This window comes from Marinomonas spartinae, assembly GCF_900089775.1.
Lineage (GTDB): Bacteria > Pseudomonadota > Gammaproteobacteria > Pseudomonadales > Marinomonadaceae > Marinomonas > Marinomonas spartinae.
In genome coordinates this window covers 1-46623 of sequence record NZ_FLOB01000018.1, presented here as the reverse complement: position 1 = coordinate 46623, position 46623 = coordinate 1, and the positions used below count along the sequence as shown (strand labels likewise).

Annotated in this window: 41 protein-coding genes; 15 read left to right on the top strand and 26 right to left on the bottom strand. The window is 43.3% G+C overall.

Annotated features, from left to right (window positions below):
- Positions 1 to 425: 425 nt before the first annotated feature.
- From asd to leuC, 4 genes are all read right to left on the bottom strand, one after another.
- Complete coding sequence (gene asd / locus MSP8886_RS20530) at positions 426 to 1544, bottom strand: aspartate-semialdehyde dehydrogenase (protein WP_067020521.1); 1119 nt, start codon at positions 1542 to 1544, stop codon at positions 426 to 428.
- A gap of 74 nt (positions 1545 to 1618) precedes the next feature.
- Positions 1619 to 2710, bottom strand: a complete 1092-nt coding sequence (gene leuB / locus MSP8886_RS20525; RefSeq protein WP_067020518.1) for a 3-isopropylmalate dehydrogenase — start codon at positions 2708 to 2710, stop codon at positions 1619 to 1621.
- 88 nt (positions 2711 to 2798) lie between these two features.
- Complete coding sequence (gene leuD / locus MSP8886_RS20520; protein ID WP_067020515.1) at positions 2799 to 3449, bottom strand: 3-isopropylmalate dehydratase small subunit; 651 nt, start codon at positions 3447 to 3449, stop codon at positions 2799 to 2801.
- 9 nt (positions 3450 to 3458) lie between these two features.
- Positions 3459 to 4886 (bottom strand): 3-isopropylmalate dehydratase large subunit, encoded by a 1428-nt coding sequence (leuC, locus tag MSP8886_RS20515; RefSeq protein WP_067020512.1) that lies wholly within the window; start codon positions 4884 to 4886, stop codon positions 3459 to 3461.
- A 93-nt stretch (positions 4887 to 4979) separates the two neighbouring features.
- On the opposite strand from leuC, the gene MSP8886_RS20510 reads away from it, so the two are divergent.
- Complete coding sequence (locus MSP8886_RS20510; RefSeq protein ID WP_067020509.1) at positions 4980 to 5858, top strand: LysR family transcriptional regulator; 879 nt, start codon at positions 4980 to 4982, stop codon at positions 5856 to 5858.
- 142 nt (positions 5859 to 6000) lie between these two features.
- Entirely contained in the window at positions 6001 to 7632 is a 1632-nt protein-coding gene (locus tag MSP8886_RS20505) for an alpha-amylase family glycosyl hydrolase (RefSeq protein ID WP_067020506.1), read from the top strand.
- A 99-nt stretch (positions 7633 to 7731) separates the two neighbouring features.
- Here MSP8886_RS20505 and MSP8886_RS20500 read toward each other — a convergent pair whose 3' ends face one another.
- Both MSP8886_RS20500 and MSP8886_RS20495 read right to left on the bottom strand, forming a co-directional pair.
- The gene (locus tag MSP8886_RS20500; protein WP_067020503.1) at positions 7732 to 8796 is read right to left on the bottom strand and encodes an AI-2E family transporter; all 1065 of its coding nucleotides are present in this window, start codon (positions 8794 to 8796) and stop codon (positions 7732 to 7734) included.
- 12 nt (positions 8797 to 8808) lie between these two features.
- On the bottom strand, positions 8809 to 9051 hold the full coding sequence (locus MSP8886_RS20495; RefSeq protein ID WP_245659162.1) for a sulfurtransferase TusA family protein: 243 nt from the start codon (positions 9049 to 9051) through the stop codon (positions 8809 to 8811).
- A 35-nt stretch (positions 9052 to 9086) separates the two neighbouring features.
- On the opposite strand from MSP8886_RS20495, the gene MSP8886_RS20490 reads away from it, so the two are divergent.
- Complete coding sequence (locus tag MSP8886_RS20490; protein ID WP_067020500.1) at positions 9087 to 10505, top strand: M48 family metalloprotease; 1419 nt, start codon at positions 9087 to 9089, stop codon at positions 10503 to 10505.
- 33 nt (positions 10506 to 10538) lie between these two features.
- Here the strand turns inward: MSP8886_RS20490 and MSP8886_RS20485 are convergent, their stop codons facing one another.
- On the bottom strand, positions 10539 to 10868 hold the full coding sequence (locus tag MSP8886_RS20485; protein WP_067020497.1) for a hypothetical protein: 330 nt from the start codon (positions 10866 to 10868) through the stop codon (positions 10539 to 10541).
- A gap of 93 nt (positions 10869 to 10961) precedes the next feature.
- On the bottom strand, positions 10962 to 11240 hold the full coding sequence (locus tag MSP8886_RS20480; RefSeq protein WP_067020494.1) for a hypothetical protein: 279 nt from the start codon (positions 11238 to 11240) through the stop codon (positions 10962 to 10964).
- Positions 11241 to 11718: 478 nt separating this feature from the next.
- Between MSP8886_RS20480 and MSP8886_RS20475 the strand changes: the two genes are divergently transcribed.
- Positions 11719 to 12966: a tyrosine-type recombinase/integrase gene (locus tag MSP8886_RS20475; RefSeq protein WP_067020491.1), complete on the top strand. Its 1248-nt coding sequence runs from the start codon at positions 11719 to 11721 to the stop codon at positions 12964 to 12966.
- Positions 12967 to 12992: 26 nt separating this feature from the next.
- On the opposite strand, the gene MSP8886_RS20470 is transcribed toward MSP8886_RS20475, so the two are convergent.
- Genes MSP8886_RS20470 through moaC form a run of 3 tightly spaced genes read right to left on the bottom strand, consistent with a single transcriptional unit; the run spans position 12993 to position 14200 of the window.
- Positions 12993 to 13439: a molybdenum cofactor biosynthesis protein MoaE gene (locus MSP8886_RS20470; RefSeq protein WP_067020488.1), complete on the bottom strand. Its 447-nt coding sequence runs from the start codon at positions 13437 to 13439 to the stop codon at positions 12993 to 12995.
- Between the two features lies 1 nt (position 13440).
- Complete coding sequence (locus MSP8886_RS20465; protein WP_067020485.1) at positions 13441 to 13695, bottom strand: MoaD/ThiS family protein; 255 nt, start codon at positions 13693 to 13695, stop codon at positions 13441 to 13443.
- Between the two features lie 13 nt (positions 13696 to 13708).
- Positions 13709 to 14200 (bottom strand): cyclic pyranopterin monophosphate synthase MoaC, encoded by a 492-nt coding sequence (gene moaC / locus MSP8886_RS20460; RefSeq protein ID WP_067020482.1) that lies wholly within the window; start codon positions 14198 to 14200, stop codon positions 13709 to 13711.
- Positions 14201 to 14375: 175 nt separating this feature from the next.
- Between moaC and MSP8886_RS20455 the strand changes: the two genes are divergently transcribed.
- From MSP8886_RS20455 to MSP8886_RS20445, 3 genes are all read left to right on the top strand, one after another.
- Entirely contained in the window at positions 14376 to 15752 is a 1377-nt protein-coding gene (locus tag MSP8886_RS20455; RefSeq protein ID WP_067020479.1) for a J domain-containing protein, read from the top strand.
- A gap of 37 nt (positions 15753 to 15789) precedes the next feature.
- The gene (gene trmJ, locus MSP8886_RS20450) at positions 15790 to 16563 is read left to right on the top strand and encodes a tRNA (cytosine(32)/uridine(32)-2'-O)-methyltransferase TrmJ (protein WP_067020476.1); all 774 of its coding nucleotides are present in this window, start codon (positions 15790 to 15792) and stop codon (positions 16561 to 16563) included.
- A 71-nt stretch (positions 16564 to 16634) separates the two neighbouring features.
- Positions 16635 to 16898, top strand: a complete 264-nt coding sequence (locus tag MSP8886_RS20445; RefSeq protein WP_067020473.1) for a hypothetical protein — start codon at positions 16635 to 16637, stop codon at positions 16896 to 16898.
- 127 nt (positions 16899 to 17025) lie between these two features.
- Here the strand turns inward: MSP8886_RS20445 and MSP8886_RS20440 are convergent, their stop codons facing one another.
- The 5 genes from MSP8886_RS20440 to MSP8886_RS20420 form a co-directional block, all read right to left on the bottom strand.
- A complete protein-coding gene (locus MSP8886_RS20440; protein WP_067020527.1) occupies positions 17026 to 18246 on the bottom strand; it encodes an MFS transporter in 1221 nt (406 codons plus the stop codon).
- 416 nt (positions 18247 to 18662) lie between these two features.
- Positions 18663 to 20465, bottom strand: a complete 1803-nt coding sequence (locus tag MSP8886_RS20435) for a methyl-accepting chemotaxis protein (RefSeq protein WP_503101285.1) — start codon at positions 20463 to 20465, stop codon at positions 18663 to 18665.
- Between the two features lie 415 nt (positions 20466 to 20880).
- Positions 20881 to 21453 (bottom strand): elongation factor P-like protein EfpL, encoded by a 573-nt coding sequence (gene efpL, locus MSP8886_RS20430; RefSeq protein ID WP_067020467.1) that lies wholly within the window; start codon positions 21451 to 21453, stop codon positions 20881 to 20883.
- 132 nt (positions 21454 to 21585) lie between these two features.
- Positions 21586 to 21939, bottom strand: coding sequence for a nucleotide pyrophosphohydrolase (locus MSP8886_RS20425; protein ID WP_067020464.1), 354 nt, complete (start codon positions 21937 to 21939; stop codon positions 21586 to 21588).
- Between the two features lies 1 nt (position 21940).
- Complete coding sequence (locus tag MSP8886_RS20420; RefSeq protein ID WP_067020461.1) at positions 21941 to 23095, bottom strand: M14 family metallopeptidase; 1155 nt, start codon at positions 23093 to 23095, stop codon at positions 21941 to 21943.
- Between the two features lie 36 nt (positions 23096 to 23131).
- Here MSP8886_RS20420 and MSP8886_RS20415 point away from each other — a divergent pair, with 36 nt between their 5' ends.
- Both MSP8886_RS20415 and MSP8886_RS20410 read left to right on the top strand, forming a co-directional pair.
- Complete coding sequence (locus tag MSP8886_RS20415; RefSeq protein WP_067020458.1) at positions 23132 to 23650, top strand: hypothetical protein; 519 nt, start codon at positions 23132 to 23134, stop codon at positions 23648 to 23650.
- A 142-nt stretch (positions 23651 to 23792) separates the two neighbouring features.
- Positions 23793 to 24278 (top strand): putative 4-hydroxy-4-methyl-2-oxoglutarate aldolase, encoded by a 486-nt coding sequence (locus MSP8886_RS20410; RefSeq protein WP_067020455.1) that lies wholly within the window; start codon positions 23793 to 23795, stop codon positions 24276 to 24278.
- A gap of 25 nt (positions 24279 to 24303) precedes the next feature.
- Here MSP8886_RS20410 and MSP8886_RS20405 read toward each other — a convergent pair whose 3' ends face one another.
- From MSP8886_RS20405 to MSP8886_RS20390, 4 genes are all read right to left on the bottom strand, one after another.
- Complete coding sequence (locus MSP8886_RS20405; protein ID WP_067020452.1) at positions 24304 to 24915, bottom strand: MarC family protein; 612 nt, start codon at positions 24913 to 24915, stop codon at positions 24304 to 24306.
- A gap of 106 nt (positions 24916 to 25021) precedes the next feature.
- Positions 25022 to 25501, bottom strand: coding sequence for a GNAT family N-acetyltransferase (locus tag MSP8886_RS20400; protein WP_067020449.1), 480 nt, complete (start codon positions 25499 to 25501; stop codon positions 25022 to 25024).
- A gap of 40 nt (positions 25502 to 25541) precedes the next feature.
- Positions 25542 to 28211 (bottom strand): DEAD/DEAH box helicase family protein, encoded by a 2670-nt coding sequence (locus tag MSP8886_RS20395; protein ID WP_067020446.1) that lies wholly within the window; start codon positions 28209 to 28211, stop codon positions 25542 to 25544.
- 155 nt (positions 28212 to 28366) lie between these two features.
- Entirely contained in the window at positions 28367 to 28978 is a 612-nt protein-coding gene (locus MSP8886_RS20390) for a 3'-5' exonuclease (protein WP_067020443.1), read from the bottom strand.
- A 410-nt stretch (positions 28979 to 29388) separates the two neighbouring features.
- Here MSP8886_RS20390 and MSP8886_RS20385 point away from each other — a divergent pair, with 410 nt between their 5' ends.
- The gene (locus tag MSP8886_RS20385) at positions 29389 to 30306 is read left to right on the top strand and encodes a ParB/Srx family N-terminal domain-containing protein (protein WP_067020440.1); all 918 of its coding nucleotides are present in this window, start codon (positions 29389 to 29391) and stop codon (positions 30304 to 30306) included.
- A 179-nt stretch (positions 30307 to 30485) separates the two neighbouring features.
- On the opposite strand, the gene MSP8886_RS20380 is transcribed toward MSP8886_RS20385, so the two are convergent.
- Positions 30486 to 30935 (bottom strand): GyrI-like domain-containing protein, encoded by a 450-nt coding sequence (locus MSP8886_RS20380; protein WP_067020437.1) that lies wholly within the window; start codon positions 30933 to 30935, stop codon positions 30486 to 30488.
- A 104-nt stretch (positions 30936 to 31039) separates the two neighbouring features.
- Entirely contained in the window at positions 31040 to 31783 is a 744-nt protein-coding gene (locus MSP8886_RS20375) for a class I SAM-dependent methyltransferase (protein ID WP_067020434.1), read from the bottom strand.
- A 125-nt stretch (positions 31784 to 31908) separates the two neighbouring features.
- Between MSP8886_RS20375 and MSP8886_RS20370 the strand changes: the two genes are divergently transcribed.
- On the top strand, positions 31909 to 32835 hold the full coding sequence (locus MSP8886_RS20370) for a lipase family protein (protein WP_245659161.1): 927 nt from the start codon (positions 31909 to 31911) through the stop codon (positions 32833 to 32835).
- A 48-nt stretch (positions 32836 to 32883) separates the two neighbouring features.
- On the opposite strand, the gene MSP8886_RS20365 is transcribed toward MSP8886_RS20370, so the two are convergent.
- The 4 genes from MSP8886_RS20365 to MSP8886_RS20350 are packed head-to-tail and all read right to left on the bottom strand — an operon-like array spanning position 32884 to position 40016.
- A complete protein-coding gene (locus MSP8886_RS20365; protein ID WP_067020431.1) occupies positions 32884 to 35664 on the bottom strand; it encodes a hsp70 family protein in 2781 nt (926 codons plus the stop codon).
- A 2-nt stretch (positions 35665 to 35666) separates the two neighbouring features.
- Positions 35667 to 37436, bottom strand: coding sequence for an Hsp70 family protein (locus tag MSP8886_RS20360; protein ID WP_067020428.1), 1770 nt, complete (start codon positions 37434 to 37436; stop codon positions 35667 to 35669).
- A gap of 3 nt (positions 37437 to 37439) precedes the next feature.
- Positions 37440 to 38048 (bottom strand): DUF2760 domain-containing protein, encoded by a 609-nt coding sequence (locus MSP8886_RS20355; RefSeq protein WP_067020425.1) that lies wholly within the window; start codon positions 38046 to 38048, stop codon positions 37440 to 37442.
- A gap of 21 nt (positions 38049 to 38069) precedes the next feature.
- Positions 38070 to 40016, bottom strand: coding sequence for an ATP-binding cassette domain-containing protein (locus MSP8886_RS20350; protein ID WP_067020422.1), 1947 nt, complete (start codon positions 40014 to 40016; stop codon positions 38070 to 38072).
- A 290-nt stretch (positions 40017 to 40306) separates the two neighbouring features.
- Between MSP8886_RS20350 and MSP8886_RS20345 the strand changes: the two genes are divergently transcribed.
- The 4 genes from MSP8886_RS20345 to MSP8886_RS20330 all read left to right on the top strand — a co-directional run bounded on the left by MSP8886_RS20345 (position 40307) and on the right by MSP8886_RS20330 (position 46365).
- Positions 40307 to 41461 carry an efflux RND transporter periplasmic adaptor subunit gene (locus MSP8886_RS20345; protein ID WP_067020419.1) on the top strand — a complete coding sequence of 385 codons (1155 nt, stop codon included), beginning with the start codon at positions 40307 to 40309 and terminating at the stop codon, positions 41459 to 41461.
- A gap of 44 nt (positions 41462 to 41505) precedes the next feature.
- Positions 41506 to 44616, top strand: a complete 3111-nt coding sequence (locus MSP8886_RS20340) for an efflux RND transporter permease subunit (RefSeq protein ID WP_067020416.1) — start codon at positions 41506 to 41508, stop codon at positions 44614 to 44616.
- Between the two features lie 165 nt (positions 44617 to 44781).
- On the top strand, positions 44782 to 45549 hold the full coding sequence (locus tag MSP8886_RS20335; protein WP_067020414.1) for a motility protein A: 768 nt from the start codon (positions 44782 to 44784) through the stop codon (positions 45547 to 45549).
- A gap of 3 nt (positions 45550 to 45552) precedes the next feature.
- On the top strand, positions 45553 to 46365 hold the full coding sequence (locus MSP8886_RS20330; protein WP_067020410.1) for an OmpA/MotB family protein: 813 nt from the start codon (positions 45553 to 45555) through the stop codon (positions 46363 to 46365).
- Positions 46366 to 46623 lie beyond the last annotated feature (258 nt).

Sequence of the window (46623 nt, the reverse complement as noted above, 5' to 3'; positions counted from 1 at the left end):
CTGAGTTTCTGTAAGATGGCTTCTTTAAAGGCTCTTGAATGTCTTTGGTAATCCACTGGTTTTAACTTACCGCCCCCTGTCTATTTATAATATCAAATGAGGCGACAACTATCCTGACACAGGGGGAAAGAATCAATTTGAACAGAAAACTTAGTTTGCATTTAGCACTCCTATTTGAACGCCAACATTGCAGAAAATAGCTATTCTCATTAAGCAATAAAAACCTTAAAAACGAACAGACCAAGTAGCCAATGTACAGGGAGTATCAGCAACATGCTATCTACATAAGAAATGAAATGTAGGAAGTGTTTTGAACAAAGCGGGATTCTGTTTACAACAATGAATATAAAATACACAGACAGTTAGACACAAAAAACCCGCTCAAGGGCGGGCTTTTAAGAATCAACTAGCCATTCAACGAATCATTAATCTTCCAATAAGATACGTAACATACGACGAAGTGGCTCTGCAGCACCCCATAGAAGCTGGTCACCTACTGAAAAAGCACTGATGTATTCAGGCCCCATATTCAGTTTTCGAATACGACCCACTGGAACATTCAGTGTGCCAGTAGCAACCGTTGGTGTTAAGCCTTTCATTGTTGCTTCTTTATCATTTGGCACAACATTGACCCAATCGTTATGCTGAGCCAGAATGCCTTCGATATCCGCAACGGGGATGTCTTTGTTCAGTTTGATCGTAAAGGCTTGGCTATGGCAGCGCATGGCACCGATACGAACACACAAACCATCAACAGGAATAGGCGCACCAGTATTTCCTAAAATCTTGTTGGTTTCTGCTTGCGCCTTCCACTCTTCGCGACTCTGGCCATTTTCAAGCTGAGAATCGATGTAAGGGATCAGCGAGCCCGCTAGTGGCACACCAAATTGATCAACAGGCATGGAGCTGGAACGCATTTGCTCAGCCACCTTACGGTCAATCTCTAGAATCGCGCTAGCAGGATCCGCCAATTCAGACGCAACAGAGCCATGCAACAATCCCATTTGATTGATCAACTCACGCATGTGACGAGCACCGCCGCCAGACGCAGCCTGATAAGTCATGGAAGTCATCCATTCAATGTGGCCTTTTTCAAACAGACCACCCAAACCAAGTAACATCAAGCTAACGGTACAATTGCCACCAACAAAAGTTTTTACGCCATCCTTCAAGCCTTGTTGGATGACTTTTTGGTTTACTGGATCCAATACGATGATTGCGTCTTTATCCATGCGCAGTGAAGACGCCGCATCAATCCAGTAACCTTTCCAACCAGCATTACGCAACTGAGGGTAAATGGCCTTGGTATAATCGCCGCCTTGACAGGTAATAATCACATCCATCTTCTTCAAAGACTCAATATCGTTCGCGTCTTGAAGTAATGAAATGTCTTTACCAATATCTGGGCCAGCTTGACCCGTTTGCGACGTGGAAAAGAAAACAGGATCGATCAAATCGAAATCTTTCTCTTCACGCATACGTTGCATCAACACGGAACCAACCATTCCGCGCCAACCGACTAAACCTACAGTGTGTTTTGACATGGTTTTAAACCCTTTTATTGGTGGGGCCACTCATACCAAGAGCAGTATCCCAAGTTAATGCCTAATCCTTTTGATTAGGCTTTCAGTGCAACAGCTAATGCATCAAGTACCGCATCACCCATTGCTTTTGTGCTAACCGTTTCCGATCCTTCTGACGCGATGTCCGATGTTCTCAATCCTTGATCAAGAACACGACTCACAGCCGCCTCGATGGCATCTGCCGCCTCTTTCGCACCCAAGGAGTAGCGCAACATCATAGCAACAGAAAGGATCGTCGCCAACGGATTTGCAATGCCTTTTCCAGCAATATCAGGAGCAGAACCGTGACAAGGCTCATACATACCGCGACCTTCTGCATTCAAAGAAGCAGATGGTAGCATTCCGATAGAGCCTGTCAGCATCGCCGCCGCGTCCGACAAAATATCGCCAAACATATTACCCGTTACCATAACATCAAACTGCTTAGGAGCGCGAACCAACTGCATAGCGGCATTGTCTACCAACATATGTGTTAGCTCAACATCTGGGTACTCTTTTGCCACTTCCTCCATGATTTCTTTCCAAAGCACGGTCACTTCCAATACATTGGATTTATCGATAGAGCAAACACGTTTACCACGCTGACGTGCTGCCTCAAAAGCGGAACGACCGATACGACGAATTTCAGATTCACTGTAAACGTAAGTGTTATACCCCTGACGCTCACCATTTTCTAACGTACGAATACCGCGAGGTTGACCAAAATAAATACCACCCGTTAATTCCCTCACGATTAAGATATCTAAGCCTGCCACGATTTCAGGCTTCAAACTAGAAGCGGCTGCCAATTGTGGATAAAGAATCGCAGGACGCAGATTCGAAAACAACTCAAGATTAGAGCGTAAGCCCAACAACCCTTTTTCAGGACGAACCGCCATGTCTAACTTGTCCCATTTAGGCCCACCTACTGCCCCCAACAAAATGGCATCCGCTGCTTTTGCTTTGCTCAGAGTAGGCTCTGGAAGCGGTGTACCCGTCTCGTCATATGCTGCCCCACCCACTAACGCACTTTCGTGAGCAATATCTAAATGAAAAGCATCATTGACCGCATCCAACACACGAACAGCCTGTTCAACGATTTCAGGACCAATGCCATCACCTGGCAAAATTAATACATTCTTAGCCATTTTCTTATCCTCAATTCTTTAAAACCACCTTCACAAGGCACATTGTGAAAGCTAAAAATACAACTCAAAACATGATCAACCCGTGACATTACTCGCCACGTGATAAGAACAACCAAGGAGCATTTGCCATGCGTTTTTCTTCAAAGCGGCGGATGCTGTCTTCGTTTTGTAATGTCAGACCAATATCATCCAGACCATTTAATAAACAATGCTTGCGGAAGGTATCCACTAAAAACTCAAATACCTCACCTGAGGGGGACGTTACGGTTTGAGCTTCAAGATCAACGATCACCTCCGCCCCTTTTTTAGCCGTTACTTCAGCAAACAGTTGATCAACCTCTTCTGACGCCAAAACAATGGGTAATAGACCATTTTTAAAGCAATTGTTGTAAAAAATATCGGCAAAGCTTGGGGCGATAATGGCTCGGAAGCCATAATCATCCAATGCCCAAGGCGCATGCTCACGGCTGGAACCACAGCCAAAATTTTGTCGTGCCAATAACACACTGGCCCCTTGGTAACGGGGTTGATTCAAAATAAACTCTTCACGAATCGGACGACCATCACATTCTTGATCAGGCTTACCTTCGTCTTCATAACGCAATTCATCAAATAAATTTTTACCAAAGCCTGTGCGCTTGATGGACTTCAAGAACTGCTTTGGAATAATCATATCAGTATCAACGTTTGCCAAATCCAAAGGAGCGGCTAACCCTGTATGTTTCGTAAAAGGACGCATGCTGTTCTCCTAGTGTTTAACAAACTCATTAACATCAACAAAATGGCCAGCGATGGCCGCTGCAGCCGCCATGGCAGGACTCACCAAATGGGTACGACCACCAAAGCCTTGTCGACCTTCAAAGTTACGGTTAGAAGTGGAAGCACAATGCTCACCCGCCCCTAATTTGTCCGCATTCATTGCCAAACACATAGAGCAACCTGGCTCGCGCCATTCCAACCCTGCAGCTTCAAAAATCTCGTGCAAGCCCTCTTTTTCTGCTTGTGCCTTAACCAAGCCAGAGCCCGGTACCACAATCGCCTGTTTCAAGGTAGGTGCTACTTTGCGACCTTTTACCACGTCGGCCGCGATGCGTAAATCTTCAATTCGTGAATTCGTACAGGAACCAATGAACACACGGTCTAGAACCACATCGGACAACATGGTTTTTCCTTCTAGACCCATGTATTTCCAAGCACGAGCATAACCTTCTTTTTTCACTGGGTCTTTTTGATCTTCTGGACGAGGAATCGGCTCATCAATGGCAATGACCATTTCAGGCGACGTGCCCCATGTCACTTGCGGCTTGATGTCTTCCGCTTTGATAACGACGACTTCGTCAAATTGCGCATCTTTGTCAGATACTAGATTTTTCCAAGCTTCGACCGCCATATCCCAATGCCCCCCTTTTGGTGCATAAGGACGACCTTTGACGTATTCGATTGTGGTATCGTCGACTGCGATCAACCCAACACGCGCACCAGCTTCAATGGCCATATTACACACGGTCATGCGGCCTTCCATCGACAAAGACTGGATACCTGTACCACCAAACTCAATGGCATAGCCCGTTCCACCAGCCGTACCAATGGCACCAATAATTGCCAAAACCACATCTTTTGCAGACACCCAAGGAGACAATTCACCATCAACACGCACAAGCATATTGCGGCTTTTCTTTTGTACTAGGCATTGCGTGGCTAATACATGCTCCACTTCAGAAGTACCGATACCGTGCGCCAACGCACCAAACGCACCATGGGTGGACGTATGCGAGTCACCACAAACAACCGTCATACCTGGTAACGTCGCGCCTTGTTCTGGCCCAACAACGTGCACGATACCTTGACGAACGTCTTTCATGTTGAATTCGGTAATACCAAATTCTTGGCAGTTATCATCTAATGTAGTGACTTGGATTTTAGAAACGGGATCTTCAATCCCATTAACACCATCAACACGCTCTTTTTGAGTTGTCGGAACGTTGTGATCCGGTGTAGCCAAACTCGATGATACACGCCAAGGCTTACGACCCGCTAATCGCAAACCTTCAAACGCTTGCGGTGACGTTACTTCATGAAGCAGTTGTAAATCGATATAAATCAACGCACTACCATCATCACGTTGCTGAACAAGGTGGCTATCCCACAACTTGTCATAAAGGGTTTTGGCTGACATAACTTCTCTCCTAAATATCCTGTTGAAGTATCCTAGAACTTTTGTTCAAATTACTCAAATTCATAATTTTCATGGCTTGGATAATATTTAAGAATGCTAGATATTGCAGAACTTCTTACCTTTATAAAAGTGGCTGAAACAAAATCTTTCTCGGAAGCAGGGTTAGCCCTGTTTATTACACAACCTGCCGTGAGCAAACGCATTGCAGCACTTGAAAATAACCTGGAAACCAAGCTATTTGATCGTATTGGAAAACAAGTGCAACTAACAGAAGCAGGCGTCAGACTTCTGCCTAAAGCACGTAAAATTGTTGAGGATTTACAAGATATAAAACGAAGCATGACACTACAATTGGAAGACGTCAGCGGTGAGCTTAGAATCGCCATCAGTTATCATATTGGCTTAAGAAGACTTCCTCCTTTATTAAAACGCTTTCAAGAAAATTTCCCCAACGTGCAACTAGAAATTGACTTCACCCAATCCGAAGATGCCTACCAACAAGTATTAAAAGGCTTAACCGAGATCGGCATCATCACCTTATCAGATAAAGAAAACCATTTAATTGAAGCCATTCCTATTTGGTCAGATCCATTAACCTGCGTCGTCAGTAAAGACCATCCATTAGCCAATATAGAGAATGTCACCCTAGAAGACCTTGCTCATTACGCCTGCGTATTACCTAACGAAAACACCTTCACCAGACAAATTGCAGAGCGTGCCTTTGGTAAACAAGGACTTAAGCCTAAAGTTCGCATGAATACCAACAATTTTGAAACGCTCGCCATGCTCGTTAACATCGGCTGGGGATGGTCCATGCTACCCTCCATACTGGTGAGTGATGAACTGGTTGTGCTCAACCATGCTGACTTGAATGTGGAAAGGAGACTAGGCATTATCCACCACAAGCAACGCACTTTAAGTCGTGCCGCGCAGGCTTTTATTGACCTACTAAAGACCGCTCAAAGCACTTAAACTATAAAAAGTGCCAAAAGATGAAAATCACACATTATGTACAACAGTTTGGCAAGATCTGTGCTTAAATTATAAACACTTTTACTTCAAACAAGCCCTAAGAAACAAGCACCTGAATGATGTCTCATTAAACGAGGTTGGTATGGAAAACAAAATCGAGTGGTGGCGGGGCGCGGTAATCTACCAGATTTATCCGCGCAGTTTTTTTGATGCAAATAACGATGGGATTGGAGACCTTCTAGGCATCACCCAAAAAATGGACTACATTGCGTCGTTAGGTGTCGATGCTATTTGGTTATCACCTTTTTTCACCTCGCCTATGAAAGACTTCGGTTATGATGTATCGGATTACTGCGATGTGGATCCCATCTTCGGTACACTCAAAGACTTTGACGATCTTGTGGCAGAAGCGCACAAACACGGTTTAAAAGTCATGATAGACCAAGTACTTAATCATACCTCCGACCAACACCCTTGGTTCAAAGAGTCCAGAAAAAGCCATGATAACGACAAGGCAGACTGGTATGTCTGGGCCGATGCAAAACCAGATGGCACCGTGCCAAATAACTGGCTTTCCGTTTTTGGAGGCCCTGCATGGCATTGGGATAGCCGCCGTAAACAATATTACTTGCACAACTTCCTAGATAGCCAACCTGACTTAAATTTCCATAACCCAGATGTGGTTGATGCCATTTTAGCGACAGTAGAATTCTGGCTAAAACGCGGCGTTGATGGCTTTCGCCTCGATACTGCCAACTATTATTACCATGACCTTGAACTACGTGATAACCCTGCTAAAGAAGAGGTTGTCGAAGGCAGTATTGGCGTGCGATTAGACAACCCTTATGCCTATCAGCAACACCTATACGACAAATCAAGACCAGAAAACATTGCCTTCTTACAACGCTTGCGGGCACTACTCGATCAATACCCACAAACCACGACGGTTGGCGAAGTAGGCTGTGATTTCTCTCTTAAAACCATGGCTGCTTACACACAGGGCCATGATAAACTGCACATGTGTTATTCCTTTGATTTATTAACCCATGATTCGTCTATGGAACATATCCGACACACTATGGAGACCATTGAAGCCGGATTAGGAGATGGCTGGCCCTGCTGGTCCATTGGCAACCATGATGTGGAACGAGTCGCCACTCGCTGGGGTAAAAACAAGCATATGCCCAATCAGAGCAAAGCCTACATGGCTATGTTGCTTTCATTACGTGGAAGTGTTTGCTTGTATCAAGGAGAAGAACTGGGACTGCCAGAAGCAGAATTATCTTACGAACAACTGGTCGATCCTTATGGCATCAATTTTTGGCCTGAGTTTAAAGGTCGTGATGGGTGTCGAACCCCTATGCCATGGTCCAATACGTCACTAGGTGGCTTTACTACCAACCCAACTCCTTGGCTCCCCGTGATGGAAGACCATTTGCCCCTCGCTGTCGAGGAGCAAGAAGGCACACGCTCCTCTATTTTGTATGCCTATCGAGATTTTTTACACTTAAGGCGCAGTCACCCGGAGCTGATTCATGGCGATATCGAGTTTTTATACCATGATGTGTCTACCCTGACTTTTTTGCGGAGTTATAACGGAAAATCTTTGTATATAGCAATCAATACCGCTGAACAATCGAAAATCGTTTCTTGCCATTTTTCATTAACACCGCTGGTATTACCTGAAGCCATTCCTGCTGGGTACATTGAAAACGGACAAATCGTCCTGCCAGCCTTCTCTGTATTCATCGGCTGTGTCATAGATACTGAGTGATTAATAAAAAGCAGGCCTCAAACACAAAAAAACGCCATTCATAGTGAATGGCGTTTTTATTAAATAACAGATTTAAACAACAGTTCAATCAAGCTAGCCCTACAAAGAAGGCAGCGCGTTTTGTCTTGGCCAAGCATTGATAATTGCCTTGACTAAAGTTGCCAATGGAATCGCAAAGAAAATCCCCCAGAACCCCCAAATACCTCCGAAAAACAACACCGCTAAGATGATAGCCAGCGGATGCAAATTTACGGCTTCTGAAAAGAGTAAGGGCACAAGAATATTGCCATCTAACCCTTGAACAACAAGGTAAGCAATGACTAAATACCAAAAATCGCTGCTGGCTCCGTATTGATAAAAAGCCACCACAACAACGGGAATGGTCACCGCCGCCGCACCAATGTATGGAATCAATACAGATAACCCAACGAGCAAAGCTAACAACTGAGCATACTTCAATCCCATAATGGCAAAGACAATATAGGTAAAAACAGCAACGACAATCATTTCAATGACTTTACCGCGAATATAATTGGCAATTTGCTCGTTCATTTCATTAGCAATATTGCGTAACATACGGCGTTCTTTTGGTAACCAAGAGGTCATATAAGCTAATATCTCTTTCTGATCTTTTAATAAAAAGAACATGACCAAAGGCACTAAAATGAAATAAATCACAATGGAAAACAAAGAAGGAATACTGGCAATGGAGTAAGACACAATCCACTGTCCCACGCTGGCAAACTCCGTGGCCAAAGAATTAACCACCTCATCAATGGCACTTTGACTCACCAATGCAGTATGGCCTTGAGCAAAGGTTTCGATAGCCTGTTGAATCACCCCGATCATCCGAGGTAGGTCATTTACAAAGCGAACCGCTTGCTCCCAGATAATGGGAACCATAATGCCAATAAACACCACACAGCTTGCTAAGAAAGACAAAAAGACAATCACCACAGACCAGATATGACTGACCCCAAAACGCTTGATCCGCTCAACCGCCCCTTGTAATAAAAATGCCAGAACAATAGCGATTAACACTGGCGCCAAAATCCCCCCCCAAAAGGCGAGAACACAGAGCGTTCCAATCAGTAACAATAAGAAGACCACAACCTCTTCATTGGAGAAGTAACGCTTAATCAAAGAATCTACAATTTTAAACATATCTGGTCCGCTTTATTTTTTTTCAATAACAAATGTATAAACACCATTTTTTTCATTTTTATGTCGTAACGTATGACCCACTTGTTCTACATAAAAAGGAATGTCTTTCCACGATCCAGCATCACACGCTTCCACAGCTAATAACTGACCTGACTGTAACTTACTCAGCGCCATTTTTGCTTTCAGCAATGGCATAGGACACACATCTTGTCTTGCATCTACTATGACATCACACTCATAATTGTCTCTAGTCACCCTTCATATCTCCATGACGAGAACATTCGCCTATTATGAAACCATTCTCCACTTTTATAACCAACTTAGCCATCTTAGTGATTGTTTTTTTGGGTACTTTTTCAACTCAAAGTCACGCCGAGTTGCCCAATCTATCCAGTACCAAAGACGAACGTTCATTATCTAATCCCAGTTACGTCATTGGTCAACACTGGTTTCGACAGATCAATAGCAGCCAAGCAGTCATCGCCTTTCCCCCTGCATACAATTACGTGCGACAGGCATTATCGACCATTGTGCCGCACACAAGCCTCGATAATAAAATGATTGAAATCACCTTATTAAACAGCACGCAAAGTAACGCTTTTGTTATTCCAGGAAACCATTTATTTATTTACTCAGACATCATGGAGATGATAACCAATGAAGACATGTTTTATGCCTTGCTGTCCCATGAAGTTGCCCACCTAGATCTCAATCACTATGAAAGACAAAGCCAATTCTCCAGCCAAGAGTTAAGTAAAACCCTCATCATGATTGGTGCCAGCCTTGCCGCAGCGGCGGCTGGAGCGGGCTCAGACGCAACATCCGCCTTATGGATCGGCGGCATGGCAAACCAAGCAGAAAATACACTGACCCATAGTCGAGAGCAAGAACAAGAAGCAGATCGCCAAGGCAGACGCTATATGAAAGCGGCGGGGCTCAACCCCCAAGGCATGAACCACTTATTTAAAGCCATGTTTAAAGCCTCATTAGGCCGTCCACGGCTAGAGTTTTTATCTACTCACCCTCTACCCAAAACACGTATAGCGGATAGCATGTCTTTTCAGAAGGAAGACAGCATACTCAGACAAAAAGAAAGCAGCCGTGATTTCCTCTTTTTTAGAGCGACGATGCTTGCCTATCGCGCCATATTAAGCAACAGAGTAGACTATGCTCTCTTACAATCTATCCCCAATGAGGATGCCTATAACTTCGCGCAAGCGTTAGTCGCTTATTTACAGCAGTCACCACAAAAAGCCCTAACCTTTTTAGCAAAAGTTCATACGCACAATCGTTTTGTTAGCTATTTAAAAGCACTTAGCTTGCAATCAGATGGACAAAAAAAAGCGGCGTTAAAAGTGGTAGAGGGAGTTCTTAATCTCGCTCCGAATGACCTTTCTTTTGGGACGCTCTACGCGACTTTCACTCACACAAAATACAGGGGAGTAGAGGTTCCTCGGTATCTATACGAAAAGAAGCAGGTATGGGAAGCCGATATTACTTATTACAGAGATCGACAAAACATCCCAATGGCCCTCAACTACAAGGCACTACTTGATTTTAGTCTAGGACAAGATAAAGAAGCGCAAAGGCTGCTTTTCAGGGCCCTGCAAGATGCCAAAGATACAGACAAGCCGCTAATAAAACGAACTCAGGACGAAATAGACAGGATAAAAGAGGCAGAAAAAGAAGAAGGAATTCGGGACGACTAGAAAGACTATTGTCTATAAAAAGGCCATTCACACTCATCGGGATGAATACATATCCTGATAGTTGAAGCGTGCTCGCTGCAGCTTATATAACGTATTTTCTAAATGCTTAATTTTGGTACGAACAATCATCTGCTCTTCAAACAACGTCTTAGGTTGCTTGTAATGCATACATTGATGCACATCGACTCCCATGGCATCCAACTGATTCACTAAATCAGCCAGTTTCATCTTACTCTTTTGCAGTAATGTAACCTTAGCCATCACACTATTCGTGCTATTTGGGTAATCAGTATTATATGATTGTGCAAAAGACAAAACAGGAACAGAAAGCAGCATAATTAAAATAGCTTTAAATAAAGACATATCCCCTCCTCCATACTCTCTAAAAAAACGCCCACAAAATATAAAAAGGCCAACCTAATATTGGCCTTTTTACCTACTAACATTGTTCATAAGTTATTGCGCATTTTGAGAGTTTAATGAATCTAATTTCAAACGTAAGTTCATTTCATGATTCTGCAATAATCTAGCTTGTGTAGCAGGAGACAAGGTCTGATTGACTTTATATTGGCTCACATTGATGCCTTTGTTATTAAGCTGATCAGTCAAAGAGTGAATTTCTGCTTGTGCCTTGGTAATTTGGCCATACGTGCCATCACCAGGTGCCGCCATTGCTGCTGTTGCAACGGAACAAGAAAAGACTAAAGCCAATACTGTCTTAGTAATCGTATTCATATTATATACTCCATTGATATCTAATATTAACCGAAAATAGCAGCTCAACTTCTTTCCACTTCAACCTAGCCATAGCTGCTTGATTAAAATAATAGCAACAAATAGAAGAATAAATAGTCCCAAGAAGCACGTGTACATATCTATCCTATATTTGAGACAAACATGCACAATCATTAAAAAGCAGGTGAAACACAATAACATCGTATTTATTTTGTACAGTCCTTAAATGAAGATACAAATAGATCCTATAGCATTAAAAGATAAAGGAAAAAGATTGAACATAGATAAAACAAAGAAACACTCGACCTTTTTACAAGTTCCCATCAGAATCTAAGAAAAATAGGAACACTCTGTTTGAGTCTTTTATAAATTAAAACAATACTTTTCACCCTTGTAAGGCATACAGAGCCGAAAAACAATCGTTTTTCAGAGCGATTTTTTTGATATGATCAGATAAACCCTTATACACAGAAAAACCATGACTCCGTTTGCCCTAATTGACAATCTAGAACATCTGTCGAACCCATTTACTCAGTTTGAGCACATCGTCACTGAGCTAAAGGACAATGTACCATTTTTAAACGACCCAGATTACAAACGCGACCTACAGCTGGCCCTATGCTTTATCTACAGCTACAACGGCTCTCAGGCCACATATAATTCATATCGACGAGAAGTCGAGCGTTTACTCCTGTGGTCTTGGCACACACAATCCACCCCAACAACCCAGTTACGGCGAGATCAAATTGAAGCCTTTATCCATTTTTGCATCACGCCACCGGAAAGCTGGATAGGCATTAAAAATGTAGCTCGCTTTAAACAACACATGGGACGTCGTGTCCCAAATAAAGAGTGGCGACCTTTTGTCAGTCATATCAGCAAATTAGAGTTCAGTAATGGCGATGTTCCCGTTGCCAAAAAATATTCCCTATCGCAAGCTGCCATTCGGGCAACCTTTTCCATCTTGTCATCCTATTACGGCTTTTTGATGCAAGAAGAGGCAGTACATCAGAACCCCGTGGCTCTGATCCGCCAAAAAAGTAAGTTCGTCAAAAAAGAAGTGACAAGACGGCAAGTAAGACGCATTTCTAATTTACAATGGGATTATGTGATTGAAACCGCAGAAATGTTAGCGGAAGAAGATCCTGCAACCCATGAGCGCACACTTTTCATTATGAACGCACTACTGGGGATGTACTTACGTATTTCTGAACTGGTAGCCGATGAGCGATCCGCCCCCGTGATGGGAGATTTTACCAAAGACGCAGATGGTCATTGGTGGTTTAAAGTGCTGTCAAAAGGTAATAAAGAGCGACTCATTGCGGTCTCTGACGATATGCTGCGCGCCCTTGCCCGATATCGCCAATTCCGCGATCTCCCCCCACTACCAACCGTTGCGGAAAACACCCCATTAATTCCGAAAAATCGCGGCCAAGGCCCCATGACCAGTTCACGACAAATTCGCAATATCGTACAGTTTTGTTTTGATACGACTTATCAGCGCATGTGTGACGATGGCATGAAGGCCGATGCGGAAGATTTACGCGTTGCAACCGTTCACTGGCTTCGCCATACAGGCATCTCAGAAGATGTCAAAACTCGACCGAAAGAGCATGTTCGCGAGGATGCTGGGCATGCTAGTATGGCGACGACTGACCGCTACATTGACACCGAATACCGTGAGCGCCATGCCAGTGGGCGCAAAAAAACATTACGACCACACTAAGCACCAACCTTCTTCTCAAGAAAGCCTTACTCCCAACGGGATAGGCTTTCTTCGTCTTGTTCCTTGGCATCAACCCACTTACTTTCATTACCTTGGGTCTCTTTCTTCCAAAATGCGGCCCGACTTTTGAGATAATCCATAATAAAGTCACAGGCCTGAAAGGCTTCAGCCCGATGGGACGCACTCACCCCAACAAAGACGATTTTATCTTGCACGGCTAGCTTGCCAACACGATGCACGACTGTCACAGCATTTAACGACCAACGCGAACAAGCATCCTCGACAATCGTCTGTAAATTATGCTCCGTCATGCCTGGATAATGCTCTAACTCAAAGGTACAGTCTTGGGATGGTAAGGATGAGAAGTGGCGCACTAAGCCAACAAACATCGCAACAGCACCGGTGTTGCTATTCACCACTAAATCATCGTAGAGTGCCTGAACATCGAACTCTTCCTGTTGAACTTTAATCATCTTAGCCACCTGTAACGGGTGGAAAAAAAGCCACTTCTTTAGCACCTTCATTCACTATGTTTCCATCCCTAGCAAATTCGAAATCAATGGATGATTGAATACCTTTATCTAACAATGCATCACCGTTTTTCAGAAGCTTAGCTAATTGCATTTTGAGTTCTTTAACGGTCATCGGCAAATGCCCTGCAAAGACGTACTGTTCAATGCCAAGGGTCTCTTTAAGAGATGCAAAGAAAACCACATTTAATTCATTCATAGACACCACCCTATCAGTCCGTTTTGTATTCTGTCGCTAACCAGTCACCACTTTTGCCGCCTTGTTTTTCCAGCAATGAGACATTTTTAATCACCATACCTTTATCGACCGCCTTACACATATCGTAAAGAGTCAGCGCAGCCACACTGGCTCCCGTCAACGCTTCCATTTCTACCCCTGTTTTGCCTTTTAAAGAGCAAGAACACAGCACTTGAATTTGTGTTTCGCTCAAAACCGTTATATCAACGCTTACTTTGGTTAACATCAGTGGATGACATAAAGGGATCAAGTCTGAGGTTTTCTTAGCCGCTTGAATGCCGGCAATACGAGCCGTAGCCAATACATCCCCTTTTGGCAACCCCCCTTCGATAATCTTAACCAAGGTATCCGCTTTCATCTCGATAATCGCTTGTGCTCTTGCCGTACGTTTGGTCATGTCTTTATCTGACACATCTACCATGTGAGCATGGCCTTGATTATCCAGATGGGTAAGTTTGTTGCTCATAACATTCCTAAACTGAGTCGATACATTACAAATGCCGCCTATCTTTTAAGAAAGCTGACAGGATTGCAAGAAAAGTTGCACTTGAGCTCGACTAATTGGGAAACATCTACCTTTGTCAGCGCCGCTAAATCATGCATAATGCTCTTTTATAAGAGTATTTTTTTATCAGGGTAGCATGAGCCTAATAGACGATTACCTATTATTGGAAATTCCCACCCACGCTAATGAACAAGAGGCGAAGGCGGCCTTTCGTCGTCTGGCACGACGCTATCATCCAGATAAAAACCCACATACAGATACCACTGAACATTTCCAGCGCCTACAAGCGGCCTATGAGAATGTCTTGCAGGCCATAAAGCAAGGCTCTCAAGGAGGAGAATGGAAACCCTATCAATTCCACCAAGAAAACAGCACGGCAAAAAACCGTTATTACTCTCATTCAAAAGCCACAGATAAAGAGCAAGAAGCCTACGTAAAAGAACGACAAAAAGCCTATGAGCAAATGAAGCGTAATAGTGCTCAACAGGAGAAAGCCCGAGAAGAGGCCATTAAGGCCGCACGTAACACCCTTAATGAAAAACGTGTTAAAGCTATGTATGAAGAAGCGTTTAAAGCTTCAAAAGGCTTTACTTCGCAAGGCTATACAAGTGATGAATCACCCTCTTCTTATTCAACTGAATATAATCAGCGCAAATATTCAGACAGTCAGTATTCATCGCAAACTTATCAAGCACATTCAGGTTCAGCAGAACAAACAGGCGACATTCCGCCCTACTACATGTTTGACGATGATCCAACCACAATGGATGAATCAAGCTTTCAAGCAAATCGCTCTAGTAGAGCTAAACCCGTTCGACTTTATGCTGCCAAAGCCGCATTCAGAGCCGCGACCTATATCGTTTGTTTTGCTTCAGGAATCTACGCCACATTATTTTGGCAGGAACATCAAAGATCAACACAGCAAGAAAAAGTGGCCACTTATATTCCGGGACTGTATCCACAGTATCGTGTTGGTGATGCCTATACCCTCACCCCAACGAACTTATATTCTGAACCCGATAAAAACACGAGAACGATTCAACAGCTACCAGCCTATGCTGATGTTCAAAGTATCAAGCAGCAAGGTACATGGCTAACAGTACGCTACAATAATGTCAGTGGATGGATACAAGCAAAAGATGTTGGCTTTGGCACCATTCAACATGCCGTTGCTACAGGCTGTGTTGGCTATCCAGGCGCCGCCCCAAGTCAGGGTGAAGTCATCGGAAAAGCCGATGGTTCTAGCCGACTTCGTATCCTAAACCATCTTCCAGAACAAAGTATTTTAACCTTCCAATCCTATGACGGCCGTAAACCTTTTTCTATCTTTCTCGAAGCCAAGCAGCCCTTTGCCGCGAACTTCATTCCTCAAGGACGCTATCGATTGGTGTTAGAGACAGGTTCCCTGTATCATAACGCCTGCAAAAAATTCCTATTTAATGACACACATAAAGTCGTCTTAGACAACGTGAAATTTGCCAGCACAGAGCAATCGCTCACGCTTAATCCTTAACGCCAAGACGACCCTAACACCGAGTATTTCTAACGCCATGCTGAGTAATATCCGTATTGTCCTAATCAACACATTTCACCCTGGAAATGTTGGAGCCATCGCCCGCGCCATGAAAAACATGGGATTAACCAATCTATATTTAGTAGACCCCAATGACTACCCTTCAGAAGAAGCTACCAGTCGTGCGGCCGGTGCGGTTGATCTATTAGAGAGCGCCACCATCGTCAATACACTCGAAGAGGCTATCCATGACTGCAGTTTGGTTATAGGAACAAGTGCACGACATCGCACTTTCCAACTGCCCATCATGAATGCGCGCGAATGTGCTCAAACCGTTATTCCTGAAGCAAAAGAACACCAAGTTGCCATTGTCTTTGGACGAGAAACAACGGGCTTATTAAATGAAGAAATTGCTCAGTGCCACCGACAAGTGTACATAGATGCTAACGATGAATACCCTGTGTTAAATATTTCTCAAGCAGTACAAATTGTCTCTTATGAGATCTGGATGGCAAACCAAGATAAATCCACTCACAAGACTGACGTGGGTGAATACCCCCTTAAACAAGATATGGAACGATTCTACGAACACCTTGAAGAGACCTTGTACGGCATCAACTTCATCATTCGTAACCATCCAGGGAAAGTGCTCGATAAACTGCATCGCTTTTTCAATCGCTCCCGACCAGAAAAGCAAGAACTTGGCATTTTACGAGGCATACTTGCAGCAGTACAACGTGAAGCGGGATTAACAGAAGCCAACAATCATCCAGAAAAAAAGAAAGACCAACACAAGAAAGAGATTGAATAACTACTGACTGTTAAAGCAGCATCAAGTAACGTTCAACTCGTCTGACTATGGGTACTGAAAAAGGAGATCAAATGAAAAAGTATATCTTGCTTGTCATCGCCATCACACAGTTAACCGCCTGTGCCGCGCTTAAAAATAAATTGACAACAGAGCAAACGCTGCAACAAAAAGCCGCTTATTCTCTAGGGGTTAACCCAGAAAATATCGTTATTAGCAATAAAGAAACTGACGATAAGACGGTACGCTTTACAGCCTCCATTAAAGATAAAACCTACGCATGCGCTTATCAATCGACCCTAACCATTCAAACCGATGCGATTTGCCAACTGAAATAAGCGAAAAGTGATAAAAAGAGAGTCATACAACAAAAACTAAGACCATAAAAAAGAGTAGCCGGATGTTATCCGACTACTCTTTTTCTTACTCAAAGTTTGATCAAGGGGCCTCTCAGTTAATCTACTGTTACGCCGATACTTTAACGCCATCCGCCGTCATAGACACGCCTCGTGTTTCTTTACCTCGTGATACCAGAATAGCAATCAATAAGGCAACAGTCCCCACAACAATAGCCATCGCCAAACTGTAGTGACCATCATGGGCTGAAGCAATGTGTGTTTGTATTGTTGCATTAACTGAAGCAAGCAAGTTACCCATCTGGTATACAAAACTTGGAAGAATAGCGCGGACATTCGCTGGAACCAACTCATTAAGATACGTTGGTACGACCCCCCAAGCCCCTTGAACCATAAACTGCATTAAGAACGCACCAATACCAATGGAGACAGAGCCGGTAGAGAAAGCCCATAATGGAATCACAGGCAATGCCAACAAAGCCGCTATCATGATCGCTTTCTTACGACCAATACGTTCAGATAAAGAGCCAAAGAATATACCACCGAAAATCGCAGAAATGTTATAACAGATAGCAATGATACTCACGGTATGAGCATCAAAACCGTGCTGCACTTTCAAAAAAGTTGGATATAAATCTTGAGAGCCGTGGCTGAAGAAGTTAAAGCAAGTCATTAACAACACCATAAAGCCACAAACACGCCAATTATCTTTAATGGTACCGATAATAGAAACACGCTCTTTTACTACCTGATTCGCTAACCAAACAGGTGACTCTGGTACTTTGAAGTAAATATAGGGAAGCATCAGAATCGGCAGCGCACCAATAACAAACATGCCTCGCCAACCTACATGAGTATAGAACAAGCCAAAGATGATGGATGCGAGTAAATAACCTGCTGGATAGCCCGCTTGGAACAAGCCAGACATAAAGCCACGAGATTTACTAGGAATCGTCTCCATTGCCAGCGCCGATGCCACACCCCAAATTCCACCCATGGCAATACCGTATAAAATACGGAACGCCATAAAGGCTTCAAATGAAGGCGACCAAGCAGAAAGTAACTCAAACACCGAAAAAAGAATAATATTTGACATAAGAATAGGTCGACGCCCAAACTTCTCTGCTAAACGCCCAAAAATTAACGCTCCAATTGGACGTACGGCTAATGTCAACATTATCGTAACAGCAACATCAGAAATGGAGTTATGGAAGTTTTTCGCCAAATCACTCAGTACGAATACCAGAATAAAAAAGTCAAACGCATCAAGTGACCAACTTGCAAAAGAGGCAAATGCCACGTGACGCTGTGTCGAGCTCCAATTACTCATAATAGGTTTCCCCCGAAAAAAAAACATTTTATTATTTTTAAGTTAAGCTCGTTCCATCACAACTAATCACGTAACAGAACGTAAACTTACATATTACTCTAAGCCTTTTTTATTTATAAATAATGCTTATAAAGTGTAAAGTTATGTCATTAATTTCGTTTTTTAAACAGGGTTTAGACGCATTGAACAACCAATAGAGGCAAAAAGCACATAAAAGCCCCAATATTTTTATATAGCGGTTCACTTATTTAAATCCTATCAAAAGTTACTAAAGTTACTAAAGAAATAAAAACTACTAAAGTTACTAAAATATCACGACGGTTTTTTATTTAGGAATGGACTAGAAAGAAGGAAGAATAAATAAAAAAACGCAGCCAAACTGACTGCGTTTTTTCACTGATCAATAAATGACAAAATTACAATTTGAATTTTTCTACTTGCTCACGTAACGAGTCCGCCAAGACTTTTAGGGTATGAGCTTGCTTTAACCCTTCATCCATCTCAGCTTGCATTTGCGATGACACATCCCGTATCGCCTGTGTGTTAACTCCAATTTCAGCGGTCACACTGGTTTGCTCTTCTGCTGCGGTGGCAATCTGTATCATCATGCCATCTACATGCCCTATAGCCTCAGCAATCTCCTCAAAGTTAACTCCTGATTTTTTCGTGTCATCCACACTCGTACTCGCAAGCGTATGACAAAGTTTCATAACATTCACAGCTTTTGATGTGGTTGTTTGTAACATACCAATCATGCTACTTATCTCGTCGGTCGATGTATGAGTACGTTGAGATAACACACGTACTTCATCCGCCACAACCGCAAATCCTCGCCCTTGCTCGCCGGCACGCGCCGCTTCAATAGCGGCGTTGAGTGCTAGTAGGTTGGTCTGTTCAGCAATGCCACTGATTGTTGAAACAATAGTATTAATTTTATCGCCTTGCTCACTCAACTCACCAATGACTGTACTCGCTAAATCCACTTCCTTAGCTAATTGGTTAATGGACTCCAAGCTCGCATTAGCCAACTGTTGACCGCTTTTACTAATATCAACCGTTTTACTCACATTACGGGCTGTTTGCTCCGCATTGGTCGCAATTTCTTGCGTTGCGACTGTCATCTCCTCAACCGCAGCGGCAACAGACACAATCTCATTTTGCTGTATATTAAGTTTTTTAGTACTTAGTTCTACCGATTTTGCACTCGTATTAGATTGATCTGATAGAACACTGCTTAGCTCATCAATGCTTTTTATAATATCTCGTAGCTTATTAACAAAATCATTAAAATTAGAAGCCAACTTACCAACTTCATCACGACTCTTAGTTTCAATCTTAACGGTTAAATCACCCTGCCCTTTGGCAATATCTTCTAAAGCATTGGATACTCGCAATAGATCAGTCAGTAAGAATCGAATTAATATCGTTAGAACAATAATAGAAAGAACCACCATTACAATGACAGCAATTAATTGATAAATGATAAGTTTTTTAACGGGTGCTTTAAGTAACTTCTCATTTCCTAAGGAAACTAACGACCAGTTCGTACCAGCAATTTTTACTGACGACATTAAATAGTCGGTGCCATTTAAACTAACTTCGTCCAACTTTTTGGATTTGACATTAGAGTCAATATTGTCCAAAGTCAACGTCGAGTTTAATTCACTAAGCGGCTTATTGTTCATACTACCATCAGGATAAGAGATAATGCTGCCGCTTTTGGAAACAATAAATGCTATTCCCTTTCCAGGCACTTTTAAAGAAGAAACCACATCGTTTATGCCTGTCAAAGCTACATTCGCAGACACAACACCAGCGAACTTTCCATCAATTTTCACTTGATTAACAATTGAAAAAATATAAACCTTTGAAGAAGAACCAAAAAACGGCTCAGAAACGGCTGGCCCTTTTGCATTCACTCCTAATTTATACCAATCTCTCACTCTTGGGTCATACCCAGCTTTGGTGTTCTTACCGTTCACACGATACGTATCACCATCACGAGTGCCATAAAGCGTACTGATTAGGTCTCCTGCCGCTTTACCTTGAGTAAGCGCTTGCACGATATACGCATCATCATGAGGATGTTTCTCGATTACCTCTTTAATAGAGGCGACCACTTGATGTCTATCATCTAACCAGCTACTTATCCGACTCGCACTACTCACACCATAACGATTCATAGTACTTTCTAAATTGCTCAAAAGCTGCGACTGCATTGAAAAAATTGAGATTGCAGATAGGGTACAAGCCGCTAAAATAAGCGTTAAGCAACTTGCTAGAATGAGTTTTCTATGTAATTTCATTATTATTCTACCAATAGATTAAAATTAAGCGTTGAGTACAACTCAATGTCTTTACTCCTTTATCCTCAGCTCCATGATTAAAATTATAATTTTTATATTTAAAAAAACACGGTAAACATTAGTTTTTATGTAGTGAAGTATGTCTGACTGTTATCTTTTGTATTGATGATAGAAAGGTAGCATATTGTACGTCATATAAAATGGTATTTTTGGTACACTTTATCTCAACAGCAACACTAGCACACTAAAATAAGCAAGAAAAAAAAGAATGGTTTTAAAAGGTAAAAAGCAGCCCGTAAGCTGCCTTTATATAATATTGCTTTAGCGCTTATTTTTCAGCGCGGCCAGCAAACTTGCGTTCTTCTACGTTAACTTTGATTCTGTCACCAGTAGAAATATGCTCGGGCACCTGAATGATAGCGCCTGTCGATAGTTTCGCTGGCTTATTACGAGAGGTAGCTGAAGCCCCTTTAATAGAAGGGTCGGTTTCAATCACTTCTAATTCTACGTTAGTGGGTAACTCCAAAGCCACTGGCGCTTCGTTAACAAGAATAACTTGGATCCCCTCAGTCGAGTCATTGATAAACAGCAACTCGTTTTCAATCGCCTCTTTGTTTAGGCTATAAGGCGTATAATCCTCATTGTCCATAAAGACGTACTCGTCGCCATCAGCATAAGAAAACATCACAGGACGACGAATCAGATCCGCTAGATTCAGGATTTCGGAATCTTTAAACGTCTCGTCTAATTTACGATCTGTCACCACATCGTACATACGCATCCGGTATAAGCTACCACCAGCACGACCTTGAGGGACAGAACGTTCAATATCACGAACAATCCAAGTTTTACCGTCGTATTCGATGGCCATATTCTTTTTAATTTCACTAGCCTTAGGCATTTTTTCTCGTCCTAAAATGAGGTTTTATACAATTAAATAAATGAGCTTTTCCGCTATGATGCTAATCGACTTCACAAATAAGCGCTATAGCTCAAGCAGAGACTTTTCGTAAAAGGTCATGATAATACACCTCTAATATTCGGTGTACTTCTTGGCACTGCCTTTGACCCTATCCACTGGATAACGATTTTCATTTTTAAGCATTTTTGCTTGCGCTTCGGCGAATAAATCTATATTCAATTTATCCGCCAAACGCACTGTGAACAGCAGCACATCCGCCAATTCTTCCTTGACCGCCTGCGACTGCTGATCATTTAGCTGATAACTGGCCTCCTCTGTCAACCAACGAAAGCAATCCAGCAACTCTCCCGTTTCACCAGCCAGTGCCATGGATAAATTTTTTGGCGAGTGGAATTGATCCCACTCGCGCTCTTTTGCAAACTCTCGCATAGCTATTTTCAGCCGTTCCAACGAATCAACTGCCATATTATTTATCTGCTTTCATATGTTTACTATTAATCACCTGATAAATCGGATACAACACATCCGCACCTAAAATTTTCGCACGCTCAGGTGACCACCCCACACGCTCATCCGGTAAATTCTGGTTATCTTTAAACGGCATTTCCAAAGTAAACGACAAACAATGATAGGTATCGCCAACCCATTTAGTCGCCACCGTCAGGTTTGCTTCACCAAATTGATCTGGCGTGTAACCAACTTCAGTTTGAAAATCAGGGCTCACTGCTAGAAAGACCTCTTTGAATAAGGTTTCCATAGCCTCCATGCGCTCATCAAATGATGGCACACCTTGGCAACCATCAACGAAGTTGACTGGCAATGCTTCATCACCATGAATGTCTAAAAACAGATCCACACCGGTTTCGGCCATTTTGCTCTGCACCGCTAAGACTTCAGGACTGAACTCCTTTGTTGGATTTTTCCATTCACGGTTCAAATTCACGCCCTTGGAGTTCACTCGCAAATTACCGTGTACCGCCCCATCCGGATTCATATTAGGAACCACGTAGAAACGACATTGCTTCAGCAATGCACGAGCAATAGGATGAGACTCATCAAACAAACGCTCTAGCAAACCTTCGATAAACCATTCCGCCATCGTCTCACCAGGATGCTGACGCGCAATAATCCAAATATTTTTCGCCAAGCCTTGGGTTTTACTAATCTCCAGCATGGTAATATCACGGCCCTCTGCAGTTTCTCCTAAGTGATCCGTTATACAGTCCTCATGACTCGCTGCCCAAGCGATCATATCCAAATGACGCTCGTAGCTGTACGGCGCAAAATACGCGTAATAAATGCTGTCTTGCTCTGGCTGGTGAGAAATCACCAATTTCCCATCGATGTATTCCGTTGGAACACGGAACCAGTCCTCACGGTCGTAGGAAGCCACAGCTTGATAATCTACCCAGCCATCTGGGTAAGCTGCCTCTTTGGCATTTTCAAATTGAATAACACACTGTTCCCCCATTCCACCTTGCAAGCGAAAATAAAACCATTGAAGGAATTTAGAGTTTGTATCATTGGGGATTTTTACTCTAATATTGTCCGGCTCCGAGGCATTAACAACGGAGATGTTACCGCCATCAAACGCACTACTGATCTTGATTCGGCTGGTCATTCGCTTTTCCTTACAATCAAACATTGGTTCTACATTATGGCAAGTTTACCTATATTCATGACATCTGTCGCCAACTCATCTGACAACCCAGCGTTTCCTCTGCTATTTACTTGGTCAACACCTGAGGCGCAAATCAAAGAGGTCTTGGTTATCCCAGACGATGAGTGGCTTGAAGATCACGTCATTGAGCCAAATACGCTGGATATAGACGAAACCCAGCTTTATGAATTTGGCTTCGAAGCCAGTGATATTCTGGCAGAATGGACAAATGAATTCGATACAGATGTCATCTATGCCCTGCATCCGGAAGAGACAAGTCTGCTCATTGAAGCCACCTACGATACAAAAAACCTGGACCCCAGTTTTGAAGTTCACAGTATCCACAGTTGGTTTGCCGAACGCGACATTAATTTAGATGACGCACTGATTGATAGTGGACAGTCAACGCCACTCCATCTTTTGCCACCCGATGAGATCATCGCTCTGCTACTGCAAATAGCCGTAGAGCACGGACTCATCCATTCATCAGACATTCCTGAAACGTTTGAAGAGTGAACAACAAAACACAAGGTCAAACAGTAAAGATTCTTTACAATAGTTATTAAAACAGAATATTGAACATAATAAGCAAAAATTGGTTTTCACGGGCATAGCTCTCTAAAGTCAACACTGAACCTAACTTTGGAATAGTAAGCCCGTGAAAGATATTCTCCCTGACTTATGTGACCTTTACCCTGAACACTTACAAATTGCCGATCCGATTTTTTCATCGTATGGACAAAAGACAGTCTTTCATGGCGAAGTTGTCACCGTCTCCTGCTTTGAAGACAACAGCCGTGTCCGAGAATTGGTCAACACCAATGGCAAAGGGAAAGTCATGGTGGTTGATGGAGGGGGCAGCATTCGACGAGCCCTACTGGGGGATATGCTCGCAGAAAAGGCAGCGTCAAATGGCTGGGAAGGTATCGTCATTTATGGTGCTATTCGCGATGTTGCCGCACAATCACAAGTAAATTTAGGGGTTCATGCCTTAAAAGCCTACCCCATGCCAACAGAAAAACGCGGCTTAGGAGAGATTGGCAAAACACTGCGCTTTGCAGGCATCGTTATCCAACCTGGCGACCATATTTATTGTGATCTAAATGGCATTGCCGTGGCTAAACAACCACTGGCCTTGCCATAGCAGACCTTTCCCGTTTCACTCCGCTTTATAATACAGCTAAGGTGTGTGTGAACAAACTGCGCACACCATTCACCACCATCTGCACAGACATCATCAACAGCAACATCCCCATCAAGCGCTCAAGAGCCGCCAAGCCTTTTTCTTTTAAAAGACGGTTTAATAGTGGTGCACAAAACAGAATTGCCACCGAAACACCCCAAGCACAAAAAACGGAAATCAGCAAATCACTGTGATCATTAGGGTAACTTTTTACCATCACCAATAACGTCGCCAAGGTAGAAGGGCCTGCCAACATGGGAATAGAAATAGGGACAATAAAAGGCTCCATCAAAGCAGATTTTTCCTTTGGGGTCGAGGAAGGAAAAATCATCTTGAGCGCTATCACAAACAGCACCACACCACCCGCGATAGAAATAGACTCCGTTTCCAAGTGCAGCAATTGCATAAACTGCGCACCAAAGTATAAAAAGCCCACCAGAATCACCAAGCCAATCACACCATCCCGCACAATAATGCGGTACTGACGTGATTGCGGCACACCTTTCATCACTGATAATAAAATTGGAATATTACCGAACGGGTCAATAACAAACAGAAATAAAAGAAATGTTGATAAAATAGAAAACTCAGTACTCATTAAACTCTCAAACTATCTTTCTGGAAGGATCTTAAAGCCGTGTAGTTTAGCGTATTACGACAAGCGGCGATAGACGGACAGTATAGAGCCAGCGAGAATATGATCCTTAAAAAAGTGTTTTTCTCAACGACCTTTCCATCTGATAATTGGTCAACACCTGACCACGCAGTTCAACAGCCTGCTTACTCTCGACAGAAAAACCAAAGCGCTCAAAAAAAGGCTTTGCTGTAATACTGACATGTGAGTATAGACGGGGAATTTTTCGCTCATCCGCAAGGGAAAAAATATAATTCATCAAGGCCCTACCCACCCCTCTTCCTTGGTACGCATGATGACAAAAGAAGTGATCAATCAAGCCATCAGGCTGTAAATCCGCATACCCAACAATCACACCCTCCAATTCAGCAACAAAAGGCTGAATAGAGGCCATCTTGTTTTCCCACACAGTCATATCAAAGGATTCCGGCGCCCAGGCTGTCACTTGGGCCAGAGAATAATCTTTAATATTAATCATTCGTACTGTACTGAAAAACAAATACCAAAGAGCTTTGGCATACTTCGGTTGATATAAGCGGATTTGAGTCATGACACAAACACCATAAATTTACATTGTATAGTAGGCAGCATTATTGCCATCGATCTTGTCTTTTCACTTCATCTTTGAAAGTCGATGAAAAAGCCTTCATTTTTGCCCTCAAAAGCCTCCTTCGCCCTTCTTCTGTGCGCGTATAAATGAGCTCGGATAATCCTACATTTTTTTGCCACGCTTTATAAAATAATTGAGCAAGGTCTTTCTTAGCAGCAAACCTCATAGGGACAGCATGATAATCGTCTCGTAGGGAGCCTAAAAACCTGCCCTCTCGAAGTATTAAATATCTTGGATTGTCAATCGGAGCCAGTATTTCCGCCAAACAATCCGCAAATACAGAAGATTCATAAAAACTACAGCCGGACAATGCAATATAAAAAGAACCATCTTCAAGCTTGGTAACATTCGTCACCATCCGTCGAATAGAGGTTTCTATAAAACCAGCTTGGCATAGCGACTCAGCGAGAGCTTTACCAATTCGTTTTAGGGCGCCATCTACGGGCAGAAAAAAACACGCTATTTTAATCATAGAGATGGTTTGGGGCAGTTTATAGATCAACGCTCCTATAATCCCAACCAACATCAACACCCATAATAAAGAAGGATTATTTAGCGATAAATAAAAACTCCCAGTCATAATACCGCTCAATATGACAAGCATCTGTACCAATAAATAAGAGAAGGAATGCTTTAATACAAAACCACGCAAATTAGGTATTTTATTTGTTTTGACCGACGGTATCACACGTGCAGTACCGTCTATGGTAAGTGCTTTCTTCCAACGTTCTGCAATCAGCTCTCGTTTCCGATAGCGCCGTACCATCTGTTTGTTATTGCGAGAAATAGGGGCTGTTTTATTGAACATATTATCTGACTTCAAACCTGTAGCGTTCATGCGATCAAAGCCACTTTCTATGGCCAGTTCTTTTTCTGAAAGGCCAACAAAAGTTTGAAAGCGTGATACCAAATTAAAAACATCACTCCAGCCAGCATCATACTCAGTGTTAATTGCCACTAAATGCCAAATACTGCTTACTTTATCCTTGTGCTTTGAATTAACTCTAATAGCACGACCACGCATTTGATTTGTTAACATGAAAGAACCAACTGAACTCGCCAATATAAGCGAGTTCACTGCGGGTGCATCCCACCCTTCTCCTAATAGTGATCGCGTACCCACAAGCACTTTTATATCACCGTTCATCAAGAGTTCAGTAAATGCTGAAGTAAGCTGATTCAGAGGCGCAACTACCTTTTGATACTGCCCATTGTTGCCCATAGATTCCGTTTTAACATGGTGACTTTTAATATGACGAAGCAACAATGACAATTTCTTAGTAGGAATAATACTCGTCCTACCAGTAAGCAATCCTATTTGATCAGGAATCGCAGAAGACGATGTAATACTTTTGAAGACAGGCCATGCACCTAAATTAACTTCCCCCGTATCTAACCCAGATGAAAGAGCCTCATCGCGAATATAATCCGTTAAGACAACTTGCCTAAGCCGTTCGCCTCTATGCTTATATTCCAGTTGATGAATCGTACTACAAGCTAATACCTTAGAAGCGCTTAAAGAAAGCGACCTATCTATACGCCTTGACCTTTCTAGGGATAGCTCACGTTTATGGAGTAGTTCACTCGCCTTTAGCTGCTTTTTTAAATGATCTAGGGCCTGTTTTTGTACATCTGTATGTTGTGTCGTTTTTGAAAACAAAATGCTTTCCAGCAATACCTGCCACCAATGGCGGCCTAACTCTGGAATGTCTTCGGCTTTCATGTCCAAAAGTGCCATCAGGCTATCCTTCATAGGAAGCGACTTAGCCTTTATATAAGTGAGTAGTGCAATGGCAACGTGCGGTTCTTTAATAATTTCCGCTTCTATCTTTTCTGACTGTAACCAAGGGTGCGATAAAACGATGCCTTCGAACTCAGTGCTGTGAAATAGCGTATCGCAAAGGGTCGATACTCTATGATCGTATTCTTTTATTTGATCTTTTTCGCTGATCGTCGCATCACATGCCCATATAAAATCTTGATGAGCGCACAAGGTTCCCGCTTTCACCAACTCTGGAATTGAAATTTCTTCGTCAATGGGGCCACATAACTGCTCGTATCGGTTCCATTCAGATCCTTGTGCATCGTAAGGTGGCGTGGCGGTTAGCGACACTAAAATAACATTAGGAAAGTACTCGCAAACCTTTTCTAGTGCTCGCCACCATTCCGATCTAAGATGATGGGCTTCATCAAGGATAATCATCTGAATATTTTGCGATTCAATAACCTTTATAAACCGATTTACCTCATCATCTTTTAACCCATCATCGTCTTCAAGGTTCACATCCTCTTCTTCATTAACACTAAGTTCTTCAGCGAATTTAGCATGCAGCGCTTGATAGGTTATGGAGGTTAATATTTGGGGATTTTGTATCGAGTTACTTACCCAATCCAGTTGGTAACAATCTAGCGGAGAACCATCTTCATTTTGCACAAAGTCTTTGATCCGTTCGATCCATTGGTCTCTAATCACCCTAGTAGGTGAAAGTACCAAGGTTGGCTTCCCTAGCGTTCTAAACACTTCTAGTCCTAACGTGGTTTTACCCGCCCCAGGTGCAGCCACAATATGAAGACGCCGATCATCTAAATGATCCTTAATCACATTGAGAACACGCTCCTGATAAGGGCGCCAAGGATGCTTAAATTTCATAGATTCGAACGGTTTCACTGTATTCCTTTACGATTTTTTGATTTCAAGTAAAAATTTGATATAGATTTAATTGACTATAAGCCTATTTATTGTCACTCACTTTGCATTATTTAGGTAAGGTAAAGTGAGTAAAATTAAGAGCACAGTATCATCATCTAAATGAATGCCATGCCCTTCGAAAGCTGTGATTTACAACGCAGCGCCCTTTCAACACATATAGCAGAGTGCGCATCGTTAGCAGCGTATAGAACCTGATTATCTTTTAGGGGGTGAGCGCCCCAGTTGGATTGTTGAGCACCTTTTCCAAGACGTTGTTTCAACACCATGGCAACAGCAGCACGCGCACCAATACTGCTTTTTTCTCCAGCTAGATGCTTTAGCGTCACTGATAAATCTTGGGTGTTAACTATGTCTATATTGAGCTTTTTCCGTTGCTCTTTATTGTCGTCCTTAATACCGAAGCCAACTTTCATAATCTTTGGATTTGTTAATATTTCCCTAGCCGCAGAAATAGCGAAAGGAAATCTAGTAGGAAACAAAAAAGCTTTAGACTCAGTAGAAAGTTGTATAAGCGATGGACCTAGACTCACTTCCCCTTTACGAAAAATCGGTTTGCTTTCTGTATCAAATCCAAGGCAGGTTTGATCTTGTAGAGCTTGCAACGATTCCATTGCATCATCTTCACTTTCAACCACCTTGATGTCACAAAGATCAAGGCCAACATACAAGGGCAATTCAATGATCTGTTCCTTAGTGGGGCGTTCCATTCTCTGTCTCTTTCATTGTTTAACGCTTAGTTATAAGCACACTATACTTCTTGAAGTTCTTTCGATACATCATGTATTTCTGCTTTTAACTCTATTTTCAGTAATGCTGCTGAAAAGCCAATAGAAGACAAACAGTCTTTTGAATTAATCGCAGCGGTTTATCGTAAACAGAAATAGCTAAGCATTCCCCCGAGTGAACGAGATGATCTTTATTTCTACCGACGTTTTCATTGCACATTTGCTTCCAGTATCAATTAGCTAGACTTTAACAAAAATACGATAAAATCCATCCCACTTTGTTGCTTTTATCACAAAAATGCCATACAAGTTTTGTAGAATACGATTTTTAAACCAAGCACACCTAACCAACTATTTCTACTTACTTTTTCACTGCTCTCCGAGGATCTTTAATGAATGCTAAAGCACTTTTTACGCCTATATTGGCACTTTTATTAGTCGCGTCTAGCTTTGCCAATGGGGCAGCACTACACGCAGGAAATGTGACTAAGGTATCGCTGGATCAGATACATCCTACTCAGCCAGCCATCGGTTACGACCAAGTCTACTATAAGCTAGGTCGTTTTAAGAAAGCCCCTAAAAAGCTATTTGATGAAATTTGTGAAGTAAATGGACAAAAAGGCTTGGCGCACTTTGATAAAGCATCAAAACCGAACGACCCGACAAGTTTTACTTGTGAAGATAAGGTTGGCGCCCACCCAAAAGACATGAAAACCATTGTCATTGCGCCGAATAATCAATATTACCTCACAGATGGGCACCATACCTTTAATGCTTTTTGGCAAATGCAAGGTGGGGGTGCACATTTTAAAGTGAACGTACTAGTCGCTAAAGATTACCGCAACCTCGCCAATATGCAGCAATTCTGGCGCGCTATGCGAAAAGATGGCAATACTTGGCTAGAAAATAGCAGTGGCCAACCCATTACCTATCAACAGCTACCAACATCCCTCGGTATGAAACACTTTGAAAATGATAAGTATCGTTCCATGATGTACTTTTCAAGAGGTATCGCTTGGAAAAAGCCACAGCACCCCATTCCGTTTCTTGAATTCTATTGGGCTAAAGAACTTCGCAGCGACGTTGATCTAAATAAATACAATCTGAAAACAGAAAAAGGTTACCGCCAAGCCATTATGGCGATCAGCCACGCTATTTTAGATATTAAAAGCAGCAATGTGGGGGGATCCGGTCAATCCACTAAAGCCATGGGCCAGTTGGCTAGCTTTGATAAAAAAGCCTTTAAGAAATTATTCAAAGCCAAAAAAGGAAAAATAGCTTATATGCTGGCATACAAAAATAGCTTATAGCTCGTCGCCGCATCACTATCGCCATTTGGAAAATGTACGAGGGCTTGTTGTTCTACCGCAGCGTCAATAAGCTTTTAACCAAGCTTCATATCTCTACTGTGTCCATTTAAGCAAACCTAGTGCGAGCTCTAACATGATTACTGGTGGTTGTGATTTGTATCCACAACCACCAGTAATCACTATTTAATGGCAATATAAATATCGACTTTCTTGTCACTGGTATAGTGTTCAAAATCCACGGTGTAAGAGCGGTGGTGTGGGCAATCAGAGTCAGAAAAGTACTGCCAAATTTCCTCCCAAGCATCGATCACCGCTTGTGGCATCTCTCCCTCTTTGGAAAAACGCAGGTAATCGCCGCTAGGAAGCGTCACGCCTTCTAGGGGTGTAGAAGTTCGAACTGTCTCTTTTTCTGTTCCGACCAATATGGAGAAATCTCCCGTATAGTCTGACTCGTAATTGTAATATACGCCGTATAGACTGTCTCCATTGGTGTAGTTAACTTTGATTTGCTGAGCAAAGGATTGATGCAAACCACCAATTTTGGTGGTTTCTGGCTGTGTTTCATTGGCATTGTTAGTGCGTTCACTTAACCCTAAGAGTCGCTTCTCTTCAAAATATACCTGTTCCATACTGCTTACTCCCTAGGCAAATAAATGATGGTAGCTTTTCATTATCATGCGTTTTTCAATAATATAAAAGACTTATCATACGCAAGATAGCACTCACGCTCACATTACAAATCATGACCGTCAAAGCGATAAATTTCATAGGTATATTTGTAACTAAAATGTGGATTAAGTCCAAACGGTGTAATCTGCTCCATTAATTCTCTTTCAATCTCTTCATAGGCTTTCCCTGCTTTGACTTGCACTTCAACATTGGATTGAGTCGTGAGGTATTTTATTAACGCCTCAACACTCATATGAATAGGCAACGTCCCTTTACCATCAGCAAGCTTAGTAATGCCCTGTTCATATTGAATATTGGCAACTTGGCTGTTCCTATGGGGAGTTGGATAATGCTTGAAATAGTAGTTAATCAACCACCAATTAAACGCCTCGCAGGATTCACTACCACCAAAGGAAAAATTATAAATGAGCCAGACCGCTCCGTTTTGTGAAGCCGCCTTATAGGCTTCTACTGCCTCCTCTAGGTCAAACCAGTGAAATGCCATACAAGTAGAAATCAAATCGAATTTGCCCAATTCAAAAGCGTGCTGATAAGACATCAACGCGGTTGAGATAGATTTCCCGTTAGCGTATTTTAACATCGCCTCAGAGATATCGATTCCGATCACCTCATCACATAGGGCCATTAACGGTAATGTCGAGTCTCCCGTCCCACAGGCAACATCCAGTCCTCTGGAAAAACCATCATTACAACCTGCCTCTTCAAGCCATGTTTTAATCACATCGTGCACCTTTGGCCGATATTCATTGTATCGAGCCGCCGATTCCTCTAGAGAAAAAAACGCCATAAACACTCCTCGCCATAGAGAATAGGCAAAGTTATGTGGAAGTCATGTGTTACACTGATTTAACTTATTCACGTTATCAAATAATGTCTATGGAAAGTGTCTATTTCGTGAAAAGTGTCTACAAGATGACAATTTCATCTTGTACTCTGGCACCACCAACTGTGACCTTTATGCTGAGAATTATGATAAAAACACTATTAATGGTTCTTTCTCTCGTCTTACTCACCCCGTTTCAATTGGCTTTTGGCGCCCAAAACTTCGCACAGATAAAGACACAAGCCACCTTATCAGCGGATACCTACCTAACGCCATCAGGGCTAAAAAGGTCTTTGCAAAAGCAAGGACAGACACTGATACATGAGGCCACCCTTCCAAGCTCTCAAGTGAGTTATTTTTTAAGTCAGAAAAAGGGTATTCAGACCATTGCGATTAGAGGAACAGACAATCTAGAAAATGCTATGTTGGATTTAGACCTTGAATTAAAGCTCGACCCGACTCTAGGCATCAAACTACACCAAGGCTTTGACTCAGCTGCAAAAGCCGTCTATGACAATATCAAACCTTACTTAGTGAAAAACCAGCCAATTCATATTACTGGGCACAGTTTAGGTGGCGCTATCGCCGTCGTGCTCGCAATGTACTTGGAAAAAGGTCATTACCCTATTGGACAGATCATTACCTTCGGTCAACCCAAAGTCACTAACGTCGCAGGCACAACTAAATTTTCCGATTTGCCGTTAATACGCGTCGTTACCTTTGATGATATTGTTCCGCTGGTCCCACCTATTAGCCCAATGCAGATTAAAGACTTGGATATTTATTGGCATATGGGGAAAGAGATCATCTTGGAAGGTAATAAAACATACGCCGAAACTAGCGGACTAAAAAGCATGCTCAGAGCCACCAAATTCACCTCGTCCATTCCTAACGAAAAGAATCTTCAAGCTCATATGATGGTGACTTATCTAAAACTGATTGATGGACTGCAAACAGACCCTATTGAAGTGCCTTATAAAGCCGATATTAAGCTGTTTGGGATTTCCATAGATTGAAAAAAGCATCCCCCTCTTTGCAGTTAAAGAGCAAAGAGGGTACGCATGTCATAAACGAAGCCCTATGGGCAAACTTTCACCGACTAACGCATTCAGCTCATCACTGTTAATTTCATGGCGACTTTCTAGGCGTTCTAGCCATTGAACTGGACATTTGTCTTTTTTCAATTTATTGGCGACTTTCTTGCGATAACCAGTTAACTCCTTAGATTCACTAAGGCTCATTTGACTCATCAGTACCGCTGCAAGACCCGCTTGTTTGCGTTTTTTCCAATCTTCTTTGAGGACTATGTCCAATATTGGGAGGAGTTTCTTCTCTTCAATACGCTGTTCTTGCTGACCTGATAACAAATGGCGCGAAGCAATGCGTCCTACTGTCCACCATGCAGTGTCTGGCTCAGAGGATTTTTTTAAACGCTTGAGCAACCAATCAATCGCAGTCTGTTTGTCATCCATCGCTAGGTTTTCTAACGCGCCCATAAGGCGAATCAAGTCGTCGCTGGACTTGGTCGTTAGTGCTTTCATTTTATCCCGAGAGCGTTGCCCTGATGGTGAGTAATACTGACTAAACTGTTTAAACAAATGCGTTTGCTGCTCGGTAGATAAACCGCCTGCAATGCGACGGTAAAGCGTCCAATATTGCCCCCACACTGGTGCGGTATCAAATTGTGTGCCCGCTTTTGTGATATTGACCACTTGCTGAACACGAGCTAAATCCTCAGCGGCACCATAACCTGGACGTAAGCAGTAACCAACAAGCTGTAACCACTGGCGCTCATGTTGGGCACTTTTGAGTCGACCAGATTTTAAGCTAAGTAATTTGTCGGCCAGACGACGAGACGTGGCTAGGTTCCAATCATCTCGATTACCTAGTAACTGTTCCAAATCTTGTTTAAGCGATTTGACTAAATCGGGCTGTTGCTTTTGACCTACGCTTGAAAAGCATTTGGCCAGATGCTCTTCTGCTTGCCCCATATTAGCATGCAGCAAACCACTTTCATCGACTTGTCCTGAATCATCATGTCCAGACGTACCTTGTGAAGAGCCTTGTGAAGGGCGAGATTGCGTGGAAAAATCCAAACGCCACTGATCACGCTGATTATTCGCCTTCAGCAATACTTGTAATACCCCTACTTCTGTCATCTGAACCGCTAAAGTCACAGCACATTCTTCTGACTCCGTTGAACCATCAAGCTCAGTTGTTAATGTAGAAATATAATGTAGCCCATCTTCACTACGCACCACCCCAACTAAACACTCAACATGATCATCCGAGCGATATAAAGGAAACTGTACTTGCTGACCCAAGGTAACAAAAAAGGCTTGGCCTAAAGTAATAGTTTCACCCTTAAGTGTTCCTTTAGGCAAAATCCCCACAAATTGATCGTCGCCCACTTTCAAATACAGGCTGTGTGCCACGCCACTTTCAATACGCGTACTTTCTCCCGACAAAGCGTTTAAGTACATGGCGGCCCCTTTAGCAACCGCATTATTGGGCTCGTCGGCAGTACACACCAAAATTGGCTCAGCACACCAAGAATTCAACTGCTCCACTAGGCGATCTTTTAAAACTGGGCTATTAAATAATCCCCCGTTAAACAACACGGCATCCGGCATAGCCGACCCCGTCACCGCCTCAATCGCCACTTTGTGTTGCTGTAAAAAAGCCGCTAGATGACGTGTAAAAGCAGGGTCTGATTCATAAGGCAAGCCCAAGGTATGCATAGCGTAATCGTTTTTGTGCACCTTATCATTGGCACTGACTAAGGGAAAAAAACCCTGACTGACTTGCTCTAATAGCGCCCCTCTTGAGACATTAAACTTTTGTGACCCGCCTATTAATCGACTACCGCCCCCCAAAACAGAGATGTTTAAGGACTCTGGCGCGTTCGGTCCTAGAAATGTTTCTTTCGCCTGACGGGTCTGCTGAACCAAAGCCGCCAGTCGTGTTGCTGATAAAGCGGAAATTTGCTTAGGATCGAGCTGAAATGCCAGTGCTTGATCTAAATTATCGCCCCCCAGTAACAAATGCTCGCCCACGGCAATACGCTTTAGGGAAATCGCAGCATTCTGCTCGCTTTCCACATTCGCTGTGTTTTCCACAGAGCGAATCGCCACTAAACTAAAATCGCTGGTCCCCCCACCAATATCGACCACTAAGAGCATTTTCTTATCGGACAGGGCAGCGAGACGATTATCATCACTGATGTAGTGGTAACAAGCGGCTTGAGGCTCTTCAAGCAGATAGAGGTTATCCAAGCCAGCCAGTTTAGCAGCTTCTAACGTTAAGGCTCTCGCCTCTTCGTCAAAAGAAGCAGGGAGTGTTAAGGCAATGGATTGCGAAGCTAAAGGCGCCGTAGGGAAGCGATGATCCCAACTTTGTTTAATGTGTTGTAAAAGGGTTTGGCTTGCCTCTAATGGACTGACTTTTTTCGCGAACTCACTTGCCCAAGGGAGGATTGGCGAACGACGATCGACCTGGCGATGGCTCAACCAGCTCTTCGCACTTTGCACCAGTTGCCCTGCCCGACGCTGTCCAAGGGCTAATGCCCCCATCCCCACAATCCGTTCTTTATCATGATGACGCCAAGGCAATACAGGGTCCAGTTTGCCTATTTCATCTGACGCCAATAAATAAATGGCACTCGGCAAATGGGTAAACTCTTGCACCGACCCATCCGCCATTACTTGAGGAATGGGTAACAGTTGTGGCGTAGGCAATGCTGACGAGGCATTCATAGAAGAAGCCTCTGTCGAGGCTGGAATATAAGAGACAACACAATTGGTTGTCCCTAAATCAATCCCTACGCGAAACGTCGGTTGTGCCATGTTTACGCCTCCCTAACTTGAAACTCAATGGTCCAACTTAGGTCAGATTGCGTATCGTGTGCTTGCAATAATAGTAGGCCCAACTCCGTCACTCGTGCGGTCAAATAAACACGCACCATGTCCCCTTCATGATAATGCCCTGCATCTAAACGAATCGACAAAGGATTTAACTCATTTAACTGACCAAGAGAGAATGAAGAAACAACGTTACCTACTTCATCTACATCACTGCTTTGCGACTGGAAGAAGCGGAATGTCACGCTTTCCCCCACCACCAGAGAAAATTCATTCGGCAGCATCTGCTCTTCTGAGCCTTCCTCCAAACCAAAAGGGGCCACACAAATCGCGTCGACTGGCGGTGCCATACCTGGAATAGCTGGCATAGGGCTTGCCACACCAATATAGTAATTCGCCGCCAAACCACTTTTTACTTTAACACCACCTTGCGCTTGAACTTGGGCATAGTAAGTTGCGCCCTTAGCAACGGCGTGGTCTAAGTGTGAAGGCGTCAGCATGGTAAATTTACTGTCCCCCAACATATAAGCCAAACGCGCCTCCAGTGTTGAGCGAATTACACTGGCATTAAATACACCGCCGTTTAGCAATATTTTGCTCGGCGTTACATCGTGTTGAGATAAAAACTCACTAATATGACGGGTGATCGCTGGATCACCTTCGTACTCTAAATTGATGGTGCTAAAACCGCTACGGGCATTTTTTTGAGCTTGCTCACTTAGCGTGGCTTGCGGGAAAAAACCGTCAATTAATAATTGCTGTACATCGTTTTGCGTCAATGTCGCTTTGATACTGTTGTTAAACAGACTACGACCTCGGCTTGGCACCACCACGCTCGCATCTTGTAAATCCGGATTCGACAGCAAACGCTCTTTCGCCTCACGACAAGCTTGCGTCAAACCACTAATTTGCCAAGGCTCAAGGTTCGTACCATTTTGCGCAAGTTGTGCCGCCATATGATAGGTTAAGGTTAGATCCATATTATCGCCGCCAAGCAAAATATGTCGACCAACCGCCACACGCTCTAAGCCCAACGCTCCTTCTTGATCGACGGCTTTGATGAGCGATAAATCCGTCGTGCCGCCCCCCACATCGACCACAAGGATGTGCTCGTTGACGTCCAGACTGTCGGTCCAGTTTTGCTGATCACTTAACCAAGCATAAAAGGCAGCTAATGGCTCTTCAATCAAACGGGCTCGCAAACCGATTTTAGCGGCCGCTTGCTCGGTAATGGTTCGAGCCGCTGGATCAAACGAGGCCGGCACAGTAATCACCACGGTTTGTTCCGCGATAGGCGCATTGGGAAATTGATGCTCCCAAGCACTCACTAAATGAGATAATAAGGTTTCTGTCACTTGTGCAGGTGAGACTTTTTGCACTTCTGGTAAGGCGTCAACAGGCAAGACAGCTTCATCGGCATTCACCCTAGCATGACATAACCAGCTTTTTGCACTTTGAACCAGTCGACCAGCCGACTTGGCCCCCAGTTCGCGGGCCAATTGTCCAACCACTGATGACGTACTTCCCCAAGGCAATTGTAAATCGCTGTCTAAAAACTCACTTTGATGGGGGAAATACACAAAAGATGGCAGCAAAGGTCGAGCATCAACTTGACCCGCAGCGATAAACTGCGGAATCAATAACTGCTGAATAGCCGCTGGCATGGAATGAGTGTCTGATGACGCCTGAGCAGACTGTGAATAATAGACAGCCGAATGCGTGGTACCCAAATCGATACCAATAAAATATTGATTCATTGTTTATACCTCGATTTCGGCTGGCGCTAATATGGTTAAATTGTCAGTATCACTGACTTTGGGTAAGCGCGTTTCAGTGATTTTCCAGCCTGGGTGGATCAAGGTGCCGTTATAAGGCCCTTTGCCTTCCACTCGCCCTTCCAGCTTAATTTGCTTCGCATCGTAATCCGCAGGCACTTCTACTCGGCTATTTTCGACAGCGCTGTTCACTACGTCGAGAGACACCACATCAATAGTGAAATGCTGTTTTAATACTTTTGCGCAACCCGCATGAATTTGCCGAGACGCCGCACCGACATCGGCATCACTGTACTCATCTATGCTTTCTTGTAGAAAATCGATAAAACGCGCTTCCTGCTGAAGCAATTGCAATAATTGATGAGCACCGTCTTCATTGACGGTATCAAGCGTTGGCGACGCCACTTCGACTTCCCGAATGATCTCTACTTCTTTGGTAATCACTTTGGGCTCAGCTTCAAATGCAAGTAACTCACCTTGCCCTACATGCTGACAGCGAGCAGCATAATCACCACTGCCCATGTATTTGAAGAATTGGCCAAAGGCACCAAAAAAGCGCGATATAAAAGAAACTGGTTGAATTTTTTGTGTCATAAATTACCCATTCTGCGCGGTTTATCCATTCTGCATAGTTTCAAGCTCTAGCCAACGTTCCATCATGGTTTCAAGCTCTTGTTCTTTGTCTGCCATCTTTGCCAAGGTTTGCTCAATGTTTTGCGCATCACTTGTATAAAAATCAGGAGAACTTGTCGTGGCCTGTAATGCCGCAATCTCCTCTTCTAACTTAGCAATGGTCTCTGGCATTGCATCAAATTCACGCTGCAGTTTATAACTCAGCTTTGTTTTTGGTTTAGGAGTGGAGGCTGCTGCTTTAGAAGTCGCTTGCTGGGTGGCTTCTGCAACTTTTTTCGCTTCGGCCTTTGCTTGCTCTTTTTTAGTTGGTACATCATCCGTTTGCGACGTGGATTCTGCGGGGAACTTACCACCTTGACGGATCCAGTCTTGATAACCACCAACATACTCTTTCACATTACCTTCGCCTTCAAAGGCAATCACACTCGTCACCACGTTATCTAGAAATGAACGATCGTGACTCACAAGCAGTAAAGTGCCATCGTAATTCATTAACAGTTCTTCCAGAAGCTCTAGGGTTTCGACGTCTAGATCGTTGGTCGGCTCATCCATGATCAGCAAGTTAGCAGGCTTCGTGAAGAGTTTCGCCAACAATACACGGTTTCGCTCACCACCTGATAATGCCTTAACTGGGGTACGTGCCCGCTCAGGAGGAAACAGAAAATCCCCAAGATAACCAATCACATGTTTGCTCTGGCCGTTAATTTCGATGGTATCTTTGCCTTCGCCAACGTTTTCTGCCACCGTTTGCTCAGGGTCAAGTTGCTCACGCAGCTGATCAAAATAAGCAACGTTCAGTTTGGTCCCCTGACGAACGGTGCCGGATTTTGGTTTCAAATCCCCCAGCAGGATTTTCAAAAACGTACTTTTACCACAGCCGTTTGGTCCAATCAGACCAATACGGTCGCCACGGTTTACAATAAAATCCATGGGATTGAGAATCACTTTATCCTCAAATGCATGACCTACTTGTGTGAATTCCGCCACCAGTTTGCCCGATTTATCTTTCGTTTCAATCGCCATTTTAGCATTACCTTGACGATTAATACGTTCGGAACGCTCTTGTCGCAAGGCTTTCAAGGCACGTACACGCCCCTCGTTACGCGTTCGACGGGCTTTTATTCCTTGGCGTATCCAGACCTCCTCTTCAGCCAAACGCTTATCAAACAGAGCATTGGCACGCTCTTCTTCTTCGAGCAATTTTTCTTTGAAAACAAGAAACTCATGAATGTTTCCGGTGAAAGAAATCAAATTACCGCGATCCAGCTCCACGATACGATTGGCCAGCTTCTCTAGAAAACGACGGTCGTGGGTAATAAATAAGATCAAGCCACGGAATTGTTGGAGTTGTTGCTCCATCCATTCGATGGTTGGTACGTCCAAATGGTTGGTTGGCTCATCAAGTAGCAGAATATCGGGATTCGAAATTAACGCCTGTGCCAAAATAACGCGACGACGCCAACCACCAGATAACTCCGACATGAGTTTTTCAGCAGGCAATCTTAAACGCTGAACCATATGGTTCACACGCTGCTCTAAATCCCACCCTTGAATTTTATCTAGCTCTGCCTGGATCTCACCAAGCTCATGGGAGTGATCGTTTTCAAAATCCTCTAGCAAGGAAAAGTAACGTTTCATCAAATGATGGGCTTGACCTGCCCCTTCACTGACGACTTCACGAACGGTTTTTTCATTGGCATCTGGCAGTTCTTGAGGAAGCTGAGCGATTTTCATACCACCCTCAATACGAACCACGCCTTCATCTGGTATTTGTTCACCCGCAACCACTTTTAGAAAAGTGGATTTACCCGCACCATTACGACCAATGATGGCAACACGCTCACCTGCTTCAGCAGAAAAGCTGATTTTCGACAGCAACGGATTATGTCCGAATGCAACACTAACCTGTTCTAACGACAATAGACTCATATCTATCCATATAAATAGTGTAAATTTTTTGTGGCGCTATAGTAGCACCCTTCCTAATGAAGGTTTAGTGAATACAGGGCTTCAAAAGGCAAAAATCCTATTTAGATGAACGATTTTTATGCTGAGTCTGTTTTTTTATAACAATCTAACTTCCTTACACCTTAAGCTTTTTGCAATAATCAAGGCAACAATGTGTTAATGAATTCTTTTTATGCCTATAATCTCACGCGTTCTCTAGATCTGATTCGTTCGTACTGAGAAGCCAATGTCAGCCAAATAAGGAGATATAAATGGCGTTGAAAACTAAGTTAGGGCCGATGACGGCGATACTCATCGTTGTCGTCATTGCTAGCTGGCTATTGATCGGTGGAAAAGGCATTATTACCGCTCAACATGATCGCAAAAAAGCAAATACACTTCCTTCTACAGCCGATTCGACGGCTAAAGCTCATACACAAACGACCTCCTTGACGTCTGTACAGGCCCAACAACTGCATGCCCAAAAAATTGATTTGCACTTGACATTATCAGGCCAAACCATGGCGGGTAAAACCGTCACACTACACAACCAATATGCAGGAAAAGTCACGTCGCTACCGGTTAAAAAAGGCGATCTTGTCAGGGCGGGTGATGTGCTGCTCAAAGTCGATACTCGGACCTTAAAAGCCCAATTAGAAGAAGCTCGCCTCCTAGTCAAACAGCGCCATTTAGAACTGGATGGCATCACAAAATTAAACAAAAGCAACCTTTCTTCTCAGGTCAAATTGGCTGAATCGAAAACCTTATTAGGGACAGCCAAAAGTAACCTTAAGCAACTTGAGGTGCAGTTCGAAAACGCGACAATTACCGCCCCCTTTGATGGTGTAATGAATACGGTAGAGGTGGAAAAAGGGCAACAATTAGCAAAAGATGCGACCATAGGTACTCTGGTCTCGCTCAACCCTCTACACATCGAAGTGGCCATTCCACAAAACAAAATACAGCACATTCATCTCGGGACAAAAGGAAAGGTGAAACTTGACTCTGGCTATACAGCTATGGGCTCAGTCGACTACATCAGCGCTATCGCAAATCAACAAAGTAGAACGATTCCTGTGGAACTCACCATTGCTAACCCAAATCAAACTACTCCCGCAGGCATAACCGCTGATGTCGACTTTATCTTGGATCAACAACATGCTCATGCTTTCTCAGCGGCCTTATTAACACTGGATAAGGCAGGGCATACCGCAGTCAAGACGCTTGATAAAAACAATGTTGTGCAACTCTTACCTGTCACCCCCCTCAAATCAGAACGAGACAAAGTCTGGGTGGAGGGATTACCTGATACGGTAACCATCATTACCGTCGGCCAAGGCTTTGTAAAAGCAGGAGATAAAGTAGCGCCTCATTTTGACAATGAGACTGACAATGCAGCCACACCACAAACCGAACAAGCAAACTAGAATGGCTATACGGTCTACGCATTTAGAAAAAAGGAATTCATACTATGCAAACCTTAATTGATGCCGCTCTCGCACGCTCCCGAACGGTACTATTATTATTTGCCTTGGTGATTGTGTCTGGCATTGTCTCTTATATCAGCATTGCTAAGGAAAGCACTCCCGATATTACCATTCCAATGGCTTATGTATCGGTCTCATTAGAAGGCATTTCTCCTGAGGACGCTGATAGTCTTTTAGTCAAGCCCTTAGAAAAAGAACTAAAAGGTTTAGAAGGCCTCAAGGAAATTCGCTCCACCGCATCCGAAGGACATGCATCGATTATTTTAGAGTTCCAGCAAGGCACAGACATTGATCAAGCGCTAATTGATGCCCAGCAAAAGGTCGATCGTGCCAAGAGTGAACTACCAAGCGATGTAGATGAGCCCACGGTTACTGAAATTAATTTATCCACCTTCCCCGTATTGCGCATCAACTTATACGGCAATGTCGACTTCGCCACATTGAGTAAAATTGCTAATAACTTACAAGATAAAATAGAGGCTAGCCCAGGTGTACTTGAGGCAAAAATCAGTGGTGATAGGGATCAACAAGCACACATTGTTGTGCGCCCAGATAAGCTCAACACCTACAACCTGTCGCTGCCTGATGTGATGAATTTTGTTGATAATAACAACCGACTCGTTGCAGCGGGAAATCTAGACACAGGGGCTGGCCGCTTTCCTCTTAAAGTACCCGGTCTACTCAAAACAAAAGACGATATTTTAAATTTACCAATTAAGGTAAATGGTGATCAGGTAGTACTGTTAGGGGATATTGCCAGCGGAGAACTTGGCTTTGAAGACCCAACAAGCCATGCTCGCGTAGAAGGACGCAATAGTATTACGTTGGCGGTATCTAAGCGGGTCGGAGCCAACATCATAGAGACCATCAATGGGGTCAAAGCCATCACCCAACAAGCCAGTAAACAGTGGCCTACAGGTGTGAAGTATGAGTTTACCCAAGACGAATCCAAACAAATTGAAACCTCTCTCAACGATCTCTTTAATAACGTCTTAATCGCTACATTATTGGTAATGATTGTCATTGTTTGGGCTTTAGGTATTCGCAGCGCCCTTCTAGTTGGCATCGCCATACCCGGAGCCTTTTTAGCGGGTATTTTATTACTCAATATTCAAGGCTACACCATCAACATGGTTGTGCTGTTTTCTTTGATTTTAAGTGTTGGCATGCTAGTAGATGGAGCAATTGTCGTAACCGAATATGCCGATCGAAAACTCGCAGAAGGTGCCACGAAAAAAGAAGCTTATGCTGAAGCCGCTAAGCGCATGGCGTGGCCCATTACCGCTTCCACCGCCACCACATTAGCTGTTTTTCTTCCCTTACTTTTCTGGCCAGGCATTGCCGGAGAGTTTATGCGCTTTATGCCCATTACCGTTATCGCAACTCTCGCCTCTTCCCTTATCATGGCGCTTATTGTCATCCCAACCATAGGCTCTTTAATCGGTAAAAAAGGGGCTTATTCGCCCAAAATGCTCAATACGCTAGCCTTAGCAGAATCGGGTGATCTAAAACAACTTAAGGGATTTGTCGGAACATACAGCCGCGTGCTCAGCAAACTGATTGAGTACCCTATTTGGGTACTGTTTGCTACTATTTTGCTATTGGTCACTATTTTTATCAGCTATGGTAAATTTGGCAAAGGGGTGGAGTTTTTCCCCAATATAGAGCCAGAAGTGGCACAACTGGAAGTCCACGCACGTGGCAACTTATCACTGGCAGAAAAAGACAAACTGGTACAAAAGGTTGAGAAACTCGTACTAGGCAATCCTAATATTACCAGCCTGGTTACCACCTCTTATGCTAGGGTCAATAATAATGATGCACCAGATAGCATTGGCAAACTCACCATGGAATTTATCGACTGGTATAAACGTGAGCCTGCCAGTGTCATTTTGCAGCGCATTAGAGAGAAGACAAAACACATTCCAGGAATCCAAGTCACCTCTGTGGTGCAACAAAATGGCCCACAGTCCGACACCGATATTCAATTACAGCTCAGTTCTAATTACGGCCAGATACTCAATAAAACCGCCGATGCTGTGATTAAAAAGTTAAAGGCCAGCGATGCCATTATCTCTGTCGATGATGACCGTTCACTGCCTGGCATCGAATGGCGTTTTGACATAGATAGAGCTAAGGCAGCTCGTTATGGTGTCGACGTCAATACACTGGGCAGTGTCATCAAGCTAGTCACTAATGGTATTAAGCTAAGTGACTTCTTACCGGAAGGCGCCGACGACAAAATTGACATTGTCCTACGTTACCCGATTAACAATCGCAGTTTAGAGCAACTGGATCATTTACAGATTCCATCCGATCAAGGGCCCATTCCTGCCAGCAACTTTATTCATCGCTACGCCTCTCAAAAACAAGGGGTAATCAACCGTACTGATGGTAAAAAGACAGTGAAAATTAGCGCTGATGTAAAAGATGGATTAGTCGTTGATCAAGTGATTAAGCAAATCAAAAAAGAGCTCGATAACTCTCATTTGCCTAAGGCTGTCAGCTATCAATTTCGTGGTAATAGTGAAGACCAGCAAGAGGCGCAAAGCTTTTTGCTGAAAGCCTTTGGCGTCGCTTTCTTCATTATGGCCATTATACTTGTGACACAGTTCAATAACTTCTTTCAATGTGTATTGATTTTAAGCGCGGTTATTTTCTCTACCATGGGCGTGCTAGTCGGCTTAATGGTAAAAGGAGATCCTTTTGGCATCGTCATGAGCGGTGTCGGTGTGATTGCACTGGCGGGGGTCGTTGTTAATAATAATATTGTCTTGATCGACACCTTTAATGTGTTGCGAAGTCAGGGGTTGTCGGTAAAAGAGTCGGCTGTTAGAACCGGTGTCCAGCGCCTTCGTCCAGTCATGCTCACCACTATCACCACGATTCTTGGCTTAGTGCCTATGGTGTTCCAGCTCAATATCGATCTATTGCAGGCCGATATCAGTGTGGGAGCCCCCTCTTCTCAGTGGTGGACTCAACTATCAACAGCCATCGCAGGCGGCCTTACTTTCGCCACACCATTAACTCTTATACTCACTCCCTGCTTATTGGTATTAGGGTATCGCCGCAGGGAAAGGTTAAATCGCCTTTGAACTGGTGGCACAAAAACCGTGAGATCAGGGATGGAAAAAACACAAACAGAGACAAAAGCCAAACAAAATTAAAAACTATCGACAATTCATAACTTGTCATGTCAATAAACCCTCTACATAATGTCAACCTTATTACATTATGTATCGTACTAGGCTTATTAATTTATGGATTTTACGTCTTTTGTAGGAATTATCTCCGGTCTCGCGTTAATCGTTTCTGCGATTCTTTACGGTAGTAGCGATATCAGCATTTTTGTCAACGTTCCGGGCATTATGATTGTCATTGGCGGCACCATCGCCGCCACACTGTTTACATTTCAATTCAAAGACACAATGGCCGCTTTTCGTGCAGCCGCCATTGTTTTTACCCAGGACAAACAGAATCCACAACAGATGATTGCCACCATGTTACAACTAACCAGAGTGGCTCGTCGTGAAGGTTTAATGGCGTTAAGCCGTGAAAAAGCCGACTCCCCTTTCTTACAAAGAGCGCTCAATATGGCCTCTGATGCCTCCGATGAGGACTATATTCGCCATACCCTACAAGCCGATATTGACTCGTTAAAAATGCGTCATTATGTGGTTCAAGACGTGTTTAAAAAAATGGGCATGTACGCCCCAGCGTTTGGGATGCTTGGGACATTAATTGGTCTGATTCAAATGCTATCCCAACTTAATAACCCTGAAGCCATCGGGCCCGCTATGGCGGTTGCGCTATTAACCACTTTCTATGGTTCTATTTTATCAACGGTTATCTTCCAACCCATTGCAGGCAAACTCAAAGCCAGAACCATTTTAGAAATACAAACCTTGGAGATCATCCGAGATGGCACCATCGCTATGATGGGCAGCAATAACTATCTGGCCGTCTATGAACGCCTCTCCTCTTATGTCCCAGCCCATCAACGTAAACCTGTTGGTCTGAGGGATTAAACGATGGATGATCCTCTTTTCGAAGATGACGACGTGCCAACATGGATATTCACCTTTGCCGATTTAATGTCCCTGCTTTTAGTGTTTTTTATTCTGTTATTTTCGCTTTCCAGAATGACTCAATCAACTCTAGAGTCAACTTTATCCTCTATACAAATTGCCATTTCAAACAAAAATGACATCAAAGGAACAGATAACAAACCATCTCAAGGTGGGAATAAAATCATTACCACCATTCCCCAAAAAAATACTGACATAAAGTCCGGTAAAACCGATTCACAAACAGACGAAGATGCCCCAGATGCAAACCTTCCCAAGATGGAGCGAGATCTAAAAAGACAACTTGATGCCTATAAATTAAATAAAATGGTGTCTGTTTCAGAAAATGGAGACAAACTCATTATACGTGTCGATGGCAAAAGTTTATTTGCCTCAGGTGAGGCCGAGATTGGTTATGATGCCGATTTTATCTTAAACACCTTGCTCTATACCTTTAAGAAGTATCCAAATTATACAATCAACATCCAGGGTCATACGGACAACGTTCCCATTAAAACAGTTCGCTTCCCAAGCAACTGGGAGTTGTCGGCAATTCGTGCAACCACTATTTTACGCTACTTCCTAGACAAAGGCATTTCACCCGAAAGAATGACAGCAACAGGTTATGCTGACAGTATCCCACTTGTGCCAAATGACACAGCAGCGGATCGTGCTAAAAACCGTCGTGCTGAGTTTGTTTTAGAAAGAATGCCCAAGTCAGCCACAAAAGAAAAAACTCAGAAACCTCAGAACACCAAGCCACCCGCATTTCCGTAACTGGGAAATTCAGGTAGATAAACACTTAACAAAGAGGCCTGCTTCAATCTTCGGATGTAAAAAAAGAGAATGCATCAATAAGACAGCATTCTCTTTTCAGGTGACATACTATCAAGGCAATGGCTTTTCAGGTAAGCGTTCATTCTAGGGAGTCATTGACAGCCACTGACTCAGAGCAATGGCGATTTCAACGGCTTGTCTGCGAACAGGTGCTTCCAGCGCCTTGGAGTTAAGTCGGCCACGTCTTTTGCAGGGTGT

What these genes read in the sequence shown, in the direction of transcription:
- asd (WP_067020521.1), bottom strand. Translation starts at nt 1,544, where the DNA reads ATGTCAAAACACACTGTAGGTTTAGTCGGTTGGCGCGGAATGGTTGGT.
- leuB (WP_067020518.1), bottom strand. Translation starts at nt 2,710, where the DNA reads ATGGCTAAGAATGTATTAATTTTGCCAGGTGATGGCATTGGTCCTGAA.
- leuD (WP_067020515.1), bottom strand. Translation starts at nt 3,449, where the DNA reads ATGCGTCCTTTTACGAAACATACAGGGTTAGCCGCTCCTTTGGATTTG.
- leuC (WP_067020512.1), bottom strand. Translation starts at nt 4,886, where the DNA reads ATGTCAGCCAAAACCCTTTATGACAAGTTGTGGGATAGCCACCTTGTT.
- MSP8886_RS20510 (WP_067020509.1), top strand. Translation starts at nt 4,980, where the DNA reads ATGCTAGATATTGCAGAACTTCTTACCTTTATAAAAGTGGCTGAAACA.
- MSP8886_RS20505 (WP_067020506.1), top strand. Translation starts at nt 6,001, where the DNA reads ATGGAAAACAAAATCGAGTGGTGGCGGGGCGCGGTAATCTACCAGATT.
- MSP8886_RS20500 (WP_067020503.1), bottom strand. Translation starts at nt 8,796, where the DNA reads ATGTTTAAAATTGTAGATTCTTTGATTAAGCGTTACTTCTCCAATGAA.
- MSP8886_RS20490 (WP_067020500.1), top strand. Translation starts at nt 9,087, where the DNA reads ATGAAACCATTCTCCACTTTTATAACCAACTTAGCCATCTTAGTGATT.
- MSP8886_RS20485 (WP_067020497.1), bottom strand. Translation starts at nt 10,868, where the DNA reads ATGTCTTTATTTAAAGCTATTTTAATTATGCTGCTTTCTGTTCCTGTT.
- MSP8886_RS20480 (WP_067020494.1), bottom strand. Translation starts at nt 11,240, where the DNA reads ATGAATACGATTACTAAGACAGTATTGGCTTTAGTCTTTTCTTGTTCC.
- MSP8886_RS20475 (WP_067020491.1), top strand. Translation starts at nt 11,719, where the DNA reads ATGACTCCGTTTGCCCTAATTGACAATCTAGAACATCTGTCGAACCCA.
- MSP8886_RS20470 (WP_067020488.1), bottom strand. Translation starts at nt 13,439, where the DNA reads ATGATTAAAGTTCAACAGGAAGAGTTCGATGTTCAGGCACTCTACGAT.
- MSP8886_RS20465 (WP_067020485.1), bottom strand. Translation starts at nt 13,695, where the DNA reads ATGAATGAATTAAATGTGGTTTTCTTTGCATCTCTTAAAGAGACCCTT.
- moaC (WP_067020482.1), bottom strand. Translation starts at nt 14,200, where the DNA reads ATGAGCAACAAACTTACCCATCTGGATAATCAAGGCCATGCTCACATG.
- MSP8886_RS20455 (WP_067020479.1), top strand. Translation starts at nt 14,376, where the DNA reads ATGAGCCTAATAGACGATTACCTATTATTGGAAATTCCCACCCACGCT.
- trmJ (WP_067020476.1), top strand. Translation starts at nt 15,790, where the DNA reads ATGCTGAGTAATATCCGTATTGTCCTAATCAACACATTTCACCCTGGA.
- MSP8886_RS20445 (WP_067020473.1), top strand. Translation starts at nt 16,635, where the DNA reads ATGAAAAAGTATATCTTGCTTGTCATCGCCATCACACAGTTAACCGCC.
- MSP8886_RS20440 (WP_067020527.1), bottom strand. Translation starts at nt 18,246, where the DNA reads ATGAGTAATTGGAGCTCGACACAGCGTCACGTGGCATTTGCCTCTTTT.
- MSP8886_RS20435 (WP_503101285.1), bottom strand. Translation starts at nt 20,465, where the DNA reads ATGCAGTCGCAGCTTTTGAGCAATTTAGAAAGTACTATGAATCGTTAT.
- efpL (WP_067020467.1), bottom strand. Translation starts at nt 21,453, where the DNA reads ATGCCTAAGGCTAGTGAAATTAAAAAGAATATGGCCATCGAATACGAC.
- MSP8886_RS20425 (WP_067020464.1), bottom strand. Translation starts at nt 21,939, where the DNA reads ATGGCAGTTGATTCGTTGGAACGGCTGAAAATAGCTATGCGAGAGTTT.
- MSP8886_RS20420 (WP_067020461.1), bottom strand. Translation starts at nt 23,095, where the DNA reads ATGACCAGCCGAATCAAGATCAGTAGTGCGTTTGATGGCGGTAACATC.
- MSP8886_RS20415 (WP_067020458.1), top strand. Translation starts at nt 23,132, where the DNA reads ATGGCAAGTTTACCTATATTCATGACATCTGTCGCCAACTCATCTGAC.
- MSP8886_RS20405 (WP_067020452.1), bottom strand. Translation starts at nt 24,915, where the DNA reads ATGAGTACTGAGTTTTCTATTTTATCAACATTTCTTTTATTTCTGTTT.
- MSP8886_RS20400 (WP_067020449.1), bottom strand. Translation starts at nt 25,501, where the DNA reads ATGACTCAAATCCGCTTATATCAACCGAAGTATGCCAAAGCTCTTTGG.
- MSP8886_RS20395 (WP_067020446.1), bottom strand. Translation starts at nt 28,211, where the DNA reads ATGAAATTTAAGCATCCTTGGCGCCCTTATCAGGAGCGTGTTCTCAAT.
- MSP8886_RS20390 (WP_067020443.1), bottom strand. Translation starts at nt 28,978, where the DNA reads ATGGAACGCCCCACTAAGGAACAGATCATTGAATTGCCCTTGTATGTT.
- MSP8886_RS20385 (WP_067020440.1), top strand. Translation starts at nt 29,389, where the DNA reads ATGAATGCTAAAGCACTTTTTACGCCTATATTGGCACTTTTATTAGTC.
- MSP8886_RS20380 (WP_067020437.1), bottom strand. Translation starts at nt 30,935, where the DNA reads ATGGAACAGGTATATTTTGAAGAGAAGCGACTCTTAGGGTTAAGTGAA.
- MSP8886_RS20375 (WP_067020434.1), bottom strand. Translation starts at nt 31,783, where the DNA reads ATGGCGTTTTTTTCTCTAGAGGAATCGGCGGCTCGATACAATGAATAT.
- MSP8886_RS20370 (WP_245659161.1), top strand. Translation starts at nt 31,909, where the DNA reads ATGACAATTTCATCTTGTACTCTGGCACCACCAACTGTGACCTTTATG.
- MSP8886_RS20365 (WP_067020431.1), bottom strand. Translation starts at nt 35,664, where the DNA reads ATGGCACAACCGACGTTTCGCGTAGGGATTGATTTAGGGACAACCAAT.
- MSP8886_RS20360 (WP_067020428.1), bottom strand. Translation starts at nt 37,436, where the DNA reads ATGAATCAATATTTTATTGGTATCGATTTGGGTACCACGCATTCGGCT.
- MSP8886_RS20355 (WP_067020425.1), bottom strand. Translation starts at nt 38,048, where the DNA reads ATGACACAAAAAATTCAACCAGTTTCTTTTATATCGCGCTTTTTTGGT.
- MSP8886_RS20350 (WP_067020422.1), bottom strand. Translation starts at nt 40,016, where the DNA reads ATGAGTCTATTGTCGTTAGAACAGGTTAGTGTTGCATTCGGACATAAT.
- MSP8886_RS20345 (WP_067020419.1), top strand. Translation starts at nt 40,307, where the DNA reads ATGGCGTTGAAAACTAAGTTAGGGCCGATGACGGCGATACTCATCGTT.
- MSP8886_RS20340 (WP_067020416.1), top strand. Translation starts at nt 41,506, where the DNA reads ATGCAAACCTTAATTGATGCCGCTCTCGCACGCTCCCGAACGGTACTA.
- MSP8886_RS20335 (WP_067020414.1), top strand. Translation starts at nt 44,782, where the DNA reads ATGGATTTTACGTCTTTTGTAGGAATTATCTCCGGTCTCGCGTTAATC.
- MSP8886_RS20330 (WP_067020410.1), top strand. Translation starts at nt 45,553, where the DNA reads ATGGATGATCCTCTTTTCGAAGATGACGACGTGCCAACATGGATATTC.